Source organism: Ruegeria sp. YKSD163 (genome assembly GCF_059612905.1).
Window position 1 is genome coordinate 338,299 of record NZ_JBXWRM010000001.1, and the last position, 55,318, is coordinate 393,616.

The following is a 55,318-nucleotide window of genomic DNA, read 5'->3' on the forward strand; positions in this document are numbered from 1 at the left end:
GGGCTGGTTTCCCGAACCGCTGGTGCCGGTCTACCTGGCCCACAAGGCGTCCGAGATTGCCCATGTGGCCGGGATGGACACGGTCGGGCGCTGCGCCGCCTATGAGGCGAGTTACTGAGGGTTTCGGATCGCTGACGCGATCCGCCGATCGGGGAGGGCTCTGCCCTCCCCGCACCCCTCCCGAGGTATTTTTGAACAGAAGAAGGTGAGGGACGGTGCCTGATCGGGGTCGCGGAGATTAGCCGCCGCGCATGGCGCGCCAGATCAGGTTGGCGCCCAATACCACGAAGAGAAGGATCAGGGCACGGCGGAACAATGCCGGGTCCGCACGGTGGCGCAGGCGCTCACCCAGGGCGAAGCCCATGAAAGTGGGCACCAGCAACAGAGCTGAGAGCCCGAGCCCGCGTGGATCGGCGTGGCCCGCTACCACATAGGAGAGCATCAGCGGCAGGCTGCCTGCGGCAATGAGCAAACCGCTGGCCTGCACGAACTCGTCCCTAGGTGCGCGGCGGGCGCTGAGATACATCGCCATCGGCCCGCCCCAACCAGCGGTCAGCCCGCCGATCACGCCTGTGAGTGCAGCCCAGATCACCTCGATCAAACCAACGTGGCGTTCGGGCAGCGGTGGCACCCGGCGCAGGCTGTCGAGCAGCGCGTAGAGCAGCAGGATCGCCCCCAGCGCCCCCATCAGCAGCCGGTCGCCCGCCTCGCGACTGAACCAGGCGGTCAGCCCCACCGACAGGCCCAGCACCAGCGCGAACCGGCCGTACCGGCGCAGCAATATGCCTAACGGCCCGCCCCGAGCCATCTGCCAGAGATTGCTGAGCAGCATCGGCATCAGGATCAACGCGATCGCCATGCGCGGATCGGTGCCAAGCGTCAGCAGCGCCAACGACACGGTGGGCAGGCCCAAGCCGATGAAGCCCTTGATCGTGCCTGCCAGCAACAGCACCGCGCTGGCAAAGAGCATCAGGTCGAGCGTCGTCATGCCGCCTCTCCGACTGGCCCCGGACAGGCCCGCGCCCGACCAGAGCCGCGCGCTTCGGGTCTGTCAAGGCGACAGCCTTCACGGTTGCCTGTGCGACAGTCGCTCACCCCGCCAGCACCTCTCGGATCAGCATTCCCAGCCCCAGGCAGAGGCAGAGCAGTACCAACAGGCGCTGGAACTGTGCATCGGTGATGCGGCGAAAGGCGAAGATCCCCGCCTGCGCCGCCAGCACGCCGGCCGGCAGCACCACGGCGAAAGCCGTCCAGACCTGCGCCTCGTAGGCGCCGCGCAGGGCCAGCCCGGCGACAGTGATGAGCAGGATCGAAAAATTGTAGCTTTGCAGCACAGCCCGTGTCTCGGCCCGGGGCCAGGCCCGCATCGACAGCCAGATGGTCGGCAGCACGCCCGACAGCGAAGCGAAGCCGCCAAGAATGCCGCCGACAAACCCCAGGGCACGGTCGATCCAACGATACTGCCCCTCAAGACGGGGCAAGGACCGGCGCAGGCCGAAGTACCCACCGTATAGGACCAGCCCCGCCGCGATGATCCGGCGCAGCACCGCCGGATCGACCCAGTCGAGCAACATCAGCCCAAGCGGAACGCCCAGAATGCCCGGCAGGGTGAAACGCAGCCAGCGGCGCGGATCCTCCCAAAGCACCGCGCGCGAGATCCACAGCCCCTGCACCCCCGCCAGAACCGCCAGAAGTGCGGTCAGCGCCACCGCCGAAACCGGATCGAGCACCACCAGAAAGAACCCCAGCGCGAAAAGCGAGGTGCCCATGCCCGCCAGCCCGTTGACGAAACCGCCCGCCAGACCGCCAAGCAGCACATAGATGACGGTCTCGATCTGCATCCGGTCTGTCCCCCTGCCTGCCCAGAGCCGTATCGTGGCATTGGGCAGGGGTCAACGACGCTCTACCCGGCCAATGTCGGTAGCCAGAGAACGATCTGGGGAAAGGCGACCAGCAGGCCGATGGTCACCGCATCGGCGACAAAAAAGGGCATGACACCCCGGAACACGTCCTGCACGCTCAGGTCCGGGCGCACACCGGCAACCACGAAACAGTTGAGGCCGATGGGCGGAGTGATCAGGCAAAACTCGGCCATTTTCACCACCAGGATACCAAACCAGATCGCGCACATTGGCCCCGACATGCCGAAGGCGCTGTCCGCCGCGCTGACCGCCTCGCCCCCGTTCAGCGCCATCACCGCCGGATAAACCACCGGCAGGGTCAAGAGCAGCATGCCGATTGCATCCATGAACATGCCCAGCACGGCATAGGCCAGAAGGATGCAGACCAGGATCAGCATCGGCGACATCGCAAGCGAGGTGATCCAGTCGGAAAACGCCCCTGGCAGGTCGGCAAAGCCAAGGAAGCGCACATAGATCAGCACCCCCCAGATGATGGTGAAGATCATCACCGTGAGCTTGGCGGTCTCCAGGAGCGCGCTCTTGAACTCGGCCCATTTCATGCCGCGCAGCACGGCCATGCAGAACACGACAAAGGCCCCCAGCGCCCCGCCCTCGGTCGGCGTGCCCCAGGCATCGCCGCCAAAGGGGTTGTAGACAAAGAAGATGATGATCACGACCACGAACACGATGGGCAGCGCGCCGGGCAGCGAAGCGAACCGCTGCCGCCAGGTGAACCCGGTCACCGGCGGCCCCACCGATTTGAACAGCACCGCGATGCCCACGATCAGCGCCACATAGATCACCGCGCTGAAGGCGCCGGGCACAAACCCCGCCAGCAACAGCTTGCCCACGTCCTGTTCCACGATGATCGCATAGATCACCAGGATCGCCGAGGGCGGGATCAGCGAGGCCAGCGTCCCCGCCGCCGCCACCACGCCGGCGGCAAAGCGCTTGTTATACCCGATTGCCAGCATCTCGGGGATGGCGATGCGGGCAAACACCGCCGAGGTCGCGACCGACGCCCCGGACACCGCGGCAAAGCCCGCGGTGGCAAACACCGTCGACACCGCCAGCCCACCCGGCACCCAGGCCATCCAGCGCTTGGCCGCCTCGAACAATGCCCGCGTCAGCCCCGCGTAATAGGCCAGATAGCCGATCAGAATGAAGGTCGGGATCAGGCTCAGCGCCTGGCTGGCCACCTTGGAATGGGGCACCTGCCCCGCCGTCTTGACCGCCACCGTCAGCGCCCAGCCGAAATCCTGCGGGTCATAGCCCTTCTTGGACCAGAAAATCCAGATGAGCCCCACCAGCCCCGCCAGCGCTGCGGCAAAGGCCACGCGCATGCCGACCAGAACCAGGACCAGCAGCCCGCCGGTGACCCAGAGGCCGATCTCGATACTATCCATTGTCATGCCCCGCCAGTTGCTCGGCCTCGGCCGCCGCCTGGGCGGCCACATCCTGGATCAGCGGCACCGCTACCGGCGCATCAAGCCCCAGCAGAAAGGCGCGGCCATACCCCCAGACCTGCAAAACCAACCGCAGGCACAGAACCGAAAACGCCACCGGCGCCAGCAGTTTGGCAGGCCAGAGCGGAATGCCGATGTCAATCGAGCTATCGCGGCTCCAGAGCGGCGCGTTCATGTCGAAGGCACGCAGGAAATGCGCCCAGCTGCCCCAGACCAGAAGCATCATCAAGCCCAGGATCAGCAGCACCGAGATCAGCTCGAACAGCCAAAGCGCCCGGCCCTGAAGCCGCCCGATGAACAGGTCCATCCTGATATGGCCGCCCTCGCGCTGTACAAAGGCGATGCCCATGAAGGCGATCAGCGGCATCGCCTGCTCGATCCAGTCCACATAGCCGGGCAAGGGCGCGTTCATCGTGTTGCGCCCGCCGACCGAGACCACAGCCAGCAGCATCAGCGCAAACACCGCCAGCCCGCTGATCAGCGCCAGGACCCGCTCCAGCCGCAAGAGCGCCCGGTCCAGACGGCTCAGCGCGCTGCCGTCCTCCAATACTGATGCATGCCCTGCCATGGCAAAGCCCCCTTACGTCCGGTTTCCGGAAAAGAACAGGCCGGGTACATGCGCACCCGGCCCCCGTTGCGGCCTCAGCTGCCGCGTGCCGATTTCAGCGTGGCATGGACCAGATCCAGCAGTTCCTGCCCCGGCAGGCCCTGCGCAGTCATGTCCTCGACCCATTTGGCGCTGATCGGTCCGGCCACCTTGGCGCGGAACTCCTCCAGCACCTCGTCCGAGATCATCACCTTTTCAACGCCCTTTTCGGCCAGCACGTCATCCCATTTCTTCAGCAGCGTGCCGTAGTTGGTCAGATAGTGGTCGATGGCCTCGTCGATCGAGCTGTCGAGCGCCGCGCGCTCGTCATCGCTCAGCGCCTCGTAGGCGTCGATATTCACCACCACGGGGCAGTTCACGGTGCCCGGATTCAGGTTGGCGGTCCACCAGTCGGCCTTGTTGATGGTGCCAAAGCTCAGATGCGCGTGCTGGGCAAAGGCCACGGTATCCACCACGCCCGATTCCATCGCGTTATAGGCCTCGGTCGCGGGCACCGAGGTCGGCACCCCGCCGACCGCCGCAAATGCCGCACCCAGACCGCCCGTCGCGCGGACCCGCATGCCCTCGAACTCGGCCAGCTCGTCGCGCGGCGAACCGGTGCCCACCAGGTTGTATTGCGGCATCGGTGAGGTCATCAGCAGCTTGGCATTCCACTGCGCCATTTCCTTTTGCGCCGCCGGATGGGCATAGACCGCGTTCGACACCGCGACCTCTTCGGCCAGCGTGTTCACGCCCAGGAACGGCAGTTCCAGCACCGTGATCGCCCGGTTCTTGTCGGCGTGATAGCCGGCACAGAACTGCGCCATTTCGAACGCGCCGATCGAGATCCCGTCCAGGTTCTCGCGGGGCTTGGACAGACCGCCATAGCTGACATTCAGGGTGAACGACCCACCCGTCTTCTCGCTGACCAGTTCTGCCAGCTTCTCGACATGCTCGGTAAAGGCGCGGCGCTTGCCCCAGACCGACACGTTCCATTCGGTGGCACCTGCCTCGACGGCAAAAGACACGGTCAGGGCGGCCGCAACTGCGCCGCTCAACATCTTGTTCATGAAGTCTCTCCCTATGCTGCGGTCCTTCCGTCCGGACCGCTTGCGGTCAAGCTAGCGCCAACATGGCAGCATGCCAAGCCCGCAACCTGGCGAGTCGGCCATGCCGCTGCGCAGCATGATTGCCGGTGCGGGCCCGGCACCGAAACATTATGTCACACCCGAAATGCGGCTTTCGTGCCTTCCGGGAAACCCGGATGGGCCACGACCGCCTGCCGGTCGGGGTAAAATCCTTGACAGCAATAGAGATTGATTTTCATCGGTATTTCCCAGTTCAAGTTTACGAAATTTACAGTTCACCCCTGAAAGCATCAACAAATTTACAGTCAATCCCTTGTTTTACAGGTATTTATTTTCTTCTTTTCAGTTTTCGCTATGATTTGCGCAGGGTTGGAACGCAGATCGACAACACCCATGGGGATGGGTGAAAACGGTCGCAATGAAATCAGTGAGAGGGAGGAGCCTCATCCATGTCACCAGCAGCTCAGACCGAGACCAAGCTCTATGCGCCGTCCACCGACACCGTGGCGCGGGCGCATGTGAACGCGGAAACCTATGACCGGATGTATGCCGCCTCGATGGCCGATCCCGAAGGGTTCTGGGCCGAGCAGGGCAAGCGGGTCGACTGGATCAAACCCTTTACCCAGGTCAAGGACGTCAACTACAATTTCGGCGAGGTCTCGATCAACTGGTATGCCGATGGCACGCTGAACGTCGCGGCCAACTGTATCGACCGTCACCTGGCCAGCCGGGGCGACCAGACCGCGATCATCTGGGAGCCGGATTCGCCCACCGAACCGGCCAAGCACATCACCTACAAGGAACTGCACGGCTCGGTCTGCCGGATGGCCAACATCCTGGAGAGCCTGGGCGTGCGCAAGGGCGACCGCGTCGTCATCTACCTGCCGATGATCCCCGAAGCGGCCTATGCCATGCTGGCCTGCGCCCGCATCGGCGCCATTCATTCCATCGTCTTTGCCGGTTTCTCGCCCGACGCGCTGGCCGCCCGGATCAACGGCTGTGACGCCAAGGTGGTGATCACCGCCGACGAGGCGCCGCGCGGTGGCCGCAAGACGCCGCTGAAATCCAATGCCGACGCGGCCTTGCTGCATTGCAAGGACAGCGTCAAATGCCTGGTGGTCAAGCGCACCGGTGGCCAGACCACCTGGATCGCCGACCGCGACTTTGACTATAACGAGATGGCGCTCGAGGCGTCGGATTACTGCGCGCCTGCCGAGATGGGTGCCGAGGATCCGCTCTTCATCCTCTACACCTCCGGCTCGACCGGTCAGCCCAAGGGCGTGGTGCATACCACCGGCGGCTACCTGGTCTATGCGGCGATGACGCATGAGATCACCTTCGACTACCATGACGGCGACATCTACTGGTGCACCGCCGATGTGGGCTGGGTCACCGGCCACAGCTATATCGTCTATGGCCCGCTGGCCAATGGCGCCACCACGCTGATGTTCGAGGGCGTGCCGACCTATCCCGACGCGGGCCGCTTCTGGGAGGTTTGCGCCAAGCACAAGGTCAACCAATTCTACACCGCCCCCACCGCCATCCGCGCGCTGATGGGTCAGGGCACCAGCTTTGTGGAAAAGCACGACCTGAGCGACCTGCGCCTGCTGGGCACCGTGGGCGAGCCGATCAACCCCGAGGCCTGGAACTGGTACAATGACGTGGTGGGCAAGGGCAAATGCCCGATCGTCGACACCTGGTGGCAGACCGAGACCGGCGGCCATCTGATGACGCCGCTGCCGGGTGCCCATGCCACCAAGCCGGGGGCCGCGATGAAGCCCTTCTTCGGCGTTCAGCCGGTGGTGCTCGACCCGCAATCGGGTGTCGAGATCAGCGGCAACGGGGTCGAGGGCGTGCTCTGCATCAAGGACAGCTGGCCGGGCCAGATGCGCACCGTCTGGGGTGATCACGAGCGGTTCCAGAAGACCTATTTCGCCGATTACAAGGGTTACTATTTCACCGGCGACGGCTGCCGCCGCGATGCCGACGGCGACTACTGGATCACCGGGCGCGTCGATGACGTGATCAACGTCTCGGGCCACCGCATGGGCACCGCCGAGGTCGAAAGCGCGCTGGTGGCGCATGCCGCCGTGGCCGAGGCCGCCGTGGTCGGTTACCCGCACGAGATCAAGGGCCAGGGCATCTATTGCTATGTCACCCTGATGAACGACCGCGAGCCGTCGGACGAGCTGATGAAGGAGCTGCGCAGCTGGGTGCGCACCGAGATCGGCCCGATTGCCAGCCCGGACGTGATCCAATGGGCGCCGGGCCTGCCGAAAACCCGCTCGGGCAAGATCATGCGCCGCATCCTGCGCAAGATCGCCGAGAACGACTTTGGCTCGCTGGGGGATACCTCGACGCTGGCCGATCCCTCGGTGGTCGACGACCTGATCGCCAACCGCGCCGGCAAGTAAGGGTATGACCATGGACGCTGCCACTCTGACCACCCCCGCCGTTCTGATCCTTCTCGGCCCTCCGGGCGCCGGGAAGGGCACCCAGGCCCGCATGTTGGAAGACAAGTTCGGGCTGGTGCAACTCTCGACCGGCGACCTGCTGCGTGCAGCCGTGGCCGCCGGTACCCCCGCCGGCAAAAAGGCCAAGGCGGTGATGGAGGCGGGTGACCTGGTCTCCGACGAGATCGTGATCGCCATCCTGCGCGACCGGCTAGCCGAGCCCGATTGCGCCAAGGGCGTGATCCTCGACGGCTTTCCCCGCACCACCGTGCAGGCCGAGGCGCTGGACACGCTGCTGTCCGAGAGCGGCCAGTGCATCAACGCCGCCATCAGCCTCGAGGTCGAGGATGCAGAGATGGTGACCCGCATCTCGGGCCGTTACACCTGTGGCGGCTGCGGCGAGGGTTACCACGACACGTTCAAGCAGCCCGCCGAGGCAGGCAAATGCGACAAGTGCGGCGGCACCGAGATGAAGCGCCGCGCCGATGACAATGCCGCGACCGTCGCCAGCCGACTCGAGGCCTATCACGCGCAGACCGCGCCGCTGATCGCCTATTACGACGGACACGGCGTGCTGCAACGGATCGACGCCATGGGCGGGATCGAAGAGATCGCCCAGGGCCTCGCCACCATCGTCAAGGGGGCGATGGCCTAGGCGGGAAAGACCGGGGCTCGGCCCGCGCCGCGCCCCCCCCCGCAAGACAGTTCTGAAGGACCGCCCTGGCGGACCGGAGGAGTCATGCCCGCCAGCCAATCGGCGGGTTTCAGGAGTGAGACCGTCCGGGCCGCAGCCGGGCGCCTCAGGAGGAAGCAAGGAGGACCCGCGATGGCGGACCACAGCACAACCTCCGCACAGTCCAGCGATGCCCAGGCAGGGTATTGGAAGGCCAATGTGCGGATCATTCTCATCAGCCTCGTCATCTGGGCGCTGGTGTCTTTCGGGTTCGGCATCGTGCTGCGCCCCATGCTCAGCGGCATCGCCGTGGGCGGTACCGATCTGGGCTTCTGGTTTGCCCAGCAAGGCTCGATCCTGGTGTTCCTGGCGCTGATCTTTTTCTACGCCTGGCGCATGAACAAGCTCGACGCCGAATTCGGCGTGGACGAGGAGTAATCAGCCATGGATCAGTTTACCATCAACCTGCTGTTCGTGGGCGCCTCGTTCGCGCTTTACATCGGCATCGCGATCTGGGCCCGCGCGGGTTCCACGTCGGAATTCTACGCTGCCGGACGCGGCGTGCACCCGGTCATGAACGGCATGGCCACCGCGGCCGACTGGATGTCGGCGGCCTCGTTCATCTCGATGGCCGGTCTCATCGCCTTTGTGGGCTATGACAACTCGACCTTCCTGATGGGCTGGACCGGCGGTTACGTGCTGCTCGCCTTGCTGCTGGCGCCCTATCTGCGCAAGTTCGGCAAGTTCACCGTGTCCGAGTTCATCGGCGACCGTTTCTACAGCTCGACCGCGCGCCTTGTGGCCGTGATCTGCCTGATCGTCGCCTCGGTGACCTATGTGATCGGCCAGATGACCGGTGTGGGCGTGGCCTTTGGCCGCTTCCTCGAAGTGTCCAACACCGCTGGCCTGTTGATCGGCGCCTGCGTGGTGTTCGCCTATGCGGTTTTCGGCGGCATGAAGGGCGTGACCTATACCCAGGTTGCCCAATATGTCGTGCTGATCATGGCCTATACCATCCCGGCCGTGTTCATCTCGCTGCAACTGACCGGCAACCCGATCCCGGGCCTGGGCCTGTTCGGCGACCATGCAGCAAGCGGCGAGCCGCTGCTGGCCAAGCTGGACGCGATCCTTAAAGAGCTGGGTTTCGCCGAATACACCACCCATAACGGCGACACGTTCAACATGGTGCTGTTCACCCTATCGCTGATGATCGGCACCGCCGGTCTGCCCCACGTCATCATGCGCTTCTTCACCGTTCCCAAGGTGTCGGACGCACGCTGGTCGGCGGGCTGGGCGCTGGTGTTCATCGCGCTGCTGTACCTGACCGCCCCGGCCGTGGGCGCCATGGCCCGCCTGAACATCACCGACATGTTCTGGCCCAATGGCACCAATGGCGAGGCCGTCTCGATCGAGCAGATCGAAACAGACCCGCGCTATGACTGGATGGCCAACTGGCAGAAAACCGGCCTGCTGGGCTGGGAAGACAAGAACGGCGACGGCAAGATCCAGTACTACAACGACAATTCCGAGGCCATGCAGGCCAAGGCCGCGGAAAAGGGCTGGGCCGGCAACGAGCTGACCAACTTCAACCGCGACATCCTGGTTCTGGCCAACCCGGAGATTGCCAACCTGCCCGGTTGGGTGATCGGTCTGGTCGCTGCCGGTGGTCTTGCCGCCGCGCTGTCCACCGCCGCCGGTCTGTTGCTGGCGATCTCTTCGGCGGTCAGCCATGACCTGATCAAGGGTTCGATCAATCCGGGCATCTCGGAAAAGGGAGAGCTGTTGTCGGCGCGGATCGCGATGGCCGTGGCCATCGGGGTGGCGACCTATCTGGGTCTGAACCCGCCGGGCTTTGCCGCGCAGACCGTGGCACTGGCCTTTGGCCTGGCAGCGGCCTCAATCTTCCCGGCGCTGATGATGGGGATCTTCTCGAAGAAGATCAACAACAGCGGCGCGGTGGCCGGGATGCTGGCCGGTCTGCTGGTGACCCTGCTCTACATCTTCCTGCACAAGGGCTGGTTCTTCATCCCCGGCACCAACTCCTTCACCGATGCCGACCCGCTTCTGGGCACGGTCAAGTCGACCTCGTTCGGCGCCATCGGTGCGGCGGTCAACTTCGGTGTTGCCTATCTGGTGGCCGGCATGACCAAGGAGACCCCGCAGGAAATCAAGGACCTGGTCGAAAGCGTGCGCATCCCCCGAGGCGCAAGCGCAGCTCAGGACCACTGAGATGCAAGGCGGCCCGCACTCCCTCCCGATTGCGGACCGCCTTTACTGACCATGTCCCGCCTGGCCCTGTCCCGGCGGGACTTTTTCATTCAAGACCCGGTGCTGACCCATGCCCCTTACCCCTGACCAGATCACCCGTTTCCTGAAATCGGTGCACCCCTATGATGCGCTGCCGCTGGAAGAACTGGAGCAGATCGCCACCCGGCTGGACGCCTGGGAGGTCGAGCGCGATTTCACCGTCTACGATCTGGGCGAAAAGCTTCCGGGCCTGTTCATCGTCTACGAAGGCCAGATCGAGATCCGCGACGAGAACGGCGCGGTGGTCTCGCATCTGGGCCTGCGCAACTCCTTCGGCGAACGCGGTCTCTTGCGTGACGGGCACGCCGTAACCTCGGCCCGCGCCGATGCTCATTCGGTGTTGCTGGTGCTGCCGCCCGATCTGTTCTCGGACCTCATGGCCGCCCATCCGGTGGTGGCGAAATTCTTCAACCGCGCCCGCGCGCCGCGCCCACAGGTGCAAAGCCTCGCCACCAGCCGGGTCGAGACCCTGATGGCCCGCGATCCTGCCACCTGCGCGCCGGATACCACGGTACAGGCGGCGGCGCAGGAGATGCGCGCGCGCTCGATCTCTTCTCTCTGTGTCTGCGAAGACGGTGCATTGGTCGGCATCCTTACCCAGCGCGATCTCTCGGGCAAGGTGGTGGCCGAGGCGCGCAGCCCCGATACCCCGGTCGATCAGGTGATGACCCCTGCCCCGCTCACCCTCGCCCCCTCGGCCATCGGATCGGACGTGCTGCACGCGATGATGGAGCGCCATATTGGGCATATCCCGATTGTCGAGGCCGGGCGGCTGGTGGGCATGGTCACCCAGACCGATCTGACCCGGTTCCAGGCGGTCAGTTCCGCCGAACTGGTGAGCCGCCTCGCCCGCGCCACCAGTGCCGCTGAGATGGCCGAGGTCACCGCCGAGATCCCGCGCCTGCTGGTGCAGCTGGTCGCCGGAGGCAACCGGCACGAGGTGGTCACCCGCCTGATCACCGATATCGCCGACACCGCCACTCGCCGCCTGCTGGCGCTGGCCGAGGAAAAACTCGGGCCTCCGCCGGTGCCCTATCTCTGGCTTGCCTGCGGCAGCCAGGGCCGGCAGGAACAGACAGGCGTCTCGGATCAGGACAATTGCCTGATGCTGGACGACAAGGTGACCGAGGCCCAGATGCCCTACTTCCGGGAACTGGCGCAGTTCGTCTGCGACGGCCTCAATACCTGTGGTTACGTCTATTGCCCCGGCGACATGATGGCCACCAACCCGCGCTGGTGCCAGCCGGTACGGGTCTGGCGCGACTATTTCCGCGGCTGGATCGCCAAGCCGAACCCCGAGGCGCAGATGCTGGCCAGCGTCATGTTCGACCTGCGCCCGATCGGCGGGCATCAGGCGCTGTTCACCGACCTTCAGGCCGAAACCCTGCGGGCGGCACGGGCCAATTCGATCTTTGTCGCCCATATGATCTCGAACTCGCTGAAACACACGCCGCCCCTTGGGCTGTTGCGGGGTTTCGCCACCATCCGATCGGGCGAGCATCGCAACACGCTCGATCTGAAACACAATGGCGTGGTGCCGGTGGTCGATCTGGGCCGCATCTATGCGCTGCAAGGCGAGCTGACCGAGGTCGGCACCCGCGCCCGGCTGGAGGCTGCCGAGGCCGCGGGCGTGCTCAGCCCGTCCGGCGCGCGCGACCTCAAGGACGCCTATGACCTGATCGCCGAAACCCGGCTGGAGCATCAGGCCGTGCTGGTGCGGCGCGGCGAGGCGCCGGACAACTATCTGGCCCCCACGTCGCTCTCGGACTTTGAGCGAAGTCATCTGCGCGATGCCTTCGTGGTGGTAAAGACGATGCAATCGGCAGTGGGCCATGGCAAAGGCATGCTGAGCTGACCGGCACGCGGGCATAGATTTTTCGACGAAAAATCTTGCCCCAGCCGCACGGCCAAGTTGAAACGCACTGGAGGGACAAGGCGATGTTTCTGGAACTGATCGGAACCCTTGTGGCGGGTCTGGCCATGGCCGGTGTGGTCATGGCGCTGAACCGGCTCTTGGGCGGGCGCCTGCCGCGCTGGCTGGCGCCAGTGGCCGCCGGCTGCGGCATGATCGGCGTGACCATCACCAGCGAATATGGCTGGTACGGACGTACCCGCGCCTCCCTGCCCGAAGGCATGGTGGTCGTCGAAACGGTGGAAAGTCGCGCCCTCTACCGGCCCTGGACCTATCTGGTGCCATTTGTCGACCGCTTCGCCGCTCTGGATGCCACCAGCCTCAAGACCCATCCCGGCCAGCCCGGCCAGCGCCTCATCGACCTCTATTTCTTTGGCCGCTGGGCCGCGGTCAACCGCCTGCCGGTATTGATCGACTGTGACGGCCAGCGCCGCGCCAGCCTGGCCGATGGCGCCGAGTTTGCCGCCGATGGCAGTGTAGCAGGCGCCGACTGGCGCCGCCCGCCACAGGGTGACCCGCTCATCCAGGCCGCCTGCGAGGTGTGACATGCTGACCGGATTGAGCCTGCGCCTGCGCATCTTTCTTTTCTTCTGCCTGCTCGCGGCGGGAGGCGTGGCTGTGGTCCTGGGCGCGCTCTGGCTGGCCTATGCCCGCGCCGGCAGCCCCGAATTGCTGGACGCCTTCGTGCTGGCGGCGCTGAGCGCGGGCTTTGGCCTGCTGGCGCTGGTGGCGGGGGTCTGGCTCCTGTTCGACGAGAATGTCGCCAAGCCGATCGAGCGCCTGTCGGCCAGCATGCGCGCCCGCGCTCATGCGGGTGTGGCAGGCGAGCTGGACCTGCACGCGGCACGCTATCTGGGCGATCTGGCGCCTGCCGCCGCCGGGCTGGCGGGCCAACTCAGCAGCAGCGCCATGGACACCGCCGCCGTCGTTGCCGCCGAGACCGCGCATCTGGCCGCCGAGACCGCACGACTGACCGCGCTCCTGACCGAGATACCGGTCGCCATGCTCCTCGCGAACCCTGCCCATCAGATCGTGCTCTATGACGGGCAAGCGGCGGGCGTGTTGGCGCAGATCGCCCATCCCCGGCTCAACGCCTCGCTGTTTGACTATTTCCAGCGCGACGGGCTGGAGCGCGCCTATGCAAGGCTGGTCAAGTCCGGGCTGGAGCAGAGCTGTACCCTGACCGGCACCGATGGCGCGCAGAGCTATCAGGCGCGGATGAAACCGCTGGGAGACGCGCCGGGCTATATGCTGATCCTCGACGAGGCCAGCAGCCGCATCGCGCCCGAGGCGGCGCGCCCTTTGGTTTATGATTTCGACCTGCTCAGCCAGCCCGCCGAGGCAGCACTGGAGGCGCGCGCACTGGACAGCCTGGTCTTTGCCGTCTTTGACACCGAGACCACCGGGCTCCTGCCCCATAAGGACGAGATCGTGCAGATCGGCGCGGTGCGGGTGGTCAAGGGCCGGATCGTACCGGGCGAGCGGATCGACCAACTGGTCAACCCGGGCCGCCCGATCCCGCCCGCCTCGACCAAGGTCCATGGCGTGTCCGACACGATGGTGGCCGACGCCCCCGATATCGTGACCGCTGCGCGCCAGTTCCACCACTTCGCCCGCGACGCGGTGATCGTGGCTCATAACGCACCCTTCGACATGGCGTTCCTGCGCCGCCACGGGTCGCGCTGCGGGCTGGACTGGGATCACCCGATCCTCGACACCGTGCTGCTTTCGGCGGTGCTGTTCGGCGCCAGCGAGACCCACACGCTCGACGCGCTCTGCGACCGGCTGGGCGTCACCATCCCCGCACCGCTGCGTCACACCGCGCTGGGCGATGCCCAGGCCACTGCCGAGGTGCTGTGCAGGATGCTGCCGATGCTGCGCGCGCGCGGGCTTGAAACCTTTGGCGCGGTGATTGGCGAGACCCGCAAACATGGGCGATTGCTCGAGGATTTGAACTGAACCGGTCGCGACCCGGCCCTCATGTGGCGCAATTCAAACATCAAAAACGCATATTTTGGTGTTTTGCTGCGTGAATGAACCGCAAACCCGATCTCTCGACCGCCGATTTTCAGGCGATCCCCGGCATGGACAATCCCGCCCCACCATGGCACGTGGGGGCGCATTCCCGACCCGAGGCTGAGATGACCGAGACCACATTCACCCCCGGCCCCGACAGCGCCCGCGCCTTTCGCGACGCGCTGGGCTGTTACGGGACCGGTGTGACCGTGATCACCGCGCAATCCGCGCGGGGGCCAGCCGGGATCACCGCCAACTCCTTTGCCTCGGTCTCGCTGGAACCGGCGCTGGTGCTGTGGAGCCTGGCCAACACCTCCGCCCGTTTCGAAACCTTTGCCAATACCCGCCACTACGCAATCCATGTGATGGCCGAAGGTCAGCACGCGCTCGCACAGCGATTTGCGCTGGACGGGCTCGACTTCAGCGGCATCGACTGGGCGCCGGGGTTGAACGGGGTGCCGACGCTGGCCGGGGCATTGGCCCGGTTTGATTGCGAGATCCAGGCCCGCCATCCGGCGGGCGACCACCTGATCCTGGTCGGCGAGGTCCTGCGTGCCTCCCATCGTCCCGGCAAGGGGCTTATGTTCAAGCGCGGCCAATATGGCGGTTTCACCGACCTGCTCTGACCGCGCCCGTTGCTAAAGGCTGATAACCGCCCGCAACTCGGCCAGCGAGACCCCGCCCGCCTGGCCTTTCAGCACAACCCGGCCCGCGTCGAGGCCCAGATAGTTGTCCGCGACGCCGGTCAGAAACCCGAGATTCTGCTCACACAGCATGATCGCGGCACCAGCCGCCGACCGCTCTTTCAGGCAGGCGGCCATCAATTCGATATTCTCGGGCTGCACGCCTTCGGAGGGTTCATCGAGAACGATCAGTGCCGTGTCCTCGATCATGGCGCGGACAAAGGCGAGGATCTTCCGCTCGCCACCTGACATCGTACCGGCGGGTTGCTCCAGCCGTTCGCCCAGCCTCGGGAACCGGTCAAGGAACCGGTCCGGCGCCTCGCGGGTCGGGCCAAGCGTCAGGTTCTCCTCCACCGTCAGGTCATCGAACACCATACCGGTCTGCGGCATGTAGCCGATGCCAAGCCCGCGGCGCTGATGCGGGCGCAGGGTGGTGACCGTGCGGCCCTGAAACCGGATCTCGCCCGCGGCGGGTCTCAGGCTGCCCTGCACAAGCCGCGCAAGCGTGGTCTTGCCCACCCCGTTCCGGCCGAGCACGCCCAGGATTTGGCCCGCCGCGATCCGGGCCGACAGGTCGAACACTACATTGGTATCGCGATAGCCACCGGTCAGCCGGTCGATCTCCACAAGCGCGCTCATTTCGTGCCTCCGGCATAGACGGCCTGCACTGCCGGGCTGCGCCGCACGGCGGCATAGCTGTCATAGGCCAGCACCTGCCCCAGATGCAAGACCAGCACCTTGTCCGAGATCGCCTCGACGATGCTCATGTCATGTTCGATGACGATGACCAGACCGCCGGTCTGCGCCTGATAGTCTCGTACCAGATCGGTCATCAGCGCGGTCTCATCCGGGGACAGGCCCGCGCAGGGTTCATCCAGCAGCAGGACAGGCGGTTCCGCCGCGATGGTCATGGCGTATTCCAGGAACTGGCGATGGCCCTGCGGCAGCTGGCTGACCGGCTGTTCAGCTTCGGCGCCGAGCGGCACCGACGGGGTCTCGAGCAGCCGGGTCAGCGCATCCGAGCGCCAGCGAAAGGTGGCGGGGCGCAACAGGTCTCTCAGGCCTGCGCGATTGGCCATCATCGCGATCGAGAGGTTTTCGGCCACGCTCATGGAAAAGAACACCGACGGAACCTGCAACTTGCGCCCGATGCCGCTGCGCAGCGCCTTGTGCGGCGGGCGCGAGGCGATGTCATGCGCTCCCAGCAGGATGCGCCCGCCGGTGATCGGCAGAGTGCCGGTGATCGTGTTGAGCGCGCTGGTCTTGCCGGCCCCATTCGGCCCGATCACGCTGAAGATGCCCTTGCGCGGAAGTTCGAAGGTGACGCCGTTCAGGATCCGGACCAGGCCAATCCGCAACTGCACATCGTCAAAGCGCAGCGGCCCCGCCAGATCGGCCACCCGCGCGGGCGGCGCGGCAAGCGGCGCGGGCGGGGTACCTGCCCGCTTGGGCCGGTTGCGCCGCAGGGCTCTGTCCAGCAGTTCGGCAATGCCACCCGGCGCCCGCAACACCACAAGGATGAAGGTGGCGGCCATCAGCAATTCCCAATAAGGGAAGCTGTTGCGCAGCTCGGCCGAAGCCCAGCCGACGCAGATCGCCCCGATCAGAGGGCCGAACACATGGAACCGCCCGCCGACGGCGGTCAGTATCACCAGTTCCGCCGACAGGCCGAACCCGGTCGCAGTTGGCGTCACGATGCCCTGATGCGAGGCGAACAGCCCCCCGGCCAGCGCGGCGATGACGGCGGAAAAGCCAAAGGCCGCCCCTTTGAGCGCATGGGTCGGAAAGCCCAGCAACTGCAATCGCGGCTCGTTATCGGCCACCGCCCGCGCGATCAGGTTGACGGGCAGCCGGTTCAGCAGCAACAACAGCAGGCTGACCGAAACCGCGACCGCTACGATGACGTGATAGAACCCGCCGAACGGGTCCAGATTGCCAAGGCTCCGATACCCGCTCAATCCGTTGAACCCACCCGTCAGCCCGGTCGCGGTACCGGCGATCTGTTCGGCGATCATCACCAGCGCCAGCGTGATCAGCGAGAAATAGGGACCGCTCTCGTTGCGGCCCCGAAAGATCAGCGCGGCAAGGACAAAGGCGAACAGGGCGATGGCCAGCAACACGCCAAGCGCCAGAGACAGCTCCGCGATCAACCCCAGATCGGCGCGCAGGGTGATGGCGGTGGCATAGGCGGCGATGCCAAAGAACAGCGCCTGTCCCAGCGGCAGCACCCCGGTCTTGCCCCAGAGGAAACCGATCCCCTGCGCGGCGATGCCATAGATCAGGTAGAGCCCGATCTGATAGGCGGCGAAATCGCCGAACAGTTCCGGGATCAGCAGCAGGGCCGCCAAAAGCAGGCTAGCGGGAAGAAGAACGGAGACCATCGGGTTTCAGCCACAAGAAGAGAATGGAAAGGACGAGGACGGCCAGATAGCCATGGGTCTGGCTGGCAACCGCGCCCAAAACGGATTGGGTTCCGGCGATGACGCTTGCGCCGACGGCCAAACCTTCCAGACTGCCAAGCCCGCCGACGACAAGGGCAAAGAAGGAGCGGATCAGGTAATCGAGCCCCATCATCGGCTCGATCCGAATGGTCGGGGCCAGGATCAGCCCGGCCAGACCGGCGGTCGTGCAGCCAAAGACGAAAGCGCCCGCCGACAGGCGCGCGGTGTCGATGCCGATGGCCTGGGCCAGGTCGGGATTGCCGACCATCGCCTTGATCCGGGTCGCCACGCGAGAGCGCGCGTTCCACCAGTAAAGCACCGCGAACCCCGCTAGGATGCCGGCGATGACCGCGATCCGGTAAGCGGGATATTCGGCGCCGAACAGGCTGAGCGTGCCGGCGATGGGCGGGTTGACCGATTGATACCCGCGGCCAAAGATCAGCTCCACCGCTTCGCGCAGCAGGATGGCGATACCCCATGTGGCCAGCAGGCTGTCGAACATCCGGCCATAGAGGTGCCGGATGATGGTGCGTTCCAGCAAAAGGGCAACCGCTGCCACGGTCAGCAGGCAGACCGGCAGTTGCAGCCAGCCCGGCAGCCCCAGCGAGGCGGTAATGACCGGGGCATAGGCCCCGATCATCACGAATTCGCCATGCGCCATGTTCATGATCCCGAGCTTGCCGAACACGATGGCAAGCCCTAGGGCAACCAGCGCAAGCGTACTGATCTGCCAGGCGAGGTTGAGCAGCAGGACAGAGGACATCTGCCCGGTCAGTCCGCGCAGGCTTCGGACGACGCGACATTGTCGAACGCGGCGACGATCTCGAAGGCACCGCCGCTGCCATCGGCCAGATAGACCGTCTGCGCCATGTGCCGCCCGGTCAGGGTGTTGGTGCCCCGTGGCGTGGTCCATGTGGTGCCCTCGGCGGCGGCATCCATCGCGGCCACGTCAAGACTGCCGGCCTTGTCTGCCAGCGCGGCCAGCAGCATCAGACCCTCGTAGGCCGATTGCCCCAGCCCGTTGAGCGCCGGCGCCCCGGCCCCGAATTCCGCCGCATATTCCGCCGCAAAGGTGGCGGCGGCCTCGGTCTCGATCGCGGCAAAATAGCCCGCGCTGGAATAGAGCCGGTCGGCATTTGCGGCGCCGATACCGGCCAGCGTGTTCTCTTCGATCAGGGTGCCCAGTCGGATCGCCTGATCGTCGAGACCGAACCCAGCGAAGCTGACATTGAATCCGACCGAGCCACCGCCGACCAGCGTGATCAGCACCGCGTCGGCGCCGCTCTCGCGGATGCGTTGCAGCGAGGAGTCAAATTCGCTGACGGTGAAGGGCACGTATTCCTCGCCGACGACCTCGCCGCCCGCCTCGGCGATGTAACCCTTTGCAAGCGCGTTGGTATCGCGGGGCCAGTTATAGTCATGACCGATCAGGTACCATTTCGAGACCCCCTCGCGCTCGGTCAGATAGGGGATCACCGGCGCCAGTTGCTGGCTGGGTGTCTCGCCGGTGACATAAAGCCCGTCGGCGCAGGAATTGCCCTCGTAGACCGGCGTATAGACATAGGGGACCTGTCCGTTGAACCGCCCGATCAGCGCCTCGCGCACAGCCGAATCGTGCATGCCGACAAAGGCCTGCGCGCCCTGCCCCTTCCACAGGCGCAGCGCCGCCTGTGCCGCCTCTGCCGGGGGTACGCCGACATCGGCAAAGAGCAGTTCGATCCGCTCGCCATTGATGCCGCCTTCGGCGTTGATCTTCTCGGCGGCCAGAAGGGCCGCGTTACGGGTCGAGGGCCCGAAGAGACCCGCCGGACCGGAGTCGGGCACAAGCACCCCGACCTTGATATCGGCGGCGCCGGATACCGCGCCAAAACCCAGCGCCAGAGCGGCGCCAGAGAACAGTTTAGTCATCGTTTTCAACATTATGGTTCTCCCGTTGGTGAGTTCGGCGTCTATTGCGCCATTGCGTGTTCCACAGCCCGCGCCAGGGCCAGCAATGCCTGGTCCTGCCCCGGCAGGGCGTCGAACTCGATTCCGACCGGCAACCCCGAAGACATCGGACAGGGCAGCGAAATCCCCGGAGCGCCGAGATTCGAACACAGGTCGGTGTTGCGGATATAGGTGGTAAAGGTCGGCACCCGTTCGCCGTTCAGTTCGACGGTCTCGTCATCGCCGATGGGGCGTGCAGGCAGTGGAGTCGTCGGAAAGACGATGGCGTCAAGCCCGTGTTCCTCGAACACCTGACCGTAGATTTGCCGCATGGCCGGGTGATGCACCTCGATCGCCGCCCGATAGGCCGCTTCGGGCATCGCCTGATCGCCAAGCTGGCTGCCGATGGCTCCGGCCACATCGGCGGAGCCGATATCGGCCACCAGCGCTTCAAAGGACACTTCAGGGGCGTGAAGGGCCAGATACGCGGGCAGGTCACGCATAACCTCGTAAAACACAACCGGAAAGCCAAAGGCCTCGTTATGCGGCCAGATCGCATCGAAACCGACCTCGACCAGCTTCGCGCCGGCGGCGGACAGGGTCGTAAGCTGTGCCTCGACAGCCCGGGCAACATCCGGATCGAGCCCGTCGTAGAATATCTGCCGAGGCACCCCCAGAGTGACATCGCTCAGCGCAAGTTCGGCGGTGCTCTCCGACACCCCGGACAGCACGCTGTCGAACAGGGCGATATCGCGCACGCTACGGGCCAACGGGCCAACGGTGTCGCGCGTGTGAGAGATTGGCACCACGCCATCGCCGTCATAGCGCCCGGTGGTCGGTCGAAAGCCCACCACACCGCAAAGCGCAGCGGGCACCCGGCAGGACCCACCCGTGTCGGTGCCAAGACCGGCGGGGAAGATGCCCGCCGCGATGGCCGCCGCCGTTCCCCCGGAGGAGCCACCGGGGATCAGTGCCGGGTCGGCCGGATTGCGCACGGCCCCTGTGACCGCGTTGTTCGAGGTTATGCCGAAGGCCAGCTCGTGCATGCCTGCCTTTGCCCCGATGAAACCACCCGCGCCGGTAATCCGCCGCACCACCCCGGCGTCGGACGCCGGTGTATGACCGAGCAACGCCCTCGTCCCGCCCGAAGTCGGATAGTTGGTAGTGTTGATGTTGTCCTTCGCCACGACCGGAAGCCCGGCAAGCCTTCCGTCCGGATTGGAGGTAATGGCCTCTTCCGCCGCTCGGATACACCGTGCCGCGTCAAAGCTATGCAGCGCATTCAGGTCCGCGTGACGCACGGCCCGCTCGGCCAGTGCCGCCGCATAGTCGCCGGCCGAGATTACCCCTTCGCGGATCGCGGCAACCGCGCCCACTGCATCCAGACGTTCCAAATCCAGCGCCATTCCTGCCTCCCTGATGACTGGAGGACAGGATAGAAAGCGGCGCGGTCAGCTGCCTATCATCACAAATGATGATTTTTCTCGGCCAGAAACTGGGCCAACTGGGTGCGCCGGTTCAAACCCGATTTGCGAAAGATCGCAGCGATATGCGACCGCAGCGTCGGCTTGGAGAACCCCAGCTTGCCGCAAATCTCGTCATCGGTCAGACCAGTCACCAGCAGATCGGCCACCTCGGCCTCGCGGACGGTGAACCCCAGATCGCCAGCGATCTGGGCAAAGCGCAGCGACGGCATCTGCACCTGGGCGGTCCGCGCCCGGATCAGGGCATTGACCAGGCTCGGCCCCACCGCATCGACGATCTGGGCATCGCGCGGGGTGAAATCCTCGCGATTGGAGCCGCGCCAGATCCTGAGGTCACCGATATTGTCGCCCCGGTCATAGGCAAAGAAATTCAGCCCATAACACAGACCGTCCTGCTTGAGAAAATCGTTGAAGAACTCGGTCCTGACCAGACGGTCATGCCGCATCACCTCGCTGACCGGCGTCGCCTTCTTGCGTTTTTGCAAGGTGGGCGTGATCGGGTCGTGAAACTGGAAATAGCCCTCGTAGCGGCGCAGGTTGTCATTGGTCATGTTGATCTGGACACATGAGACGAATTGCTGTCGGTCGTCGTCCCAGACATAGGAGGCAAAATAGTCGGCCTTGAGCAGGTCGAGCATCTTTTGCCCGACACGGCGGCGCACCTCGGAATGGTCGAATTCGCCACTCAGATCTCGCATGATTGAAAAGATCAGGTCCGCTTCTTCATCGGTAAGTTTCACGCTTTCCTGCCCCCTCGGGATTCCAGCCGTATTGTTTCAACACCCTCCTCTCTCGGCAAGTGGGTTCGCAATGGCGGTGGATTTCCCCGAACGGCGGGCTATTGGTCCGGCGTGGCGTGTACCGCCAGAAGATCCAGTTCCGCCTCTTGCGGCTGGATGGTGCGATAGGTCTCGCGCACGCCAGCCTCGGTCAGCTCGCGCGCCACGGTCAACAGGGTGTTGGGGTCGTGCCCGTCACACAGATCGGCCATCTGCGCGATCTCGCCCCGCGCCACCTCCAGCGCCGCCTCGACCGAGGGGGCGCCGTAATGGCTTACGAAATGGCGGGCCAGGTTCTCGGCCAGCGCCGCCACCTCGCCCTCCTCGATCCGCGTCACCGCAACGAAGGTGACCCTCCCGAATGTCTCCAGCCCCAGCCAGCCATTGGCAAAGGCCTGTCGCGCCTTCCCCTCCAGATCGGCCTCGGACCAGTTCGAAAACTCGAACCCGCCCGAGACGCACCATTCGCCGGTGCGCGCCGGGCTGTGAAAGACCCTGAGGTCGCTTTCGTCGAAATGAATGGCGCGGGCCAGGTTCATGAGGGGTCCTCCAACAAGGCGGTCAGCGGGATCAGGCGGGTTTCGGCACCGGTACGGATCAGCATGCCGAACCGCTCGTCAACACCCAGAAAGGTCCCCGTGCAGTTCGCGCGCGTCACCTCTTCGCCGACGCCGCGCGCCAGGCCCAGCCATTCGGCATGCAGCGGCGCGTTGCCCTCGTCCTCCCACCGGTTGATCCAGGTCATCACATGGCGGGTCCAGCTTTCCAGCAGGGTGGTGGCGGCCACATCGGCGCAGCCTTCCTCATAAAGCGCGGTCTCGTCGGGATGCGCGCCGGGCATGTCCGAGGTGAGCAGCAGCGCCAGGTCGAGCCCGATCACCAGCCAGTCGGGCTGCACCTCTGGATCACGGGTCGAGGCGGCCACGCAAAGCCGCCCACAGCGCCCGCCGTTGACATGGATATCGCCGGCCCAGTCCAGATGCACCGCCACCTCGGGCGGGGCCAGCGCCCCCAGCGCGTTCTGGAACCCGACCGCACATAGCGGCAGCATCGCCATCGCATCGGCCAGCGCCACCTCGGGCGCCAGCACCAGCGCCGCACGCAGCCGGTCGGCCTGTACACTGTGCACCACCGTCCCGCCGTCACAGCCAAGCGCCGCCATGGCCCGCGCCCGCTCGAACGGATCGTCGCCCCCCTGGGCGGCGACGCCCTGCATCAGCGGCGGAAAGGTGGGCGCAGTCATGCCTGGCCCTTGGCGATCAGGTCACAGGCGATCCTGCGGAACGCCTCGGCCTGCGGGCTGTCGGGCTTGCTGACCACGATCGGCGCGCCGCCATCGGCGGCAACCCGGATATCCAGATGCAGCGGGATTTCTCCCAACAGCGGCACGCCCAGTTTCTCGGCCTCGGCCGCGACACCGCCATGACCGAACACATGCTCCTCATGCCCGCAATTGGAACAGATATGGGTCGACATGTTCTCGATCATGCCCAGGATCGGGGTCTTGAGCTGACGGAACATGTCGATGCCCTTGCGGGCGTCGATCAGCGCCACATCCTGTGGGGTCGAGACCACGATGGCGCCATCGACCGCGAATTTCTGGCTCAGTGTCAGTTGCACGTCGCCGGTCCCCGGCGGCAGGTCGACGATCAGCACGTCAAGGCCGCCCCATTGCACCTGGTTCATCATCTGTTGCAGCGCGCCCATCAGCATCGGACCGCGCCAGACCACCGCCTGCCCCTCGTTGGTCATCAGCCCCATCGACATCATGGTCACGCCATGATTGCGGAGCGGCAGGATGGTCTTGCCATCCGGGCTGGCCGGTCGGCCCGACACGCCCAACATGCGCGGTTGCGAGGGGCCATAGACATCGGCGTCCAAGAGGCCCACGCGCCGCCCTTCGGCGGCCAGCGCACAGGCGAGGTTGGCCGAGACGGTGGACTTGCCCACGCCGCCCTTGCCCGAGGCGACCGCCACGATGCGATCGACACCGGCGACCGGCTGCGGCCCCTGCGCCGCCGCCTTGGGGCGCGGCTTCAGTTCGGGCGGCGCCTTGTCGGAATGCGCCGTCATCATGGCCGAGACCTTGGCCACACCCTCGACCATCTGGGCGGCCTTCTCGGCGGCGGCGCGCACCGGCTCCATCCGCTCGGCCAGCTTGGGGTCGATCTCGATGACAAAACGCACGGTGTCGCCCTCGACATTGAGCGCGCGCACGATGCCGGCACTGACGATATCCTGTCCGGACACCGGGTCGGTGATCTTCTTGAGATTGGCCAGAACGGCCTCGCGCAGGCTCATGCGTCACCGTCCTTGATCAGGCCGGTGACCTCGTGGCTGACATCGAGCCCCTCGATCGTCAGCACCACACGGGCGCGAAAGCTGCCGCCCTCGGGGCTGCCCGCCTTGCGCAACCCCTCTTCGATCGCCTGCTGGCCGGTAACGCCCACCTGCTTGAGGAACTTACGCATCGACATGTTGTAATCGCCGCTCATGGCCCGGTCTCTCCTGTATCCCACGCGTCATTTGACGCAGTGCCCGCGCCGCCGTTAGGCTGCAGGACATGCGACATGCCCTCTTGTGCCTCAGCCTGCTCGCCTTCGCCACCCCCTGCATCGCGCAGGAGGCAATCGGTCTGGCCAGTCCCGAGGCCGTGACACGGTCGGGTCTTCTGCAACATATTCTGCCGCGCTTCTCGCTCAAGACCGGAATCCGCATTGTCGCGGATCCGGCAGGACCCATGCGGCTGGTCAGCGAGGGCAATGGCACCCGCGTGTTCCGGCAGGGCGATACGGTCTATCTGCTCCAGATAGCGGCCGAACCACGACAGGAGCGGTTTCGCGACTGGATGCGTTCGGAGATCGGTCAGCGCACCATCGAAAGCTTTACCCCCGCCGAAGGACCCGCATTCGTCGTTCTGAGGGACGAAACGGCGGCGGATGAGATTGTCGATTTCGAGGGCGACGCGGCGCTTGGGGCCAGCCTGGCCCAGGGTAAATGCGGACGCTGCCACGTGACAGGCGCCGAGAACAGGATGAAGGGGATCGGGTCGACCCCGTCTTTCGCGGTGCTGCGCAGCCTGCCCGACTGGGACGCGCGGTTTCAGCAATTCTATGTGCTGCGCCCGCATCCGGCCTTTACCCAGATACCGGGCATCACCGCGCCATTTGACGCCGAACGCCCGCCGCCGATCCATCCGGTGACGGTGACGGTCGACGAACTGGAGGCGATCCTGGCCTTTGTCGCGGCCACCGGCGCCGCTGATCTGGGTGCGCCGCTTATTTTGAAGTGACACGCACGACGGTCGAGGCCGGGCGCCCAGCAGATTTTTCGCCGAAAAATCTGCGCCTCCGGCGGGAGTATTTGGGGCGAAATGAAGAAAAGGGCGCCTATCAGTGATCCTTGCGTTTGGTGAAATAGTCCTCGGTTGTGACGGTTCTTGGTTTGGGCTTGGATGCGAAGGGATTGTTTTCCTGCTCGAAATGCGCGCCCACCCGACAATTGTCGCACATCTGGATCATGCGGGCCTGGGCGCTTTCAGAAAACATCGGATGTGAGCCGGCCAGTTTATCCATGATCCGCTCGACGGTGGAACGCACCCCGAAGAGCGTCCCGCATTCGATACAGGCAAAGGGCTCTTCCTCGTTCAGCACCTGCTGCCCCAGCGCCGCATCGGACAGGTCGAGCCGGGGCACCAGCGCGATTGCCTGTTCCGGGCAAATGGTCCGGCAGATGCCGCATTGCAGACAGGCGTCCTCCTGAAAGCTCAGCTGTGGCAGGTCGGGATTGTCGATCAGCGCCCCCGACGGGCAAAGCGACACGCAGCTGAGGCAGAGCGTGCAGGCATCTGTATCAACGGCCACCGCGCCATAGGGCGCGCCTTGCGGCAGATCCAGCACCGGCCCGCCGGGATTGAGGGCCTGCGCCGCCAGCCGGGTGATCTGGCGCCGGTTTCCAAGCGGCAGGACCGGGTCCGCAAGCGGTTCCGGCACCGGCGCGGCGTAAAGGTGATCCGAGAGCGCATCGGGATCGGCAATGTCGAGCAGTTCCAGCCGGCCCGCCCCTGCAATCGCCTCGGCCAGCGCCTGTTCGCGGATCAGCGCGTCGCGCTCGGTGCGGGGGCCGATAAGGACCGAGAGGCTGGCAAACCCATGCGCCAACGCCGCCAGCATCTCGGCATGGCCCAGGCCCGAAACGATGCCCAGCTCCAGCGGGATCAAATCCGCGGGCAACCCGCGCCCGAACCGGGCCGCAAGGCGGATCATCTCGGCCCCATGGGCATCATGCACCAGCAAGCGCGGCGCCACCCCGCCTGCCCCGCGATAGGCCCGTGCCAGCCGCTGCATCCGCGCCAAGAGCGTCGCTACGGTCGGTGCCTCGTAGGTGATCGCGGTCGAGGGGCAAAGCGCCGCGCAGGCGCCGCAGCCGGCACAGACCATCGGGGCGATCGCGACATGGTCCCCCGCCGGGGTGATTGCACCGGTCGGGCAGATATCGAGGCAATTGGAACACCCCCGCTGCCCGGCGCGGGAATGGGCGCACAGACTCTCATCGAGCCGCACATAGAGCGGTTTCTCGAACGTGCCGGTCAGCTGCACCGCCTCGAGCGCCAGCCGCGCCACCGCCAGCGGATCGCGCGGGTCGGCGCGCAGATAGCCCTCGCGCTTGTCGGGTGCCGGGACAAGGGGCGTTCCTCCGGTCAGGTCGATCACGATATCGCAGGCCGACTGCGCGCCATTGCGCGGCGGGTCAAAGGCAAAGGCACCCCGCCCGCCCGGCATCAACTGACGGAACCCGTCGATCCGGACGCGAAAGCCACCCAGCGCCCCCTCGATCCGCGTCAGCCGTCCCGCCACGACATCATATGCCCGGCTGAGTGGCGGTTCTTCGTCGCTCAGCAGCACCGTGACCACCAGCGCCCCGGCCAGCTGTTCAGCCAGACCGCAGGCCACATCCGCCGGACCGGCAATCAGGCAGGTGCCCTCGCTGATCACGTCGACCGCGGGTGGGGCTGCAACGGGCATCAGCGCCTCGGCGGCCAGCGCCGCCATCTTGGGCGTTGCCTGTGCGCCCTGATCCGACCAGCCCGCGCGGTCGCGCAAATCGACAAAGCCGGGCGTTTCGACTCCAAGTTCAGCGGCCAGATCGGTGAACACCGCCTGTTCCTGGCCACAGGCGATCACCACATCGCCCGCCTGCATCAGCTCTGCCGCCTTGCCGATCTCGTCGGTGCAGAGCGCGCGAAAGACCAGCGAACAGGCAGCACCGCAACCGCTGGCGATCCGTTCGCGGTCCAGGCTTTGGCTGCCGCCGCAATCGCACAAAATCAACGTCTCGGTCATATCGCTCCCCTTTCGCCCGGGGCCGAGCTTGGCCCAGCCCGGCCCGCCGGTAAAGCCCCCGATCGCGCCATCCAAACGGCATCGCATGAGAGGCACGAGCCATACTAAAGTCCTATTGCGCCTTGGCCGGATTTCATTTTGCGCACGAAACTGGTCAACTCTTCAGGCCAATCCGGGAAAAAGACTTGGCAGACCAGATATTCCGTCCCATAGTTTCCGATACGGAAAGAAGGGGAGAGCTTTCCGGGGAGGAGCATGTGGCCCAGGCCGCCAGAGTTCACATTGAGATGCCGCTGGGTGTTGTCGTCCGCAAAACACCGGGGGTGACCCGCTGGGCCCGGTGGTCGTGGCGGGCGGTTGCGGTGCTACCGGGCGCGGGGCCCGCCGACTGGGCCGAACTCAGGCGCGAGGGCGAGGCGGTCGAATATCACGCCGCCACCCTGCCCCTGACCCTCTGGGCCGCCGATGCCGAGGCTTACAGGATCAATCTGTCCGATGGTGTGCCCTCGATTTACCTGGTCCTGCGCGAAACCGACCAGGACGACCGCCCGCTCGAGGCGGTGCTGGTTACCGCCTCGCCCTACGAGGGGCAGGATTATGCCGATACGGCGGACGATATCGTGGAAAAGATCCCGATGACGCCGGGCTTGGTGGCCTGGGTGCGCGATTTCACCTTGCAGCACCACCATGCCGAACCTTTCGTCAAACGGCGGCGCGACCGCAAGCGGGTGGACCTGGTCGAGGATGGTCGCGGCGACGCGCGTATTCGACAACAGGGTGATGTCTATCGCGCGCCCAAACGGCGGTTGGTACAATGAGCGCGCGGGGCGATTTCTGGAGCCGCCGGCGCGCCGGTGTCGCGGCCGAAGAGCGGGCCGAGACGGCCGCGCTCGAGCTGCGCGCCCGGGCCGAGGCACAGGCCGAGCTGGAGCAGCAGGACGATGCCGAGATCCTGGCGCGGCTCGACCTGCCCGATCCCGACCTGCTGCAACCGGGCGATGATGTCAGCCGCTTCATGAGCGAGCTGGTGCCCGACCGTCTGCGCCGCCGGGCGCTGCGCCGTCTGTGGCGGCTGAACCCTGTGCTGGCCAATGTGGACGGGCTGGTGGATTACGGCGAGGATTTCACCGATGCGACCCGGGTGATCGAGGGGTTACAGACCGCCTATCAGGTGGGCCGGGGCATGCTGCTCCATGTCGAGGCGCTGGCGGCACAGACCGAGGCCGAGACCACACCCGAAACCGAAACTCCCGACCTGCCCGAAGACGAACCGCTGGCAATGGCTGCAACCGAGGCTGCACCCGCAGCCGAGGCGGGCAACGAGGCGGTCCCCTTGCGGGACCCCGAGGCGCCCGCGCCCCCTGCCCCGGTCATTGACGATGCCGACGACACCGCCCCACCCGCGCCCCGGCGCATGCGTTTCACCTTCGAAGGATAGGGAATGAACCGGACCGAAACAGCCCCATCACCGATCAGCGACGAGGACCGCCTGCGCGCGGATTTCTACAACTTCCTCGGCCTGCTTTTGTCGGCCCCGCCCGACCAGCTGCTGCTCGATCAGATCGCGGGCCTCTCGGGGGACGAGACCGATCTGGGCCAGGCCATCGGCGCGCTGGCCCGGGTGGCGCGCGTGACCAAACCCGCCGCCGCCGAACGCGAGTTCAGCGCGCTGTTCATCGGGCTGGGACGGGGTGAGCTATTGCCCTATGCCAGCTATTACCTGACCGGCTTCCTGAACGAAAAGCCGCTGGCCCAGCTGCGCCAGGACATGGCCGCCCGCGCCATCACCCGCGCCCCCAACGTGTTCGAACCCGAGGACAATATCGCCTCGCTGATGGAGATGATGGCGGGCATGATCGTAGGCCGGTTCTCGGCCCCCGCCCCGCTGGCCGATCAGCGCCTGTTCTGGTCGCGCCATATCGGCCCCTGGGCGGGGCATTTCTATTCGGATTTGGAAGGCGCCGAAGCGTCGGTCCTCTATGCCTCAGTCGGCTCCGCCGGCCGGGTGTTCATGGAGATCGAGCGCGAAGCCTTCCGGATGACGGCGGCCTGAGCCGCCTTTCGCCGGCATCCCCCGCCGGGGGGGCCAAACCCGCAAATGGAACAGGAGGTTTCCATGAGCAAGAAGACCAGAGAAGACGGCGCCAGCCGCCGGGACTTCCTGAAACTGGCCGGTACGGCGGCCCCTGCGGCGGTAGCCGCGGCGGCCCTGGGGGGCGAGGCCGAGGCGGCCGCGCTGCCCACCGACGAGACCCGCCTTCAAGACACCGCGCATACCCGCGCCTATCTGGACAGCGCCCGTTTCTGACGAATGGACGCCGTCATCCCCCGGCAGACGGTTGCGTGAGGCCCTGACGCCGGTTCCAACAGGTACCAAGCCAGCCACAACCAGTGGCCAGCACGGGAGGTAGAAGATGCTAAGGAAAAAGACCAACGGGGTTGCGCGACGCCCCCAGCGGAACTCGATCCTGTCCCAGGTCGGCGACAGCCATGTCGACCGCCGCGCGTTCCTGCGCGGTTCGGGTCTGGCGATCGGCGGCCTTGCCGCGATCAGCGCCACGGGCGGAACCGTGACGCAGGCCAGCGCCCAGACAGCCGCCGGATCGGCGGTTGAGACCGTGAAATCCGTCTGCACCCATTGTTCGGTGGGCTGCACCGTCGTCGCCGAAGTCAAGAACGGCGTCTGGATCGGGCAAGAGCCCGGCTGGGACAGCCCGTTCAACCTGGGCGCCCATTGCGCCAAGGGGGCCTCGGTCCGCGAGCACGCCCATGGCGAACGCCGCCTGAAATACCCGATGAAGAAAGAGGGTGGCGAGTGGAAGCAGATCAGCTGGGAACAGGCTATCGACGAGATCGGCGACGGCATGATGAAGATCCGCGCCGAAAGCGGCCCGGACAGCGTCTATTGGCTGGGTTCGGCCAAGCACAATAACGAACAGGCCTATCTGTTCCGTAAGTTCGCCGCCTATTGGGGCACGAACAACGTGGATCACCAGGCCCGTATCTGTCACTCGACGACCGTTGCAGGTGTTGCCAACACCTGGGGCTATGGCGCGATGACGAACAGCTATAACGACATCCACAATTCCAAGGCCATCTTCATCATCGGCGGCAACCCTGCCGAGGCGCATCCCGTCTCGCTGCTGCATGTGCTGAAGGCCAAGGAACAGAACAACGCGCCGCTCATCGTCTGCGACCCGCGCTTTACCCGCACGGCGGCCCATGCCGATGAATATGTCCGCTTCCGTCCCGGCACGGACGTGGCCCTGGTCTGGGGCATTCTTTGGCACATCTTCGAGAACGGCTGGGAGGACAAGGAGTTCATCCGCACCCGTGTCTGGGGCATGGACCAGATCAAGGCCGAGGTGGCCAACTGGACACCCGAAGAGACCGAGCGCGTGACCGGCGTGCCCGGCAGCCAGCTGAAACGTGTGGCCCGTACCATGGCCAACAACCGTCCCGGCACCGTGATCTGGTGCATGGGCGGCACCCAGCACACCAATGGCAACAACAACACCCGCGCCTATTGCGTGCTCCAGCTGGCGCTGGGCAACATGGGCACCTCGGGCGGCGGTACCAATATCTTCCGTGGCCATGACAACGTGCAGGGCGCAACCGATCTGGGCGTGCTCAGCCACACCCTGCCCGGCTATTACGGCCTGACCGCAGGCGCCTGGGCCCATTGGGCGCGTGTCTGGGGCGAGGATCTGGACTGGCTCAAGGGACAGTTTGCCTCGATCAAGGACAAGGATGGCAAGGACAAGCCGCTGATGAACGAAAGCGGCATCCCGGTCAGCCGCTGGATCGACGGCGTGCTGGAAGATCCCGCCAACATGGATCAGGACAACAATGTCCGTGCCATGGTGCTGTGGGGCCACGCGCCCAACAGCCAGACGCGCGGGCCGGAAATGAAGTCGGCGATGGAAAAGCTCGACATGCTTGTCGTGATCGACCCCTATCCCACCGTCTCGGCCGTGATGCATGACCGCACCGACGGGGTCTATCTGCTGCCCGCGTGCACGCAGTTCGAAACCCGTGGTTCGGTCACCGCGTCCAACCGCTCGCTGCAATGGCGCGACAAGGTGGTCGATCCGCTGTTCGAAAGCCTGCCGGACGAGGTCATCATGGCCAAGTTCGCCAACAAGTTCGGCTGGGCCGACCGGCTGTTCCGCAATATCGAGATGGACGACCCGGAAACGCCCAATGTCGAGAGCATCACCCGCGAGTTCAATGCGGGCCTCTGGACGATCGGCTATACCGGCCAGTCGCCCGAGCGGATCAAGAGCCACATGGCCAATCAGCACACCTTCGACCGCACGACATTGCAGGCGGTGGGCGGTCCCAACGATGGCGAATACTATGGTCTGCCATGGCCCTGCTGGGGCACGGCGGAGATGGGCCATCCCGGCACGCCGAACCTCTATGACATGTCCAAACCGGTGGCCGAGGGCGGGCTGTGCTTCCGCGCCCGGTTCGGGGTGGAACGCGACGGCGACAACCTGCTGGCCGAGGGCGTGTCGAACCCGGGCGCCGAAATTCAGGACGGATACCCTGAATTCACCATGCAGATGCTGATGGATCTGGGATGGGACGGCGATCTGACCGCCGAGGAACACGCCGCCATCGACGCGGTGGCCGGACCCAAGACCAACTGGAAGACCGACCTTTCGGGCGGTATCCAGCGGGTGGCGATCAAGCATGGCTGCGCGCCCTTCGGCAATGCCAAGGCCCGTGCCGTGGTCTGGACCTTCCCCGACCCGATCCCGCTGCATCGCGAGCCGCTCTATACCAACCGGCGCGACCTGGTGGCCGATTATCCCACCTATGAGGACCGGCATGCCTATCGCCTGCCTACCCTCTATGCCTCGATCCAGAAGAACGACTTTTCAAAGGATTATCCGATAATCCTGACGTCGGGCCGTCTGGTCGAATACGAGGGTGGCGGTGATGAGACCCGGTCGAACCCCTGGCTGGCCGAATTGCAGCAGGACATGTTCGTCGAGATCAACCCGCGCGATGCCAACAATCTGGGCATTCGCGACGGGCAACAGGTCTGGGTCGAGGGCCCCGAGGGCGGCAAGGTCAAGGTAATGGCGATGCTGACCGAACGGGTCGGCGCCGGCGTGGCCTTTATGCCGTTCCATTTCGGCGGCCACTTCCAGGGTGCCGATCTGCGCGAGAAATACCCCAAGGGCGCCGATCCCTTTGTGTTGGGCGAGGCCTCGAACACCGCGCAGACCTATGGCTATGACTCGGTGACCCAGATGCAGGAGACCAAGGCCACTCTCTGCAAGATCTCGGCAGCGTAAGGAGGACTGAAAATGGCAAGAGCAAAGTTTCTCTGTGACGCCGAGCGCTGCATCGAGTGCAACGCCTGCGTGACCGCCTGCAAGAACGAGCACGAAGTGCCCTGGGGCATCAACCGCCGCAGGGTGGTGACGATCAATGACGGCAAACCGGGCGAACGCTCGATCTCGGTGGCCTGCATGCATTGCTCGGACGCACCCTGCATGGCGGTCTGCCCGGTGGACTGCTTCTATCAGACCGAAGACGGTGTGGTGCTGCATTCCAAGGATCTGTGCATCGGCTGCGGCTATTGCTTCTACGCGTGCCCGTTTGGCGCGCCGCAATATCCGCAGGCGGGCAATTTCGGATCGCGCGGCAAGATGGACAAGTGCACTTTCTGCGCCGGTGGCCCGGAAGAGACCCATTCGACGGCTGAATTCGCCAAATACGGGCGCAACCGGATCGCCGAGGGCAAGCTGCCCATCTGCGCAGAGATGTGTTCCACCAAGGCGCTTCTGGCCGGTGACGGCGACGTGGTGTCAGCCATCTATCGCGAACGCGTCGTGGCGCGCGGTTTCGGCACCGGCGCCTGGGGCTGGGGCACGGCCTATGACCAGAAAGGCGGCTGACACCGTCAAACCCTGCGGCGCATCATCTTTGCGCCGCAGGACCAAGAATTTTCTACGAAAATTCTCGCGCCGCCGCGCTGTTTTGCGGTTCTTCGGCGGTGCGGTTTGCACATGAGGTTCCGATGCCGGTTCTGCGACTTCTGATCTGTCTGCTCTGTCTTGCCCTGCCCGCCGTGGCGCAGGAGGCCACGCCGGATCGCTCCGCCACCGGCGGCGCCACCACGCTTGAGGACATTCTGGCCCGGCAACGTGGCGAGGTGGTTGACGATGCCTATCGCTCCACCAACACCGGCAGCCAGACAGCACCGCTCGAGGCGCAGTTAGGCGTACGCGGCGGCGCCTCGGACAGCGAGATTTACCGCGCCCTGCGTTATGGCGCGGCGGATGTCACCGTCTCGGCGCGCGGCCCCGCCGCCGATGTGATCATCCAGGACGATGGCATGTGGTGGCTGACCCTGCGCGAGGGCGCGCTGCGCGATTATGGCACCTATGCGCTGGGGGGCATGATCGTCGTTCTGGCCCTGTTCTATTTGCTGCGTGGCCGCATCCGCATCGACGGCGTAAAGACCGGGCGCAGCGTGACCCGCTTTGCCGCCTTCGAGCGGTTCGGGCATTGGCTGTTTGCCGGGTCCTTTCTGGTGCTTGCAGCGTCGGGCCTGATCACGCTATATGGCCGCGACTTCCTGATCCCGCTCTTGGGCAAAGAGGCCTTTGCCACCCTCGCGCTGGCCTGCAAATGGGTGCATAACAACATCGCCTGGGCCTTCATGCTTGGACTGGCCATCGTGACGGTGAACTGGATCGCCCATAACATCCCCAACCGGCATGACCTGAAATGGCTGGCCGTGGGCGGTGGCCTGTTCAGCAAGGGCATGCATCCGCCCGCGAAGAAATTCAACGCCGGGCAAAAGATCATTTTCTGGCTGTGTATCCTGCTTGGCCTGTCGATTTCTCTCTCGGGCCTGTCGCTGCTGTTTCCCTTTGAAATGCCGATGTTTGCCAAGACCTTTGCGCTGGCCAATGCCACCGGCCTGCCGCAGGCCATGGGACTGTCCCTGCCCGAGGTGATGACCCCGCATCAGGAAATGCAGTACGCCCAGCTCTGGCACCTGATCGTGGCCTTTGCGTTCATCACCATCATCATCGCCCATATCTATCTGGGTTCGCTGGGGATGGAGGGCGCGTTCGATGCCATGGGCTCGGGCGAGGTCGAGGAGCAATGGGCCCGCGAACATCATTCGCTGTGGCTGGACGAGGTGAAATCGGCCGAGGCCAGCAAGGCCAGGCCCAGCCCGGCGGAATAATGCGGGCGCTGGCGCTGGCGCTGCTGCTCTGGCCCGCCTGCGCGGCGGCAGAGTTCTTTACCCTCAAGGGTCATGGCGGGCCGGTCATGGGCATTGCCGTTGGCCCAGAGGGGCAGATCGCCACCGCCAGTTTCGACAATTCCGTGGGTCTCTGGGCCGGGCGGACGCCGCACTGGTTCGAAGGACACGAGGCCGCCGTCAACACGGTAGCGTTTCAGCGCGGCACGCTCTACTCGGCAGGCGACGATTTCACCCTGCGCCGCTGGCCCGAGGGCGCTGTGCTGGGCCGCCACAAGGGCAAGATCACCGGTCTTGCCCTGTCGGACACCCTCGCCGCCACCGCCAGCTGGGACGGTACCATCGGCCTCTGGCCACTGGACGGCTCGGCGCCGCGCAGCCTTGATGCCGGCAGCGGCGTGAATGCGGTCGCCTTCTCTTCCGATGGGGCTCAGCTATATTCCGCTGGCATGGATGGCGTGCTGCGGCTTTGGGATGTTGCGAGCGGCAGCGAACGGCGCCAGATCACCCGGCACGGGTTCGGCATCAACGAGATCGCTCTGAATGCGCCTGACGGCTGGTTGGCCTATGGCGCGGTCGACGGGGTGACACGGGTGATTGACCTTGCCACCGGGGCCGAGCGCGACTTTACCCTCGACCGCCGCCCGGTTCTGGCGCTGGCACTCAGCCCCGACCGCAGCCAGCTCGCTGTGGGCGATGGCGAGGGCTATATCATGGTGATCGACACAGACAGCTGGCGCATCGCCCGCGACTTCCGCGCCACCCTGCGCGGCCCGGTCTGGGCGCTGGCCTTTTCTCCCGATGGCGCGAATATCCACGCCGGTGGGATTGACGATACGATGTACAGTTGGCCGGTGGCCTCGCTTTCGGAACATGGCAAGATGGCGGGGGGCGAGCGCAGCTTTCTGAAATCCCCCCAGGAAATGGACAATGGCGAGCGGCAATTCGCACGCAAATGCTCCATCTGCCACACGCTGACCGCTGATGGCGGACGTCGGGCCGGTCCCACGCTGTACCAGATAATCGGTCGGCGCGCCGGAACACTGCCGGGCTATCTCTATTCCGACGCGCTGGCCGGTTCGGATATCGTCTGGACCGAGGACAGCATCAATTCGCTTTTCGATCTGGGCCCGGACCATTACATTCCGGGTTCTAAGATGCCCATGCAACGGATCACCGGCGCCCAGGACCGCGCCGACCTGATCGCCTATCTGCGCCGGGCCACCCTGGCAAAGGAGCAGCCATGAAAGCCTTTCTCAGCGCCGTTGTCCTGATGGCCATCATCACCGTCGCCGCGCCGCAGATACTGAGCCGTGCGGGCTTTTCCGCCGCTGAACGCGGCACCGGCGCGGATGTGCGTCTCGACTGAATGGCCGAGTTCCTGACCACCCGAGAGCTGGCCGATCTGCTCAGGATCGGCGAGCGCAAGGCCTATGACCTCGCCGCCTCGGGCGAGGTGCCGCATGTGCGCGCCATGGGCAAGCTGCTGTTTCCCCGCGCCGAAGTGCTGGCCTGGCTCAACGCCTCGCGCGCGGGGCCGCGCGTGGCCGAGCCGCCGCTGCCCCCGATCCTGGCTGGCAGCCACGACCCTCTGCTCGACTGGGCGCTGAGAGAGAGCGGCGCCGGGCTGGCCACCTATTACGACGGCTCCTTTGACGGCCTGGTCCGGCTAAAGGCGCGCAGCGCCCAGGCCGCGGCGCTGCATATCCGCGAGGCAGACGGATTCAACACCACGTCCCTGAGGGACGCGGTCGGAGAGGCGCCGGTAGTGCTGATCGAAATCGCGCGGCGCCAGCGCGGTTTGCTGCTGGCACCCGGGATCACTGGCATCGGAGGGATCGCCGATCTGCGCGGGCGCAGGGTTGCAATGCGCCAATCCAGTGCCGCCAGCCAGCACCTGTTCCTTGCCGAACTGGGGAAACTGGGCCTCTCCCCCGCCGATCTCGCCCCAGACCCCACCTGCGCCCGCACCGAAGAGGACCTCGCCCAGCTTCTGCAATCGGGCAAGGCCGAGGCGGGCTTTGGCCTGGGCGCCCTTGCGACGCCCTACGGGCTTGGCTTCATCCCCACCCATGAGGAGCGGTTCGACCTGGCTATCTGGCGCCGTGCCGTATTCGATCCACCGATGACCCGGCTGATGGCCTTCCTGCGAAGCCCCGCCTTTGCTGCCCGCGCCGCCGAGATGGGGGGGTACGACATCAGCAACCTCGGCACCGTCCATCACAATGGCGCCAGCGGTTGACCGCATCTTTCCTTTTCATTTCGCCGCAAATACTCCCGCCGGAGGCGAGATTTTTTGACGAAAAATCTCTCCCTGCCGCACCCGTGCCAGACTATTTCGCGTTCGGGAAAAACAGCTGCTGGCCGTCCAGCGTGTAGCCCACAATCGCCGCCTGCCCGTCCGCACCGGTCAGCCAGTCAATGAACCGCTGCCCCGCTTCGGCCTTGACACCGGGATGCTTGTCCGGGTTGACCAGGATCACGCCATACTGGTTGAACAGCCGTACATCGCCCTCCACCGCCACAACAAGGTCACCCTTGTTGGCAAAGGCGATCCAGGTGGCGCGATCGGTCAGCGCATAGGCGCCCATGCCAGCGGCCAGGTTCAGCGTCGCCCCCATGCCAGAGCCGGTCTCGCGATACCATCCGCCCGAGGCGGCAGTCACGTCGATACCCGCACTCTGCCAGTGGCGCAGTTCCGCCTTGTGGGTGCCGCTGTCATCCCCGCGCGAGGCAAAGGGCGCCCCCACCTCCGCAATCGCACTCAGCGCCGCCACGATATCACTGCCACCGCGCACGCCTGCCGGATCCGAGGCCGGGCCGACCAGCACGAAATCATTGTACATCACATCAAGACGTTCGACACCCCAGCCCTCGGCCACGAATTTCTCCTCGGCCGCCTTTGCATGCACCAGCAGCACATCGCCATCACCATTGGCGGCGTTCTTGATCGCCTGACCGGTCCCTACCGCGACCACCCGCACCTCGATTCCGCTCTCGGCCTCGAAGGCAGGCAGGATATGGTCCAGCAGTCCCGAATTCTGGGTGGAGGTGGTGGATTGCACCACGATGAATTCTCCCGCCTGCGCCAATGTGCCCGCCATCAGGCCAAGCGCAAGAGCGCCCGCGCGGAAAACGGTTCCGATCATGTCTAGTCTCCATCAATGTTCAGAAAATCAACTCTCCGGCCAGGAAACGGCGCACCGCACCATTGGCCGGGTCATCCAGCACCTGAGCGGCAGGTCCATGTTCCACCACCTGCCCGCCCATCATCACCACCACATCCGCCGCCAGCCGCCGGGCCTGACCGATATCATGGGTCACCATCACGATCCGCACCCCACGGGCGCTGGCGCGCAGCACCAGCGATTCGACCGCCTGGGTCGCGCCCGGATCCAGCGCACTGGTGGGTTCGTCGAGGAACAGCACCTCGGGTTCGGTGGCCAGCGCACGCAGGATAGCCAACCGCTGCGCCTCGCCCACAGACAGCGAGCGGGCCCCCTGGCGTGCGCGCGACGGCAATCCGCCCTCGGCCAGCAACGCCGCGATCCGGGCCTGACGCTGCGCCCGGTTCAGACCCCGGCGGCGCAGGACGAAATCGAGATTGCCCGCCACCGAGCGGCGCAGCATCACGGGCCGCTGGAAGACCATGGCCTGACTTGCCCGCTCCTGGGCGTCAAGCGCGCGCCCATTCTGCCGCACTGTCCCGGCATCGGCCTGGATCAACCCATGCAGGCAGCGCAACAGCAGGCTCTTGCCCGCCCCGTTCGGTCCCAGGATCACCGTAGGCCCCGGCCCGCCCAGCCTCAGATACGGCACATCCAGCAGGCTCTGGCCACGACGCGAGATGCGCAAGCCCTGCGTCTCGATCACCAGTCCGCTTTCCTCGACCAGATCACGCATGGGCCAGCGCCTCGGCACGGCTGCGCGCGCCCAGCAGGCTGACCAGCGCATTGACCGCGACGGCAATCCCGATCAGGACCGCCCCAAGCGCCAACGCCAGAGCCAGATTGCCCTTGGAGGTCTCAAGCGCGATAGCGGTGGTCATCACACGGGTCACGTGGTTGATATTGCCGCCAACGATGATCACCGCGCCCACCTCGGCAATGGCACGGCCAAAACCAGCCAGCAGCGCGGTCAGCAACGCCACCCGCCCGTCCCACAAGAGCACCGGCACCGTGGACAGCCGCGAAAGGCCCAGGCTGCGCATCTGTTCAGAATATTCGGCATCCAGCATCTCGACCACCTGACGGGTCAGAGCGGCAATGATCGGAGTAACCAGAACCACCTGCGCGATGATCATGGCGGTTGGCGTATAAAGCAGTTGCAGCACGCCAAGCGGACCCGAGCGTGACAACATCAGATAGACAATCAGCCCGACCACCACTGGCGGCAGACCCATCAGCGCATTGACCAGCACCACCATCGCGCGCCGGCCGGGAAACCGCCCGACAGCCAGCGCCGCCCCCAGCGGCATCCCGATCAGGGCCGCGCAGAGGACCGCAAACAACGACACGCGCAGCGACAGGCCCACGATCCCCAGCAATTCGGAATCACCAGCCAAGATCATGGCAAATGCCACCTGCATTTCTTGCGCAAAATTCTGCATTTTATTCTGACTTTGGTGTATCTGAGATCATAAGCACGCATTTTGCAAATCTATGCATATCACGCCCTCGTATCCCATCCCAACCAAAACCGACACCCGCGCACGAAAAAGCGCGGCCCCGGACGGGACCGCGCTGGCCGAGGTTGCCCCGGCGTAGTGTTCCAAACGTTACTTCAGTGCCGCGTCGGTAATCTCATGCGTCCAGGCACCCTCGGGCGTCTTGGTGATCACCGGATCCGAGCCGCCTGCCAGCAGCGTGGCGACCGTCCGGTCGAAATCGGCCGGATCCAGCGCACCGTTCGACCCGGCGGTCAGCTTGGCAATCTCACCCATCATGCGGACCTGATGCGCCTCGGTCTGGGCGCCGGTGGCGTCATTGTCCAGAACGATGCCGGCGGCCTCGTCCGGGTTGGCCTCGGCATATTTCCAGCCCTTCATCGAGGCCCGCACAAAGCGGGTCATCTTGTCCTTGAAGGCCTCGTCCTTGAGGTTGTCCTCAAGCACATAGATACCGTCCTCCAACGTGGCGACGCCCATGTCCTCGTATTTGAAGGTCACCAGCTCGTCCTCGCTGACACCGGCATCCAGAACCTGACCATATTCGTTATAGGTCATGGTCGAGATGCAATCGGCCTGGCGCTGGAGCAGCGGATCGACGTTGAAACCCTGTTTCAAAACAGTCACCCCGTCAGCGCCGCCATCGGTGCTAATCCCCTCCTGGCTCATCCAGCTCAGGAACGGGTATTCATTGCCAAAGAACCAGACGCCAATGGTCTTGCCCTTGAAGTCCTGCGGTCCGGTGATGCCGGTATCCTTCCAGCAGGTCAGCATCAGGCCCGAGGATTTGAAGGGCTGCGCGATATTCACCACCGGCAGGCCCTTTTCCCGCGCCGCCAGTGCCGAGGGCATCCAGTTCAGCATCGCATCGGCACCGCCACCGGCCAGCACCTGCGGCGGGGCGATGTCGGGGCCGCCGGGCAGGATGGTGACATCCAGACCCTCTTCGTCGTAATACCCCTTGTCCAGCGCCACGTAATAGCCGGCGAACTGGGCCTGGGTGACCCATTGCAGCTGCAGCTTGACCTCGTCGGCCGCCAGCGCCGGGCCAGCGGCCAGGGCCAGGGCAAGCGCCGCGCCATTCATCAGTTTCTTCATGATTTCACTCCTTGTTGGTTGTTCAATTCTGTGCCCCGGTTCGGTCCAGGATCTTGTCGCATATCTGTCAGCCTAGCGTCTCTGCGAGGGGTGCCAAAAGGTGACATGATGTTCGATCAATGCCACCAACCCATAGAACAGCGTTCCCGCCAACGCCGCCACAACGATTTCGGCCCAGACCATGTCCAGTGCCAATTGCCCGACACTGGTCGATATGCGGAACCCCATGCCAAGCGTCGGCGAGCCAAAGAATTCGGCCACGATCGCACCGATGAGAGCCAGCGTCGTCGAGATTTTCAAACCGTTGAAGATGAAGGGCATCGCCGCCGGCAGCCGGAGCTTGAAGAAACTCTGCCAATAGCTGGCCGCATAGGTTTCCATCAGGTCACGCTGCATCGACGTGGTCTCGCGCAAGCCCGCCACGGTGTTGACCAGCATGGGAAAGAACACCATCACCACGACCACGGCGGCCTTCGACTGCCAGTCGAAGCCGAACCACATCACCAGGATCGGTGCAGTGCCAACGATGGGCAGGGCTGCCACGAAATTGCCCACCGGTAGCAGGCCCAGCCGCAGGAACTCGGACCGGTCCACTGCCACCGCCATCAGGACCGCCGCACCGCAGCCGATCAGATAACCGCTCAGCGCCCCCTTGACGAAGGTCTGTACGAAATCCGCCCAGAGGATCGGCAGGCTGCCGGCAAACCGTGCCGCGATCAGCGAGGGCGCGGGCAGGATCACCAAAGGCACTTCAAGACCCCGTACCACCAGTTCCCATACCACCAAGATCGTGGCGCCAAAGATCAGCGGCACCGCCAGCCGCACCGGGCGGGTCTCGGCCTGCGGCCCCTCGGCCAGACGGGTATTCAGCCACCATGCCGCCCCCCAGACGAGCAAGGCCACCAGAACCAGCATCATCCGCGCACCCCCCAATCCTTCTTCTGTTCCCAAATACCTCGGGGGAGTCGCGCCTGCGCGACGGGGGCAGCGCCCCCCTTATGCCATCCCATCCTCATGCCATCCCCATCCGCTTCAGAACCAACCGCTCGATCACCCCCAACAGCCCCACCAGGCAAGCCGCCAGAATCGCCGCCCCGAAAAGGGCCGACCAGATCTGCACGGTCTGACCATAATAGCTACCCGCCAGCAGCCGCGCACCCAGGCCCGAAACCGCTCCGGTCGGCAATTCACCCACGATGGCGCCGACCAGCGAGGCCGCGATCCCGATCTTGAGCGAGGCAAAGAGATAGGGCATCGAGGCCGGCAGGCGCAGTTTCCAAAAGGTCTCGCCCTGCGAGGCGTTGTAGGTTCTCAGCAGGTCAAGCTGCATCGCATCGGGGCTGCGCAGCCCCTTGACCATGCCGACCACGACCGGGAAAAAGCTCAGATAGGCCGAGATCACCGCCTTGGGGATGATCCCCTGAACGCCCACCGAATAGAGCACCACGATGATCATCGGTGCCAGCGCGATGATCGGGATGGTCTGGCTGACAATGGCCCAGGGCATCACCGACATGTCCATGACGCGGGAATGCACGATACCCACCGCCAGCAACACCCCAAGAACCGTGCCGATGCCAAAGCCCAACAGCGTCGCACTCAGCGTTACCCAGCCATGATAGACAAGGCTGCGTTTCGAGGTGATCTTCTTCATCACCGTAGTGTCCCACAGCTCGATCGCCACCTGATGGGGCGCCGGCAGGCGTGGGCGCTCCTGCGCCCAGGTCTCCGGCACGGCAAACCCGTTTTTCAGCGCCAGCGAGACACCGCTCATGCCGCGCCGGGCGGCGCCATCGGACGGCTCCACCACCGCCCCGCCGCGTTCCGCCGTGACCAGCACGCCGTGAATATTCATCGGCACGCAGGCCGCATACCAGAGCCCCACGATCACAGCGAGGACGGTCAGGACCGCAAGCAGAGATTTCATGCTGCCCTCCCTTCCGCGCGCAACACCGATTTCCTGCAAGGAAATCGGGCCGGAATTCGTGCCGAATTCCGGTTCCGCCCGGCCTCGTCGCCGCGCATCCAGAAATCCAGCTCAGTCATCGGCATGCCCCGCCCTGAGACCCTCGCGCACCCGATGTGCCACCTCGATGAATTCCTTGCTGTCCCGAATATCCAGCGGCCGCTCCCTGGGCAGCGGGCTTTCGATCACATCGGTGATCCGGCCCGGGCGCGGGCTCATCACCACGATCTTCGTCGACAGATAGACCGCCTCGGGAATCGAATGGGTGACGAACCCGATGGTCTTGCCGGTCCGCGCCCAAAGCGCCAGCAACTGCTCGTTCAGATGGTCGCGCACGATCTCGTCCAGCGCTCCGAACGGTTCGTCCATCAACAGGATATCGGCGTCAAAGGCCAGCGCCCGCGCGATGCTGGCGCGCTGCTGCATTCCGCCCGACAGCTGCCAAGGGAATTTGCCACCAAACCCTGCCAGATCAACGAGTTCCAGGACCTTTCTCACGCGCTCTTCCTGCTCTTGCCGGGAAAATCCCATGATCTCGAGCGGCAGCTTGATATTCTTGGCAATGGTTCGCCACGGGTACAGACCCGCCGCCTGGAACACATAACCATAGGCGCGCTTGCGCCGCGCCTCGTCGGGCGTCATCCCGTTCACCGTCAGGCTGCCGCCCGTCGGTGTCTCCAGCGCCGCGATACAGCGCAGGAACGTCGTCTTGCCGCAGCCTGACGGCCCGATGAAACTGACGAAATCGCCCTTGTTGATTTCCAGGTTCACGTCCTTGAGCGCGTGAACCGGGCCGTCATTGGTCTGAAACGTCAGATCCAGCCCCTTGGCCGAAACCACGCTTGACAACTCCGGCTGCTGCCCTGTCCCATTCATAGTGTCACTGTCCTGTTGGAGACCCCCGAGCGATGCCCGATCAGATGCCAGAAACCTGCCAAAAACTTCGCCTTGGCGAAACCTATGCCGGCAAGCAGGGGTTCAATTATTTTCAAGGGATCGCTCGCGAGACGACCGGAGCCCGATCCATTTGCATGCACATGCTGCGCATTCCGCCGGGTGGCCGGGCCAAGGCCCATCTGCACGCCGACCACGAGACCGCGATCTACGTGATCGAGGGGTCGGCGGTCATGTACTGGGGTCCTGCGCTGGAACACCGGATGGAGACGAATGCGGGCGATCTGATCTATATCCCCGCCGGTGTCCCGCACCTGCCGATCAACACCGGCCAGACCGAGGCCGTCGCCATCCTGGCCCGCACCGATCCGCACGAGCAAGAGAGTGTCGTTCTCCTGCCCGAACTGGATGCGCTTGTGCCCGAATAGGCGCATCAGACCCCCGTCGCCGGAATGCCCGACCGTTCCACCGGACGCGGTGCGGTCAGTTCTTTCCAGCTGCTCAGCGCCCGGTTCACCGGCGTGTTCGCCTCGCGCGCCACGAACTTGCCATGGCCCTCCTGGGTGCGGATCTCGCCATCATGCACCGCCACCTGGCCGCGCGTCAGGGTAAAGCGCGGCAGGCCTTTGACCTCCTTGCCTTCGAACACGTTATAGTCGATGGCCGATTGCTGGCTGCCTGCGCTGATCGTCTTGGATTTCTCCGGGTCCCAGACCACCAGATCGGCGTCGGCACCGACCAGAACCGCACCTTTTTTCGGATAACAATTCAATATCTTGGCGATATTTGTTGATGTAACCGCCACAAATTCGTTCGGCGTCAGGCGACCGGTCGCCACCCCATGAGTCCACAGCATCGGCATCCGGTCCTCCAGCCCGCCGGTGCCATTGGGGATCTTGGAAAAATCACCCACGCCATAGCGTTTCTGCTCGGTGGTAAAGGCGCAGTGATCGGTAGCCACCACGCTCAGCGAACCCGATTGCAGCCCCGCCCACAGGCTGTCCTGATGCTGCTTGTTGCGGAAGGGCGGTGACATCACGCGCCGTGCCGCATGATCCCAGTCGGGGTGGAAATACTCGCTCTCGTCCAATGTCAGATGCTGGATCAGCGGCTCGCCCCAAACCCGCTTGCCTTGCATGCGGGCGCGCCGGATCGCCTCGTGGGACTCCTCGCACGACGTATGCACCACATAGAGCGGCACACCGGCCATATCGGCGATCATGATGGCGCGGTTGGTGGCCTCGCCCTCGACCTGAGAGGGTCGCGAATAGGCATGCGCTTCGGGCCCGGTATTGCCCTCGGCCAAGAGGCGCGCGGTCATCTCGGCCACCACATCGCCGTTCTCGGCATGGACCATGGCAATGCCACCCAGTTCGGCCAGGCGGTTGAACGAGGCGAACAGCTCGTCATCGTTCACCATCAGAGCGCCCTTGTAGGCGAGGAAATGCTTGAACGTGTTGATGCCGCGCGTCTCGATCACGGTCTTCATGTCGTTGAAGACCTGCTCGCCCCACCAGGTCACCGCCATGTGGAAGGAATAATCGCAATTGGCCCGGGTCGATTTGTTGTCCCAGCGCTTGATCGCGTCCAGCAGGCTCTCGCTCTGATTGGGCAGGCAGAAATCCACCACCATCGTGGTGCCGCCCGCCAGCCCGGCGCGGGTTCCGCTCTCGAAATCGTCGCTGGAATAGGTGCCCATAAAGGGCATCTCCAGATGCACATGGGGATCGATGCCGCCGGGCATCACGTAACAGCCAGTGGCGTCCAACTCCTTGTCACCGCTCAGCCCCGGGCCGATTTCGGTGATCACGCCGTTTTCGATCCGCACATCCGCCTTGTAGGTCAGATCGGCGGTTACAACGGTGCCGTTCCTGATGACTGTGCTCATTTGCTTGAACTCCCTGTTTTCTTGTCAGACCGACCCGAAACAGCCGATCGCATTGCCATGCACCCCGATATCCAGCGGCCCGAACGGCCCCTCGACACAGAGCGAGAAACATCCCGCCTGCGGCAGGTAGACGACCAGGTAGGGGCCATTCGGCCGCGTGACCGCCCAACCCTGCCCCATCACGCCGCCGCTGAACTGCACTTCCACAACCTCCGGCTCTTGCCGCAAAGCCGCGAAATCGCGCAGAGTGGCCCGACCCACCACATCCAATGGCGCGTTCGAAAGATCGGCCTCGATCGCCGCCCTGACCCGTTTGCGCATTGTTGCCGTGTCCGGCACCATCCCTTGTCCTTCATTTCGCCGAAAATACTCCGGGGGGTTCGGGGGGCAGCGCCCCCCGCTGGTCCGGGGCATCGCCCCCGGATCACTCCACGATTTCCGCCGTCTCCACCACCGCATGGAACAGCACATCCGTACCAGCAGCGGCCCAGTCCTTCGATATCTCTTCGGCCTCGTTGTGGCTCAGTCCGTCGACACATGGGCACATCACCATTGCCGTCGGCGCCACCCGGTTGATCCAGCAGGCATCGTGGCCGGCGCCCGAAATGATGTTCATGTGGCTGTATCCCAGCCGCTCGGCCGCAGCGCGGATGGCCGAGACGCAGCCCTCGTCAAAGGCCACCGGATCGAATCCGCCCACCTTTTCAAAGGCGATCTCCAGCCCCATCGCATCAGCGATCTTCTGGCCCTCAACGCGCAGACGCGCCTCCATATCCTCGATCACCGACAGGTCCGGGCTGCGGAAATCCACCGTGAACACCACCTTGCCCGGGATCACGTTGCGCGAGTTCGGGTAAACGTCGATATGGCCCGCCGCCCCCACCGCATGGGGCGCATGGCTGAGCGCGATCTCGTCCACCTTTTCCAGCACCCGCGCCATGCCCAGCCCCGCATTGCGCCGCATCGGCATCGGGGTCGAGCCGGTATGCGCATCCTTGCCGGTGATGGTGACCTGGGTCCAGCTCAGCCCCTGGCCATGGGTGACAACGCCGATATCCTTGCCCTCGGCCTCCAGAATGGGCCCCTGTTCGATATGCAGTTCGTAGAACGCGTGCATCTTGCGCGCGCCCACCTCTTCCTCGCCGCGCCAGCCGATGCGCGACAGCTCGTCGCCAAAGCTCTTGCCCTCGGCATCGGTGCGCGCATAGGCCCAGTCCTGCGTATGCATCCCGGCAAAGACGCCGGAACTCAGCATCGCGGGGGCAAAGCGCGTGCCCTCTTCGTTGGTCCAGTTGGTGGCGACGATGGGGTGTTTGGTGCGGATGCCCAGATCGTTCAGGGTGCGGATCACCTCCAGCCCGGCCAGAACCCCCAGCACCCCGTCATACTTGCCACCCGTGGGCTGGGTATCCAGATGCGAGCCCACATAGACCGGCAGCGCATCCGGGTCGGTTCCCGCCCGCATGGCGAACATGTTGCCCATCTGATCCAGCCCCATGGAACAGCCCGCCGCCTCGCACCATTTCTGGAACAGCACGCGGCCTTCGCCATCCTCATCCGTCAGGGTCTGGCGGTTATTGCCACCCGCCACGCCAGGGCCGATCTTGGCCATCTCCATCAGACTGTCCCACAACCTGTCACCGTTGATTCTGAGATTCTGTGCCGGAGCCGCCATACCTGTTCCCCTGTTGCTTGCTTTGCGTTCTTGCTGGCCTAGCTATTTGACCAACTGGTCAAACTCACGCTATCACGGGTTTGACACCAGTCAAGAAATAGCCGAGTTCCCCTGCAAGATTCCGTCACTTCGACGGGCAAGCGAAGGAAAAATCAGCAGATCATGCCTCAGGACCGCGCGCCGACCCGTATCCAGAAAAAAAACCGTGCCGCCATCCTGGACGCCGCTCTGAACGTTTTTTCGGCGCATGGCTTCCGCGGCGCAACGGTGGATCAGATCGCCGCTGAGGCAGGATTGAGCAAGCCCAACCTGCTCTACTATTTCCCGTCGAAAGAAGCGATGCACGAGGCGCTGCTGGCCGAGTTGCTGGATACCTGGCTGGATCCGCTGCGCGCGCTCGATGATCAGGGCGAGCCCTTGACCGAGCTTTTGGCATATGTCCACCGCAAACTGGAGATGAGCCGCGATTACCCCCGCGAAAGCCGCCTGTTCGCCAACGAGATCGTACAAGGCGCCCCGCGCATCTATCAGGCCCTGAGCGAGGATCTGAAGGCGCTGGTCGATGACAAGGTGGCCCTGCTCGAAGCCTGGATGGCGGCGGGTCGGATCGCCCGCGTCCATCCCTATCACCTGCTGTTCTCGATCTGGTCACTGACGCAGCATTACGCGGATTTCGACGTGCAGGTGCGCGCGGTTCTGGGCAATGAGGACCCGTTCGACGGCGCCGATGTGTTCCTCGATACGCTCTACCGGCGACTGCTCAGCCCGCGTCCGGAGTAATCTCAGTTTTCTCAGTCTCGACCTCATCGGACTCACCGCTTGCCAGCGCCGCGGTTTCAGGCGTGGTGGCGCGGGCGGCAGGCGCTGGAACAAAGCTCGATTTGTCGGCCTCGTCCACCGGGGCGCGCAACAGGATCCGCAGGCCCGAGAACAGGATCAGCAGCACATGCGCGGCCGCCGAGGTCATGAACAGACCGGTGCCACCCAGGGTCTCCATTCCGACCCCTGCCAGCAAGGGCCCCAGGATCGATCCAACCCCGTATAGCATCAACAGCCCGCCGCTGACCTGAATCGCCTGATCCGCGGCGGCGTGATCGTTGGCATGGGCAATGATGATCGGATACATGGCATAGATCGCCGCGCCGAAAAGAGAGGCCAGCACGAGGTTCAAAATCCGTGTTTCCGGCGACAGCGCGATAAAGACCATATCGACCGCCAGCGCCAGGGCCGCGACAGCGATCAGCACCGCGCGCCGGTCCAGCCGGTCCGACAACCAGCCGATGGGGATCTGCGACACCGCGCCCGCCAGCACCGGAAGGCTGGCAAACAGCGCCACCGTCGTAAGCGCCAGTCCGATCCCATCGGCATAGACCGCCGACAGCGTGCCAAAGGCGCTATTCGACACGCCGACACACAGCACCCCGATCACCGCGACGGGAGAGTTGCGCCAGAGCGCCATCAGGTCGAGCCGGACACTGACCAGCGGCTTTGGCACCGCCTTGGACGACATCGCCGTCGGCATCAGCGCCAGGCAGTAAAAGATCGCGGGCAGGACGAAGAACAGAAAGCCCGACGTATCGCCCATCGTCAGCACCAGTTGCCCGGCGGTCGAGGCACCCAGGTTCACCATGGTGTATAGGCCAAAGATGCGACCGCGCGTGCTCGGCTCGGCCCGCTCGCTCAGCCAGCTTTCGACGATCATCGCCGCGCCCGCAAAGCAGAAGCCCGACATGGCGCGCAGCGGAATCCAGGTCCAGGGCGTCAGCAGCAGCAGCGAAAGCAGCACGGCAACGGCGGCAAATCCGGACATTACGCTGAATGCGCGCACATGGCCGACCTTGCCCACCAACCGGGGCGTATAGAAACAGCCCGCGACATAACCAAAAGCCCAACCAGTCCCCAGAAGACCCAGCGCCGAGGCACTAAACCCTTCCTGCGCGCCCCGGATCGGCAGAATCAGGCTGTTCATGCCACCTGCGAAAAGCAGCAAGGCAGAGCCAAGCAACAAGGCACTTACGGGAAGAAGCTGACGTACCATTTGGACCTGCAGACTGAACACATCCTTGTCCCGGAGTATCCGTGCGGCGGCTTGGAGACAAGGCAAGGCCTTGGGGTGAATTCAGCCTTTCTTTACCATAACCTGCTGAGGTCAGGCATGCAGACCCTGCCTCACCCCGATCAGGCCCGCCGCTGGCTGGAACAGATTTTTGCCACACGCGCCGTTCAACGCGGCGCGGTCGTCCGCAGATCCATCGCCTGGGTTGACCGCGAAGTCGGCAAGGAGCGCTTCCTGACTGAAATGCGCCGCAGGAACTTCCACGTGATCGAAACGGCGGATCAGTTCGTCGTGGTCTGCCACAACGGACCGATCCGCCTTCTTTTCTGAGAAAATTCGTCGAATTTTCTCAAGCAGAGATTTTTCCGCGAAAAATCTCGGTCCTCACTCTGCGGCCCGTGCCATAGGGTTGTTGGGATGCGTGGTCCAGTTGGCATAATCGGCCTGCACCACCTTGCCGGTACGCGGGTCGGTTTCGCCCGGCTGCATCGGCACCATCGAGATGCACCCCTCGATCGGGCAGACATCGACGCAGAGGTTGCAGGCGACGCATTCGTCATCCATCACCTCGAACACCCGGTCCTCTGACATGGAAATCGCCTGGTGCGAGGTATCCTCGCAGGCCGCATAGCAGCGCCCGCATTTGATGCACTGATCCTGATCGATTTTCGCCTTGGCGATGTAGTTCAGGTTCAGGTACTGCCAATCGGTCACGTTGGGCACCGCGCGCCCGACGAAATCGCTGACGCTGGTGTATCCCTTCTCATCCATCCACTGGCTGAGGCCGGATTTCATCTCTTCCACCACGCGGAATCCATAGGTCATCGCCGCGGTGCAGACCTGAACGGTGCCACAACCCAGGCTCATGAACTCGGCCGCGTCACGCCAGGTGGTCACGCCGCCAATACCGCTGATCGGCAGGCCTTGCGTTTCCGGGTCTCGCGCGATCTCGGCCACCATGTTCATCGCAATCGGTTTCACCGCCGGACCGCAATAGCCGCCATGACTGCCCTTGCCGTCAATCGAGGGTTCTGGGCTGAAATTGTCCAGGTTCACCGACGTGATGGAACTGATTGTATTGATGAGAGAAACCGCATCCGCACCGCCGTTTTTCGCAGCCCGTGCCGGATAACGGATATCGGTGATATTGGGGGTCAGCTTCACGATCACCGGCTTGTCGTAGTGGGTCTTGCACCAGCGCGTGACCATCTCGATATATTCGGGAACCTGGCCAACCGCCGCGCCCATGCCACGCTCGCTCATCCCATGCGGGCAGCCGAAATTGAGCTCGATTCCATCGGCCCCGGTTTCAGCCACCCGCGGGAGGATCGCTTTCCACGCCGCTTCCTCGCAGGGCACCATGATCGACACGATCACCGCCCGATCGGGATAATCCGCCTTGACCCGCGCGATCTCTTCCAGGTTGGTTTCCAGCGGGCGGTCGGTGATCAGCTCGATGTTGTTGAGGCCCAGCAGACGCCGGTCGGCCCCATAGATGGCGCCATAACGCGGGCCATTCACGTTCACCACCGGCGGCCCTTCGGAGCCGAGCGTCTTCCAGACGACACCACCCCAACCGGCCTCGAAGGCGCGGCGGACGTTGTATTCCTTGTCGGTCGGCGGCGCCGAGGCCAGCCAGAACGGGTTCGGGCTTTCAATGCCCAGAAAGTTTGTCTTCAAATCAGCCATTTATACGGCCTCCCTGATGTGCTTTCGCATCCTTGTTCGGTGTCACGCGCTCAGCCGGGCGTGGATGTCCATGGCGGCGTCGCGGCCCTCGGCCACGGCGGTCACCGTCAGATCCTCGCCGCCGCTGGCACAGTCGCCGCCGGCCCAGACCCCGGGAATCGAGGTGCGGCCCGCCCCGTCGACCTTGATCTTGCGCCCCTCAAGTTCCAGCCCTTCCGGTGCACCTTCGAGTGTCTGGCCAATCGCCTTGAACACCTGATCAGCAGCCAGGCGCACGGTCTCGCCCGTGCCTGTCACCGAACCGCCCGCGCTGGTGGTGTATTCCAGCTCGATCTCGACCGCCGCGCCATTGCCATGCACGGCAACCGGCATCACGTTGAACATCAGTCTGACCCCCTTGGAGGCGGCCAGATCCTGTTCGAAGCCGCTGGCCCCCATCTCGGCGCGAGAGCGGCGATAGGCGACGGTGACGTTCTCGGCGCCCAGCAGCTTTGACTGTACGGCGGCGTCGATCGCGGTCATGCCGCCGCCGATCACCACCACGTTGCGCCCAACCGGCAGTGCCGACAGGTCGCCCGCCTGGCGCAGCTCGGCGATGAAATCGACCGCATCGCGGACGCCGTCCTTGTCCTCGCCCGCTGCGCGCAAGGCATTCACCCCAGCCAGACCGATCGACAGGAACACTGCGTCATAGTCAGCGCGCAGCGCATCGAGCGTAAGGCCCTGCCCCAGCGCCGAGCCCTGCTCAACCTTGATGCCGCCGATTTGCAGCAGCCAGTCCACCTCGGCCCCGGCAAAGCCACCGGTCGCCTTGTAGGCCGCGATACCGAATTCGTTCAGCCCGCCGGCCTTGGGCCGCGCTTCGTGGATGACCACGTCATGGCCCAGCATCGCCAGACGATGCGCGCAGGCCAGACCCGCAGGCCCCGCCCCGACAACCGCCACGCGCTTGCCGGTGGAGGCCGCGCGGGTAAAGGGATGCACGCCGCGCGCCATCAGCGTGTCGGTGGCATAGCGTTGCAGCCGCCCGATCTCGACCGGCTTGCCCTCGGCCGCCTCACGCACGCAGGCTTCTTCGCACAGTGTCTCGGTGGGACAGACCCGGGCGCACATGCCGCCCAGGATATTCTGCTCCAGAATGGTGCGTGCCGCTGCCTCGGGGTGGCCGGTCTGGATCTGCCGGATGAACAGTGGAATGTCGATCTCGGTCGGACAGGCCGTCTGACACGGCGCGTCATAGCAGAAATAGCAACGATCCGCAGCCACCGCCGCCTCGTGCGGCGCATAGGCCGGATGCAGATCGTCGAAATTCGCGGCAAGTTCGTCGCTGGAAAGCCGCCCGGCGACAATGCCGGGAGCCATCTGGCCCTGTGCCATCGTTCTTCTCCCTGAAGATATGTTCGTTATTGAGGTGAGCTTGCCACATCCAGAAATTTTATCAACTGGTAAAATTTATCTTTCGGTCAAAAATGAAGAACCCGGACGAAATCGCCCGGGCCCACAAGGCTGGGTGCAAGAATTTTCGGCGAAAATTCTTGCCGCCTGCCGCAAGGATGTCAGACCATTCCGGCGAGATGACCGGATTTCACCCAGACACGCGTGCCTTCGGCGCCGACGATCAGTTCCAGCCGCGCGCCCGGTGGCAGGCGCAGCCAGTCCCAGCGTGCAAAGGAGTCCCCGCCCTCCCGAAACCCGCCCTCCAGCACGAAGACCTCGATCCCGCCGGGCAGATCGCGCGTCACCTGCGCACCCGCCGCCCAGCTTTCCAGCCGCACCTCTTCATGCGCATCGGCAAAGAGCGTCTCGTCGCTCTTTCCGGTGATCGAACGGCGCACCTCTGTGCGGTCGGCTGGGTCGAACTGGTGCAGCTTGACCAGGATGGTCGCCCCAGGTTCGGTCGCGGGCGTATGGGACGAGGTCGGCGGGTTGCGCACGTAAGATCCGGTCGGAAAATCGCCCAACTCATCCTGAAACACACCGTCCAGAACCAGGTATTCCTCGCCTCCGTCATGGGTATGGGCGGCAAAGGCGCTGCCCGGCGCAAAGCGGACAATGGTGGTGGCCCGTGCCACTTCGGCCCCGATCCGGTCCAGCATCTTGCGTTCGACACCGGACGCGGGCGACGGGACCCAGTCTGTCTGGTCGAAATGCACCGCTGCGCGTTGGCTGAAGTCCGCATTGATCCGCATGGGTTATCTCCTGCTTGCTCTGTCGCCCTTCGATCTGGCGCGCTGCGAGGACCAAGAAAGCATGTTCACGCAGAGGTGATCAACCGCCCTGACCCTCGACCGCGGTCAAGACACTTGACAGGGGCTATTCCTTTAACCTTAAAATTTCATGCATGAAGGAAGTTCGTCAGCACCCATGGTTCGCAAAGCCGGTTCCCGCGCTGCTATCGCGATTTTCGATAGCGGCATTCGGACAAATTCCTTGTCTTGCAGCCCCGCCCCGCCCGACGCTGAAACAAGCCCGCGATGGCAAGCACCGGTAAGGAGGAACACGTGATGGCCCGGCTGAGCGCCTTCAATTTCCAGAAATGGATCGACGAACACAAGCATCTGCTGAAACCGCCCGTCGGCAACCAGCAGATCTGGGAGGATGCGGATCTGATGGTGACCGTGGTCGGCGGCCCCAACAAACGCACCGACTATCATGACGACCCGGTCGAGGAATTCTTTTACCAGCTCAAGGGCGACATGGTGCTGAAACTCTACGACGGCGGCGAGTTCTATGACGTGCCGATCCGCGAGGGCGACATTTTCCTGTTGCCGCCGCATGTGCGCCATTCGCCCCAGCGCCCGCAAGAAGGCTCGATTGGTCTCGTGATCGAACCCAAACGCCCCGAAGGCGCCCATGACGCCATCGAATGGTATTGTTTCGGCTGCGGCAGCCTTGTGCACCGGGCCGAGCTGTTGCTGGAAAGCATCGTGCGCGATCTGCCGCCCGTCTATCAGGCCTTCTATGCCGACGAACAGGCGCGCACCTGCCCCAATTGCGGCGAGGTTCATCCGGGCAAGGAACCACCAGAGGGTTGGGTGAAACTGTAAACCGCGTTTAGACTAGCAAAAAACAACGATTCCAACAGGGAGAGAACCACATGACAATCAGCTTCAAGGGACTGGCCCGGGGGGTTGCCTGTGCCGCGCTGGTACTGGCCGCGCTGCCGGCGGCGGCCAAGGAATTTCGCCTGGGCCTGATCACCCCGCCACCCCATACCTGGACCAAGGCCGCCGAGGCCTTTGGCGCCGAATTGTCCGAGAAATCGGGCGGTGCGCATTCGGTCTCGGTCTTCCCCGCCCGCCAGCTGGGCAACGAGGCGCAGATGCTGCAACAGTTGCAGACCGGGGCGCTGGACATGGCCTTCATGACCGTGGCCGAAGTGTCGAACCGGGTGCCCAACATGGGGGCGTTTTATGCGCCATATCTGGCCAAGGACATCAACCACGCCTCGGCCATCCTGCGCTCGGACACCGCGCGCGGCATGCTGGCGGTGCTGCCGCAAGAGGCGGGCGTGGTCGGTGTCGGCTATGGCAGCGCCGGGATGCGCCAGATCCTGAGCCGGGGCGCGGTGAATTCCGCGGCCGATCTGTCCGGGCTCAAGCTGCGGATCACGCCGTTCGATCCGATCCTCGATTTCTACAACGCGCTGGGGGCCGCACCCACGCCGATGCCGCTGCCGGCGGTCTATGACGCGCTAGCCAATGGCCAGGTGGATGCGATCGACATGGATGTCGAGCTGATCAACGTGTTGAAATATCATGAACATGCCGACACGCTCTTGATCTCGAACCACATGATGTTCCCGATGGTCGGGCTGATCTCGGCCCGCGTCTATGCCGGGCTGAGCGATGCGGACAAGGCGATGATCTCGGAACTGATGGCCAAGCATGTGGACAGCACATTGGACGTTTACATGGCCAAAGAGCCGGAATGGACCGATGCGCTGACCAAGGTGGGCAAGACCTTCAAGCGGGTCGATCAGGACTTCTTCGGCGATGCCATCGCACAATGGGAGACGATCTGGGCGGACAAGGCCCCATCCTTGCCCGAGCTGCGCAAGACCGCTGCGGACCTGCAATAATCCCAGAAAACCCCGCGTCGGGCCGGCCCTGTGCCGGCCCGTTTCGCGACATTTGAAGGCAGGCACATGCTGTATCGGGCATCGCATCTCTGGGCCAGGGTCGAACTGGTCTGCGCCGCCGCGCTGGCGGCGTCGGTCACCGGGCTCATACTGCTCAACGTGGTGACCCGCGCTGCGGGCAACGCCATATATTGGGTGGATGAGGCGGCAATCTATGCCATGGTCTGGATGACCTTTCTGGCCGCATCCGCCGCGATCCATTTCCGCAGCGCCATCGCCGTTACCCTGGTGAATGAGATGCTGGACGGGCACGGCGCGCGCATGCTTGAGCGGGTGGTCGATCTGGTTCTTTTCGTCTTTGCCTGCCTGATGGTCTGGATTTGCCTGCGCTGGTTCATGCCGCTGGAACTGATGCGGGCGGGCTGGGACGTGAAGGCGTTTCAGGGCCAGACCTTCAACTTCATCTACGCCGAACCCACCAACACGCTGGGCCTGCCCAAGGTCTGGGTCTGGTTGGTGATGCCATTGTTTACCCTTGGGGCCCTGCTGCATTCGGCGGCCAATCTGTTTTATCCGGGCCGACACCCCGAGGCGGAGGCCGCGCAATGACCCCGATCCTGTTCCTTGTGCTGCTCTTTGCCTCGGTCCCCATCGCGCTGGTGCTGGCGCTGACCGCGCTCTGGTACATCTATGACAGCGGCAACCTGGTTCTGTATGACAGTTTCGCCCAGCAGATGTTTGCCGGGGTCGAAAACTACGGGCTGCTTGCCATTCCGCTGTTCATCCTGACCGGAGAGCTGATGAACGAAGGCGGCATGACCCAGCGCCTGGTGCGCGCCGCGCGTGTCTTTGTTGGCGGGTTTCGGGGCGGGCTGGCCTATATCAACCTGCTTGCCAACATGTTCATGGCTGCCATCATCGGCTCGGCCGCCAGCCAGATCGCGGTGATGAGCCGGGCCATGGTGCCCGCGATGAAGGAAGAGGGCTATGACCCCGGTTTCGCTGCCGCCA

58 protein-coding genes (2 of these 58 running past the window's edge) are annotated in these 55,318 nt (G+C 64.6%); 28 read left to right on the top strand and 30 right to left on the bottom strand.

Going from position 1 to position 55,318, the window contains the following annotated elements; all coding sequences use genetic code 11:
* Positions 1–118, top strand: partial view of a type I glutamate--ammonia ligase gene (locus tag AC2FNA_RS01615; protein ID WP_496823923.1) — the end only. It extends 1,184 nt beyond the left edge of the window; the window shows 118 of its 1,302 coding nt (coding positions 1,185–1,302); its start codon lies beyond the left edge, outside the window; it ends in the stop codon at positions 116–118.
* Between the two features lie 120 nt (positions 119–238).
* Here AC2FNA_RS01615 and AC2FNA_RS01620 read toward each other — a convergent pair whose 3' ends face one another.
* The 5 genes from AC2FNA_RS01620 to dctP all read right to left on the bottom strand — a co-directional run bounded on the left by AC2FNA_RS01620 (position 239) and on the right by dctP (position 5,023).
* Positions 239–988, bottom strand: a complete 750-nt coding sequence (locus AC2FNA_RS01620; RefSeq protein ID WP_496823925.1) for a sulfite exporter TauE/SafE family protein — start codon at positions 986–988, stop codon at positions 239–241.
* 103 nt (positions 989–1,091) lie between these two features.
* Entirely contained in the window at positions 1,092–1,841 is a 750-nt protein-coding gene (locus AC2FNA_RS01625) for a sulfite exporter TauE/SafE family protein (RefSeq protein ID WP_496823927.1), read from the bottom strand.
* 62 nt (positions 1,842–1,903) lie between these two features.
* Positions 1,904–3,307, bottom strand: a complete 1,404-nt coding sequence (locus AC2FNA_RS01630) for a TRAP transporter large permease (protein WP_496823929.1) — start codon at positions 3,305–3,307, stop codon at positions 1,904–1,906.
* Entirely contained in the window at positions 3,300–3,935 is a 636-nt protein-coding gene (locus tag AC2FNA_RS01635; protein WP_234166693.1) for a TRAP transporter small permease, read from the bottom strand. Before AC2FNA_RS01635 ends, AC2FNA_RS01630 begins: the two co-directional genes overlap by 8 nt.
* Before the next feature lie 74 nt (positions 3,936–4,009).
* Positions 4,010–5,023 carry a TRAP transporter substrate-binding protein DctP gene (gene dctP / locus AC2FNA_RS01640; RefSeq protein WP_234136561.1) on the bottom strand — a complete coding sequence of 338 codons (1,014 nt, stop codon included), beginning with the start codon at positions 5,021–5,023 and terminating at the stop codon, positions 4,010–4,012.
* Positions 5,024–5,217: 194 nt separating this feature from the next.
* Between dctP and AC2FNA_RS01645 the strand changes: the two genes are divergently transcribed.
* The 9 genes from AC2FNA_RS01645 to AC2FNA_RS01685 all read left to right on the top strand — a co-directional run bounded on the left by AC2FNA_RS01645 (position 5,218) and on the right by AC2FNA_RS01685 (position 15,028).
* Positions 5,218–5,448, top strand: a complete 231-nt coding sequence (locus tag AC2FNA_RS01645) for a hypothetical protein (RefSeq protein ID WP_496823931.1) — start codon at positions 5,218–5,220, stop codon at positions 5,446–5,448.
* 42 nt (positions 5,449–5,490) lie between these two features.
* A complete protein-coding gene (gene acs, locus AC2FNA_RS01650) occupies positions 5,491–7,455 on the top strand; it encodes an acetate--CoA ligase (protein WP_496823933.1) in 1,965 nt (654 codons plus the stop codon).
* Between the two features lie 10 nt (positions 7,456–7,465).
* Complete coding sequence (locus AC2FNA_RS01655; RefSeq protein WP_496823935.1) at positions 7,466–8,149, top strand: adenylate kinase; 684 nt, start codon at positions 7,466–7,468, stop codon at positions 8,147–8,149.
* Between the two features lie 171 nt (positions 8,150–8,320).
* Positions 8,321–8,605, top strand: coding sequence for a DUF4212 domain-containing protein (locus tag AC2FNA_RS01660; protein ID WP_496823937.1), 285 nt, complete (start codon positions 8,321–8,323; stop codon positions 8,603–8,605).
* Positions 8,606–8,611: 6 nt separating this feature from the next.
* Positions 8,612–10,396 carry a sodium:solute symporter family protein gene (locus AC2FNA_RS01665; protein WP_496823938.1) on the top strand — a complete coding sequence of 595 codons (1,785 nt, stop codon included), beginning with the start codon at positions 8,612–8,614 and terminating at the stop codon, positions 10,394–10,396.
* A gap of 109 nt (positions 10,397–10,505) precedes the next feature.
* Positions 10,506–12,329: a DUF294 nucleotidyltransferase-like domain-containing protein gene (locus tag AC2FNA_RS01670; RefSeq protein WP_496823940.1), complete on the top strand. Its 1,824-nt coding sequence runs from the start codon at positions 10,506–10,508 to the stop codon at positions 12,327–12,329.
* Positions 12,330–12,412: 83 nt separating this feature from the next.
* Positions 12,413–12,931 carry a hypothetical protein gene (locus AC2FNA_RS01675; protein WP_496823942.1) on the top strand — a complete coding sequence of 173 codons (519 nt, stop codon included), beginning with the start codon at positions 12,413–12,415 and terminating at the stop codon, positions 12,929–12,931.
* Position 12,932: 1 nt separating this feature from the next.
* A complete protein-coding gene (locus tag AC2FNA_RS01680) occupies positions 12,933–14,345 on the top strand; it encodes a 3'-5' exonuclease (RefSeq protein ID WP_496823943.1) in 1,413 nt (470 codons plus the stop codon).
* Between the two features lie 182 nt (positions 14,346–14,527).
* A complete protein-coding gene (locus AC2FNA_RS01685) occupies positions 14,528–15,028 on the top strand; it encodes a flavin reductase family protein (protein ID WP_496824307.1) in 501 nt (166 codons plus the stop codon).
* 12 nt (positions 15,029–15,040) lie between these two features.
* Here the strand turns inward: AC2FNA_RS01685 and AC2FNA_RS01690 are convergent, their stop codons facing one another.
* From AC2FNA_RS01690 to AC2FNA_RS01735, 10 genes are all read right to left on the bottom strand, one after another.
* The gene (locus AC2FNA_RS01690; protein WP_496823945.1) at positions 15,041–15,724 is read right to left on the bottom strand and encodes an ATP-binding cassette domain-containing protein; all 684 of its coding nucleotides are present in this window, start codon (positions 15,722–15,724) and stop codon (positions 15,041–15,043) included.
* Positions 15,721–17,466 carry a branched-chain amino acid ABC transporter ATP-binding protein/permease gene (locus AC2FNA_RS01695; RefSeq protein ID WP_496823947.1) on the bottom strand — a complete coding sequence of 582 codons (1,746 nt, stop codon included), beginning with the start codon at positions 17,464–17,466 and terminating at the stop codon, positions 15,721–15,723. Before AC2FNA_RS01695 ends, AC2FNA_RS01690 begins: the two co-directional genes overlap by 4 nt.
* Positions 17,441–18,289 carry a branched-chain amino acid ABC transporter permease gene (locus AC2FNA_RS01700; protein ID WP_496823949.1) on the bottom strand — a complete coding sequence of 283 codons (849 nt, stop codon included), beginning with the start codon at positions 18,287–18,289 and terminating at the stop codon, positions 17,441–17,443. The genes AC2FNA_RS01695 and AC2FNA_RS01700 overlap by 26 nt, the downstream gene beginning before the upstream one ends.
* Positions 18,290–18,297: 8 nt before the next feature.
* On the bottom strand, positions 18,298–19,434 hold the full coding sequence (locus AC2FNA_RS01705) for a substrate-binding domain-containing protein (RefSeq protein WP_496823951.1): 1,137 nt from the start codon (positions 19,432–19,434) through the stop codon (positions 18,298–18,300).
* A gap of 41 nt (positions 19,435–19,475) precedes the next feature.
* Positions 19,476–20,858 (bottom strand): indoleacetamide hydrolase, encoded by a 1,383-nt coding sequence (gene iaaH / locus AC2FNA_RS01710; protein ID WP_496823953.1) that lies wholly within the window; start codon positions 20,856–20,858, stop codon positions 19,476–19,478.
* Between the two features lie 59 nt (positions 20,859–20,917).
* Positions 20,918–21,676 (bottom strand): helix-turn-helix transcriptional regulator, encoded by a 759-nt coding sequence (locus AC2FNA_RS01715; protein WP_496823954.1) that lies wholly within the window; start codon positions 21,674–21,676, stop codon positions 20,918–20,920.
* A 98-nt stretch (positions 21,677–21,774) separates the two neighbouring features.
* On the bottom strand, positions 21,775–22,254 hold the full coding sequence (locus tag AC2FNA_RS01720) for a DUF6505 family protein (protein WP_496823956.1): 480 nt from the start codon (positions 22,252–22,254) through the stop codon (positions 21,775–21,777).
* Positions 22,251–22,958 (bottom strand): DUF4444 domain-containing protein, encoded by a 708-nt coding sequence (locus tag AC2FNA_RS01725; protein WP_496823957.1) that lies wholly within the window; start codon positions 22,956–22,958, stop codon positions 22,251–22,253. Before AC2FNA_RS01725 ends, AC2FNA_RS01720 begins: the two co-directional genes overlap by 4 nt.
* Positions 22,955–24,016 carry an Mrp/NBP35 family ATP-binding protein gene (locus AC2FNA_RS01730; RefSeq protein ID WP_496823959.1) on the bottom strand — a complete coding sequence of 354 codons (1,062 nt, stop codon included), beginning with the start codon at positions 24,014–24,016 and terminating at the stop codon, positions 22,955–22,957. Before AC2FNA_RS01730 ends, AC2FNA_RS01725 begins: the two co-directional genes overlap by 4 nt.
* Entirely contained in the window at positions 24,013–24,210 is a 198-nt protein-coding gene (locus AC2FNA_RS01735; RefSeq protein ID WP_234136550.1) for a DUF6494 family protein, read from the bottom strand. The genes AC2FNA_RS01730 and AC2FNA_RS01735 overlap by 4 nt, the downstream gene beginning before the upstream one ends.
* A 68-nt stretch (positions 24,211–24,278) precedes the next feature.
* On the opposite strand from AC2FNA_RS01735, the gene AC2FNA_RS01740 reads away from it, so the two are divergent.
* A complete protein-coding gene (locus AC2FNA_RS01740) occupies positions 24,279–25,007 on the top strand; it encodes a hypothetical protein (RefSeq protein ID WP_496823962.1) in 729 nt (242 codons plus the stop codon).
* A gap of 100 nt (positions 25,008–25,107) precedes the next feature.
* On the opposite strand, the gene AC2FNA_RS01745 is transcribed toward AC2FNA_RS01740, so the two are convergent.
* Entirely contained in the window at positions 25,108–27,057 is a 1,950-nt protein-coding gene (locus AC2FNA_RS01745; RefSeq protein WP_496823964.1) for a 4Fe-4S binding protein, read from the bottom strand.
* Positions 27,058–27,344: 287 nt separating this feature from the next.
* Between AC2FNA_RS01745 and AC2FNA_RS01750 the strand changes: the two genes are divergently transcribed.
* The 10 genes from AC2FNA_RS01750 (at position 27,345) to AC2FNA_RS01795 (ending at position 36,536) form a co-directional block, all read left to right on the top strand.
* Positions 27,345–27,875 carry a DUF3305 domain-containing protein gene (locus AC2FNA_RS01750; RefSeq protein WP_496823966.1) on the top strand — a complete coding sequence of 177 codons (531 nt, stop codon included), beginning with the start codon at positions 27,345–27,347 and terminating at the stop codon, positions 27,873–27,875.
* The gene (locus AC2FNA_RS01755; RefSeq protein ID WP_496823967.1) at positions 27,872–28,495 is read left to right on the top strand and encodes a DUF3306 domain-containing protein; all 624 of its coding nucleotides are present in this window, start codon (positions 27,872–27,874) and stop codon (positions 28,493–28,495) included. The genes AC2FNA_RS01750 and AC2FNA_RS01755 overlap by 4 nt, the downstream gene beginning before the upstream one ends.
* 3 nt (positions 28,496–28,498) lie before the next feature.
* Positions 28,499–29,110 carry a TorD/DmsD family molecular chaperone gene (locus AC2FNA_RS01760; protein ID WP_496823969.1) on the top strand — a complete coding sequence of 204 codons (612 nt, stop codon included), beginning with the start codon at positions 28,499–28,501 and terminating at the stop codon, positions 29,108–29,110.
* Positions 29,111–29,173: 63 nt separating this feature from the next.
* Positions 29,174–29,365 carry a twin-arginine translocation signal domain-containing protein gene (locus AC2FNA_RS01765; protein ID WP_496823971.1) on the top strand — a complete coding sequence of 64 codons (192 nt, stop codon included), beginning with the start codon at positions 29,174–29,176 and terminating at the stop codon, positions 29,363–29,365.
* A gap of 106 nt (positions 29,366–29,471) precedes the next feature.
* Complete coding sequence (locus AC2FNA_RS01770; protein ID WP_496823973.1) at positions 29,472–32,366, top strand: formate dehydrogenase subunit alpha; 2,895 nt, start codon at positions 29,472–29,474, stop codon at positions 32,364–32,366.
* 12 nt (positions 32,367–32,378) lie between these two features.
* On the top strand, positions 32,379–32,972 hold the full coding sequence (gene fdh3B, locus AC2FNA_RS01775; protein WP_011047528.1) for a formate dehydrogenase FDH3 subunit beta: 594 nt from the start codon (positions 32,379–32,381) through the stop codon (positions 32,970–32,972).
* A gap of 122 nt (positions 32,973–33,094) precedes the next feature.
* Positions 33,095–34,276, top strand: a complete 1,182-nt coding sequence (locus tag AC2FNA_RS01780; protein WP_496823975.1) for a formate dehydrogenase subunit gamma — start codon at positions 33,095–33,097, stop codon at positions 34,274–34,276.
* Entirely contained in the window at positions 34,276–35,541 is a 1,266-nt protein-coding gene (locus AC2FNA_RS01785) for a c-type cytochrome (RefSeq protein ID WP_496823977.1), read from the top strand. The genes AC2FNA_RS01780 and AC2FNA_RS01785 overlap by 1 nt, the downstream gene beginning before the upstream one ends.
* Positions 35,538–35,663, top strand: coding sequence for a hypothetical protein (locus AC2FNA_RS01790; RefSeq protein ID WP_496823979.1), 126 nt, complete (start codon positions 35,538–35,540; stop codon positions 35,661–35,663). Before AC2FNA_RS01785 ends, AC2FNA_RS01790 begins: the two co-directional genes overlap by 4 nt.
* The gene (locus tag AC2FNA_RS01795; RefSeq protein WP_496823981.1) at positions 35,664–36,536 is read left to right on the top strand and encodes a substrate-binding domain-containing protein; all 873 of its coding nucleotides are present in this window, start codon (positions 35,664–35,666) and stop codon (positions 36,534–36,536) included.
* Between the two features lie 91 nt (positions 36,537–36,627).
* Here the strand turns inward: AC2FNA_RS01795 and AC2FNA_RS01800 are convergent, their stop codons facing one another.
* The 7 genes from AC2FNA_RS01800 to AC2FNA_RS01830 form a co-directional block, all read right to left on the bottom strand.
* Positions 36,628–37,443 (bottom strand): ABC transporter substrate-binding protein, encoded by an 816-nt coding sequence (locus tag AC2FNA_RS01800; RefSeq protein WP_496823983.1) that lies wholly within the window; start codon positions 37,441–37,443, stop codon positions 36,628–36,630.
* A 19-nt stretch (positions 37,444–37,462) separates the two neighbouring features.
* A complete protein-coding gene (locus tag AC2FNA_RS01805) occupies positions 37,463–38,197 on the bottom strand; it encodes an ATP-binding cassette domain-containing protein (protein ID WP_496823985.1) in 735 nt (244 codons plus the stop codon).
* Entirely contained in the window at positions 38,190–38,903 is a 714-nt protein-coding gene (locus AC2FNA_RS01810; RefSeq protein ID WP_496823986.1) for an ABC transporter permease, read from the bottom strand. Before AC2FNA_RS01810 ends, AC2FNA_RS01805 begins: the two co-directional genes overlap by 8 nt.
* 168 nt (positions 38,904–39,071) lie before the next feature.
* Positions 39,072–40,058, bottom strand: a complete 987-nt coding sequence (locus tag AC2FNA_RS01815) for an ABC transporter substrate-binding protein (protein WP_496823988.1) — start codon at positions 40,056–40,058, stop codon at positions 39,072–39,074.
* A 72-nt stretch (positions 40,059–40,130) separates the two neighbouring features.
* Positions 40,131–40,976, bottom strand: a complete 846-nt coding sequence (locus AC2FNA_RS01820) for an ABC transporter permease (protein WP_496823990.1) — start codon at positions 40,974–40,976, stop codon at positions 40,131–40,133.
* 94 nt (positions 40,977–41,070) lie between these two features.
* Positions 41,071–41,985, bottom strand: coding sequence for an ABC transporter permease (locus AC2FNA_RS01825; protein WP_496823992.1), 915 nt, complete (start codon positions 41,983–41,985; stop codon positions 41,071–41,073).
* A gap of 111 nt (positions 41,986–42,096) precedes the next feature.
* Positions 42,097–42,900, bottom strand: coding sequence for an ABC transporter ATP-binding protein (locus tag AC2FNA_RS01830; RefSeq protein ID WP_234136534.1), 804 nt, complete (start codon positions 42,898–42,900; stop codon positions 42,097–42,099).
* 161 nt (positions 42,901–43,061) lie between these two features.
* Here AC2FNA_RS01830 and AC2FNA_RS01835 point away from each other — a divergent pair, with 161 nt between their 5' ends.
* Complete coding sequence (locus AC2FNA_RS01835; protein ID WP_234169948.1) at positions 43,062–43,346, top strand: cupin domain-containing protein; 285 nt, start codon at positions 43,062–43,064, stop codon at positions 43,344–43,346.
* Between the two features lie 5 nt (positions 43,347–43,351).
* On the opposite strand, the gene hydA is transcribed toward AC2FNA_RS01835, so the two are convergent.
* From hydA to AC2FNA_RS01850, 3 genes are all read right to left on the bottom strand, one after another.
* Positions 43,352–44,806 (bottom strand): dihydropyrimidinase, encoded by a 1,455-nt coding sequence (hydA, locus tag AC2FNA_RS01840; RefSeq protein ID WP_496823994.1) that lies wholly within the window; start codon positions 44,804–44,806, stop codon positions 43,352–43,354.
* A gap of 24 nt (positions 44,807–44,830) precedes the next feature.
* On the bottom strand, positions 44,831–45,127 hold the full coding sequence (locus AC2FNA_RS01845) for a hypothetical protein (protein ID WP_496823996.1): 297 nt from the start codon (positions 45,125–45,127) through the stop codon (positions 44,831–44,833).
* 103 nt (positions 45,128–45,230) lie between these two features.
* On the bottom strand, positions 45,231–46,481 hold the full coding sequence (locus AC2FNA_RS01850; protein WP_496823998.1) for a Zn-dependent hydrolase: 1,251 nt from the start codon (positions 46,479–46,481) through the stop codon (positions 45,231–45,233).
* A gap of 162 nt (positions 46,482–46,643) precedes the next feature.
* On the opposite strand from AC2FNA_RS01850, the gene AC2FNA_RS01855 reads away from it, so the two are divergent.
* Positions 46,644–47,261, top strand: a complete 618-nt coding sequence (locus AC2FNA_RS01855; protein ID WP_234136529.1) for a TetR/AcrR family transcriptional regulator — start codon at positions 46,644–46,646, stop codon at positions 47,259–47,261.
* Here the strand turns inward: AC2FNA_RS01855 and AC2FNA_RS01860 are convergent.
* Positions 47,242–48,519, bottom strand: a complete 1,278-nt coding sequence (locus tag AC2FNA_RS01860) for an MFS transporter (RefSeq protein ID WP_496824000.1) — start codon at positions 48,517–48,519, stop codon at positions 47,242–47,244. The genes AC2FNA_RS01855 and AC2FNA_RS01860 overlap by 20 nt on opposite strands.
* Between AC2FNA_RS01860 and AC2FNA_RS01865 the strand changes: the two genes are divergently transcribed.
* Positions 48,520–48,867: a hypothetical protein gene (locus AC2FNA_RS01865; protein ID WP_496824002.1), complete on the top strand. Its 348-nt coding sequence runs from the start codon at positions 48,520–48,522 to the stop codon at positions 48,865–48,867.
* Positions 48,868–48,921: 54 nt separating this feature from the next.
* On the opposite strand, the gene preA is transcribed toward AC2FNA_RS01865, so the two are convergent.
* The 3 genes from preA to AC2FNA_RS01880 all read right to left on the bottom strand — a co-directional run bounded on the left by preA (position 48,922) and on the right by AC2FNA_RS01880 (position 52,415).
* Positions 48,922–50,226 (bottom strand): NAD-dependent dihydropyrimidine dehydrogenase subunit PreA, encoded by a 1,305-nt coding sequence (gene preA / locus AC2FNA_RS01870; protein WP_496824004.1) that lies wholly within the window; start codon positions 50,224–50,226, stop codon positions 48,922–48,924.
* A gap of 42 nt (positions 50,227–50,268) precedes the next feature.
* A complete protein-coding gene (locus AC2FNA_RS01875) occupies positions 50,269–51,603 on the bottom strand; it encodes an NAD(P)-dependent oxidoreductase (protein ID WP_496824006.1) in 1,335 nt (444 codons plus the stop codon).
* 179 nt (positions 51,604–51,782) lie between these two features.
* Positions 51,783–52,415: a cupin domain-containing protein gene (locus AC2FNA_RS01880; protein ID WP_496824008.1), complete on the bottom strand. Its 633-nt coding sequence runs from the start codon at positions 52,413–52,415 to the stop codon at positions 51,783–51,785.
* A 315-nt stretch (positions 52,416–52,730) separates the two neighbouring features.
* Here AC2FNA_RS01880 and nbaC point away from each other — a divergent pair, with 315 nt between their 5' ends.
* From nbaC to AC2FNA_RS01900, 4 genes are all read left to right on the top strand, one after another.
* Entirely contained in the window at positions 52,731–53,273 is a 543-nt protein-coding gene (nbaC, locus tag AC2FNA_RS01885; protein WP_496824308.1) for a 3-hydroxyanthranilate 3,4-dioxygenase, read from the top strand.
* Between the two features lie 50 nt (positions 53,274–53,323).
* The gene (locus AC2FNA_RS01890; protein WP_234136523.1) at positions 53,324–54,307 is read left to right on the top strand and encodes a TRAP transporter substrate-binding protein; all 984 of its coding nucleotides are present in this window, start codon (positions 53,324–53,326) and stop codon (positions 54,305–54,307) included.
* A 66-nt stretch (positions 54,308–54,373) separates the two neighbouring features.
* On the top strand, positions 54,374–54,916 hold the full coding sequence (locus tag AC2FNA_RS01895) for a TRAP transporter small permease (RefSeq protein WP_496824010.1): 543 nt from the start codon (positions 54,374–54,376) through the stop codon (positions 54,914–54,916).
* Positions 54,913–55,318, top strand: partial view of a TRAP transporter large permease gene (locus tag AC2FNA_RS01900; protein WP_496824011.1) — the start only. 854 nt of this gene lie beyond the right edge of the window; 406 of the gene's 1,260 nt are visible here — the first part of the coding sequence; it begins with the start codon at positions 54,913–54,915; its stop codon lies beyond the right edge, outside the window. The genes AC2FNA_RS01895 and AC2FNA_RS01900 overlap by 4 nt, the downstream gene beginning before the upstream one ends.

Bases quoted from the DNA above. Each gene is read 5' to 3' on its own strand.
- AC2FNA_RS01620 (WP_496823925.1), bottom strand. From the start codon at position 988: ATGACGACGCTCGACCTGATGCTCTTTGCCAGCGCGGTGCTGTTGCTG.
- AC2FNA_RS01625 (WP_496823927.1), bottom strand. From the start codon at position 1,841: ATGCAGATCGAGACCGTCATCTATGTGCTGCTTGGCGGTCTGGCGGGC.
- AC2FNA_RS01630 (WP_496823929.1), bottom strand. From the start codon at position 3,307: ATGGATAGTATCGAGATCGGCCTCTGGGTCACCGGCGGGCTGCTGGTC.
- AC2FNA_RS01635 (WP_234166693.1), bottom strand. From the start codon at position 3,935: ATGGCAGGGCATGCATCAGTATTGGAGGACGGCAGCGCGCTGAGCCGT.
- dctP (WP_234136561.1), bottom strand. From the start codon at position 5,023: ATGAACAAGATGTTGAGCGGCGCAGTTGCGGCCGCCCTGACCGTGTCT.
- AC2FNA_RS01645 (WP_496823931.1), top strand. From the start codon at position 5,218: ATGGGCCACGACCGCCTGCCGGTCGGGGTAAAATCCTTGACAGCAATA.
- acs (WP_496823933.1), top strand. From the start codon at position 5,491: ATGTCACCAGCAGCTCAGACCGAGACCAAGCTCTATGCGCCGTCCACC.
- AC2FNA_RS01655 (WP_496823935.1), top strand. From the start codon at position 7,466: ATGGACGCTGCCACTCTGACCACCCCCGCCGTTCTGATCCTTCTCGGC.
- AC2FNA_RS01660 (WP_496823937.1), top strand. From the start codon at position 8,321: ATGGCGGACCACAGCACAACCTCCGCACAGTCCAGCGATGCCCAGGCA.
- AC2FNA_RS01665 (WP_496823938.1), top strand. From the start codon at position 8,612: ATGGATCAGTTTACCATCAACCTGCTGTTCGTGGGCGCCTCGTTCGCG.
- AC2FNA_RS01670 (WP_496823940.1), top strand. From the start codon at position 10,506: ATGCCCCTTACCCCTGACCAGATCACCCGTTTCCTGAAATCGGTGCAC.
- AC2FNA_RS01675 (WP_496823942.1), top strand. From the start codon at position 12,413: ATGTTTCTGGAACTGATCGGAACCCTTGTGGCGGGTCTGGCCATGGCC.
- AC2FNA_RS01680 (WP_496823943.1), top strand. From the start codon at position 12,933: ATGCTGACCGGATTGAGCCTGCGCCTGCGCATCTTTCTTTTCTTCTGC.
- AC2FNA_RS01685 (WP_496824307.1), top strand. From the start codon at position 14,528: ATGACCGAGACCACATTCACCCCCGGCCCCGACAGCGCCCGCGCCTTT.
- AC2FNA_RS01690 (WP_496823945.1), bottom strand. From the start codon at position 15,724: ATGAGCGCGCTTGTGGAGATCGACCGGCTGACCGGTGGCTATCGCGAT.
- AC2FNA_RS01695 (WP_496823947.1), bottom strand. From the start codon at position 17,466: ATGGTCTCCGTTCTTCTTCCCGCTAGCCTGCTTTTGGCGGCCCTGCTG.
- AC2FNA_RS01700 (WP_496823949.1), bottom strand. From the start codon at position 18,289: ATGTCCTCTGTCCTGCTGCTCAACCTCGCCTGGCAGATCAGTACGCTT.
- AC2FNA_RS01705 (WP_496823951.1), bottom strand. From the start codon at position 19,434: ATGACTAAACTGTTCTCTGGCGCCGCTCTGGCGCTGGGTTTTGGCGCG.
- iaaH (WP_496823953.1), bottom strand. From the start codon at position 20,858: ATGGCGCTGGATTTGGAACGTCTGGATGCAGTGGGCGCGGTTGCCGCG.
- AC2FNA_RS01720 (WP_496823956.1), bottom strand. From the start codon at position 22,254: ATGAACCTGGCCCGCGCCATTCATTTCGACGAAAGCGACCTCAGGGTC.
- AC2FNA_RS01725 (WP_496823957.1), bottom strand. From the start codon at position 22,958: ATGACTGCGCCCACCTTTCCGCCGCTGATGCAGGGCGTCGCCGCCCAG.
- AC2FNA_RS01730 (WP_496823959.1), bottom strand. From the start codon at position 24,016: ATGAGCCTGCGCGAGGCCGTTCTGGCCAATCTCAAGAAGATCACCGAC.
- AC2FNA_RS01735 (WP_234136550.1), bottom strand. From the start codon at position 24,210: ATGAGCGGCGATTACAACATGTCGATGCGTAAGTTCCTCAAGCAGGTG.
- AC2FNA_RS01740 (WP_496823962.1), top strand. From the start codon at position 24,279: ATGCGACATGCCCTCTTGTGCCTCAGCCTGCTCGCCTTCGCCACCCCC.
- AC2FNA_RS01745 (WP_496823964.1), bottom strand. From the start codon at position 27,057: ATGACCGAGACGTTGATTTTGTGCGATTGCGGCGGCAGCCAAAGCCTG.
- AC2FNA_RS01750 (WP_496823966.1), top strand. From the start codon at position 27,345: ATGCCGCTGGGTGTTGTCGTCCGCAAAACACCGGGGGTGACCCGCTGG.
- AC2FNA_RS01755 (WP_496823967.1), top strand. From the start codon at position 27,872: ATGAGCGCGCGGGGCGATTTCTGGAGCCGCCGGCGCGCCGGTGTCGCG.
- AC2FNA_RS01760 (WP_496823969.1), top strand. From the start codon at position 28,499: ATGAACCGGACCGAAACAGCCCCATCACCGATCAGCGACGAGGACCGC.
- AC2FNA_RS01765 (WP_496823971.1), top strand. From the start codon at position 29,174: ATGAGCAAGAAGACCAGAGAAGACGGCGCCAGCCGCCGGGACTTCCTG.
- AC2FNA_RS01770 (WP_496823973.1), top strand. From the start codon at position 29,472: ATGCTAAGGAAAAAGACCAACGGGGTTGCGCGACGCCCCCAGCGGAAC.
- fdh3B (WP_011047528.1), top strand. From the start codon at position 32,379: ATGGCAAGAGCAAAGTTTCTCTGTGACGCCGAGCGCTGCATCGAGTGC.
- AC2FNA_RS01780 (WP_496823975.1), top strand. From the start codon at position 33,095: ATGCCGGTTCTGCGACTTCTGATCTGTCTGCTCTGTCTTGCCCTGCCC.
- AC2FNA_RS01785 (WP_496823977.1), top strand. From the start codon at position 34,276: ATGCGGGCGCTGGCGCTGGCGCTGCTGCTCTGGCCCGCCTGCGCGGCG.
- AC2FNA_RS01790 (WP_496823979.1), top strand. From the start codon at position 35,538: ATGAAAGCCTTTCTCAGCGCCGTTGTCCTGATGGCCATCATCACCGTC.
- AC2FNA_RS01795 (WP_496823981.1), top strand. From the start codon at position 35,664: ATGGCCGAGTTCCTGACCACCCGAGAGCTGGCCGATCTGCTCAGGATC.
- AC2FNA_RS01800 (WP_496823983.1), bottom strand. From the start codon at position 37,443: ATGATCGGAACCGTTTTCCGCGCGGGCGCTCTTGCGCTTGGCCTGATG.
- AC2FNA_RS01805 (WP_496823985.1), bottom strand. From the start codon at position 38,197: ATGCGTGATCTGGTCGAGGAAAGCGGACTGGTGATCGAGACGCAGGGC.
- AC2FNA_RS01810 (WP_496823986.1), bottom strand. From the start codon at position 38,903: ATGCAGAATTTTGCGCAAGAAATGCAGGTGGCATTTGCCATGATCTTG.
- AC2FNA_RS01815 (WP_496823988.1), bottom strand. From the start codon at position 40,058: ATGAAGAAACTGATGAATGGCGCGGCGCTTGCCCTGGCCCTGGCCGCT.
- AC2FNA_RS01820 (WP_496823990.1), bottom strand. From the start codon at position 40,976: ATGATGCTGGTTCTGGTGGCCTTGCTCGTCTGGGGGGCGGCATGGTGG.
- AC2FNA_RS01825 (WP_496823992.1), bottom strand. From the start codon at position 41,985: ATGAAATCTCTGCTTGCGGTCCTGACCGTCCTCGCTGTGATCGTGGGG.
- AC2FNA_RS01830 (WP_234136534.1), bottom strand. From the start codon at position 42,900: ATGAATGGGACAGGGCAGCAGCCGGAGTTGTCAAGCGTGGTTTCGGCC.
- AC2FNA_RS01835 (WP_234169948.1), top strand. From the start codon at position 43,062: ATGCTGCGCATTCCGCCGGGTGGCCGGGCCAAGGCCCATCTGCACGCC.
- hydA (WP_496823994.1), bottom strand. From the start codon at position 44,806: ATGAGCACAGTCATCAGGAACGGCACCGTTGTAACCGCCGATCTGACC.
- AC2FNA_RS01845 (WP_496823996.1), bottom strand. From the start codon at position 45,127: ATGCGCAAACGGGTCAGGGCGGCGATCGAGGCCGATCTTTCGAACGCG.
- AC2FNA_RS01850 (WP_496823998.1), bottom strand. From the start codon at position 46,481: ATGGCGGCTCCGGCACAGAATCTCAGAATCAACGGTGACAGGTTGTGG.
- AC2FNA_RS01855 (WP_234136529.1), top strand. From the start codon at position 46,644: ATGCCTCAGGACCGCGCGCCGACCCGTATCCAGAAAAAAAACCGTGCC.
- AC2FNA_RS01860 (WP_496824000.1), bottom strand. From the start codon at position 48,519: ATGGTACGTCAGCTTCTTCCCGTAAGTGCCTTGTTGCTTGGCTCTGCC.
- preA (WP_496824004.1), bottom strand. From the start codon at position 50,226: ATGGCTGATTTGAAGACAAACTTTCTGGGCATTGAAAGCCCGAACCCG.
- AC2FNA_RS01875 (WP_496824006.1), bottom strand. From the start codon at position 51,603: ATGGCACAGGGCCAGATGGCTCCCGGCATTGTCGCCGGGCGGCTTTCC.
- AC2FNA_RS01880 (WP_496824008.1), bottom strand. From the start codon at position 52,415: ATGCGGATCAATGCGGACTTCAGCCAACGCGCAGCGGTGCATTTCGAC.
- nbaC (WP_496824308.1), top strand. From the start codon at position 52,731: ATGGCCCGGCTGAGCGCCTTCAATTTCCAGAAATGGATCGACGAACAC.
- AC2FNA_RS01890 (WP_234136523.1), top strand. From the start codon at position 53,324: ATGACAATCAGCTTCAAGGGACTGGCCCGGGGGGTTGCCTGTGCCGCG.
- AC2FNA_RS01895 (WP_496824010.1), top strand. From the start codon at position 54,374: ATGCTGTATCGGGCATCGCATCTCTGGGCCAGGGTCGAACTGGTCTGC.